General features: G+C 38.5%; 59 protein-coding genes and 4 tRNA genes (1 of these 63 cut by a window edge). 25 read left to right on the forward strand and 38 right to left on the reverse strand.

Annotated elements, in window-relative coordinates; genetic code table 11:
- Positions 1-249 precede the first annotated feature (249 nt).
- Together J582_RS13655 and J582_RS13660 are read left to right on the forward strand one after the other, a co-directional pair.
- Positions 250-1,671: a sensor domain-containing diguanylate cyclase gene (locus J582_RS13655; RefSeq protein ID WP_032048055.1), complete on the forward strand. Its 1,422-nt coding sequence runs from the start codon at positions 250-252 to the stop codon at positions 1,669-1,671.
- Between the two features lie 92 nt (positions 1,672-1,763).
- Entirely contained in the window at positions 1,764-2,117 is a 354-nt protein-coding gene (locus tag J582_RS13660) for a hypothetical protein (RefSeq protein ID WP_002050462.1), read from the forward strand.
- A gap of 21 nt (positions 2,118-2,138) precedes the next feature.
- Here J582_RS13660 and bfmS read toward each other — a convergent pair whose 3' ends face one another.
- The 3 genes from bfmS to J582_RS0104710 are packed head-to-tail and all read right to left on the reverse strand — an operon-like array spanning position 2,139 to position 4,740.
- On the reverse strand, positions 2,139-3,788 hold the full coding sequence (gene bfmS, locus J582_RS13665) for a sensor histidine kinase BfmS (RefSeq protein WP_032048057.1): 1,650 nt from the start codon (positions 3,786-3,788) through the stop codon (positions 2,139-2,141).
- Between the two features lie 32 nt (positions 3,789-3,820).
- Positions 3,821-4,537 carry a response regulator transcription factor BfmR gene (gene bfmR / locus J582_RS13670; protein ID WP_032048059.1) on the reverse strand — a complete coding sequence of 239 codons (717 nt, stop codon included), beginning with the start codon at positions 4,535-4,537 and terminating at the stop codon, positions 3,821-3,823.
- Positions 4,534-4,740 carry a hypothetical protein gene (locus J582_RS0104710; protein WP_017393245.1) on the reverse strand — a complete coding sequence of 69 codons (207 nt, stop codon included), beginning with the start codon at positions 4,738-4,740 and terminating at the stop codon, positions 4,534-4,536. Before J582_RS0104710 ends, bfmR begins: the two co-directional genes overlap by 4 nt.
- Before the next feature lie 329 nt (positions 4,741-5,069).
- On the opposite strand from J582_RS0104710, the gene J582_RS13675 reads away from it, so the two are divergent.
- The 3 genes from J582_RS13675 (at position 5,070) to J582_RS13685 (ending at position 9,515) form a co-directional block, all read left to right on the forward strand.
- Positions 5,070-7,904 (forward strand): ribonucleoside-diphosphate reductase subunit alpha, encoded by a 2,835-nt coding sequence (locus tag J582_RS13675; protein WP_004888625.1) that lies wholly within the window; start codon positions 5,070-5,072, stop codon positions 7,902-7,904.
- A 55-nt stretch (positions 7,905-7,959) separates the two neighbouring features.
- Entirely contained in the window at positions 7,960-8,094 is a 135-nt protein-coding gene (locus tag J582_RS25965; RefSeq protein WP_002050433.1) for a hypothetical protein, read from the forward strand.
- A gap of 137 nt (positions 8,095-8,231) precedes the next feature.
- Positions 8,232-9,515, forward strand: a complete 1,284-nt coding sequence (locus J582_RS13685) for a ribonucleotide-diphosphate reductase subunit beta (protein ID WP_004710391.1) — start codon at positions 8,232-8,234, stop codon at positions 9,513-9,515.
- A gap of 81 nt (positions 9,516-9,596) precedes the next feature.
- Here J582_RS13685 and J582_RS13690 read toward each other — a convergent pair whose 3' ends face one another.
- The gene (locus tag J582_RS13690; protein ID WP_032048060.1) at positions 9,597-10,490 is read right to left on the reverse strand and encodes a PhzF family isomerase; all 894 of its coding nucleotides are present in this window, start codon (positions 10,488-10,490) and stop codon (positions 9,597-9,599) included.
- Between the two features lie 221 nt (positions 10,491-10,711).
- On the opposite strand from J582_RS13690, the gene J582_RS13695 reads away from it, so the two are divergent.
- Positions 10,712-11,572: a LysR family transcriptional regulator gene (locus J582_RS13695; protein ID WP_032048061.1), complete on the forward strand. Its 861-nt coding sequence runs from the start codon at positions 10,712-10,714 to the stop codon at positions 11,570-11,572.
- Between the two features lie 48 nt (positions 11,573-11,620).
- Here J582_RS13695 and J582_RS13700 read toward each other — a convergent pair whose 3' ends face one another.
- Complete coding sequence (locus J582_RS13700) at positions 11,621-12,112, reverse strand: hypothetical protein (RefSeq protein ID WP_032041329.1); 492 nt, start codon at positions 12,110-12,112, stop codon at positions 11,621-11,623.
- A gap of 4 nt (positions 12,113-12,116) precedes the next feature.
- Positions 12,117-12,308 (reverse strand): hypothetical protein, encoded by a 192-nt coding sequence (locus tag J582_RS13705; protein WP_032041330.1) that lies wholly within the window; start codon positions 12,306-12,308, stop codon positions 12,117-12,119.
- Positions 12,309-12,681: 373 nt separating this feature from the next.
- Here J582_RS13705 and J582_RS13710 point away from each other — a divergent pair, with 373 nt between their 5' ends.
- From J582_RS13710 to J582_RS13720, 3 genes are all read left to right on the forward strand, one after another.
- The gene (locus tag J582_RS13710; RefSeq protein WP_032048062.1) at positions 12,682-13,308 is read left to right on the forward strand and encodes a hypothetical protein; all 627 of its coding nucleotides are present in this window, start codon (positions 12,682-12,684) and stop codon (positions 13,306-13,308) included.
- Positions 13,296-13,850, forward strand: coding sequence for a hypothetical protein (locus J582_RS13715; protein WP_032048063.1), 555 nt, complete (start codon positions 13,296-13,298; stop codon positions 13,848-13,850). The genes J582_RS13710 and J582_RS13715 overlap by 13 nt, the downstream gene beginning before the upstream one ends.
- A 202-nt stretch (positions 13,851-14,052) precedes the next feature.
- Positions 14,053-14,586 carry a hypothetical protein gene (locus tag J582_RS13720; protein ID WP_032048064.1) on the forward strand — a complete coding sequence of 178 codons (534 nt, stop codon included), beginning with the start codon at positions 14,053-14,055 and terminating at the stop codon, positions 14,584-14,586.
- Positions 14,587-14,745: 159 nt separating this feature from the next.
- On the opposite strand, the gene J582_RS27265 is transcribed toward J582_RS13720, so the two are convergent.
- Together J582_RS27265 and J582_RS13725 are read right to left on the reverse strand one after the other, a co-directional pair.
- Positions 14,746-15,015, reverse strand: coding sequence for a hypothetical protein (locus J582_RS27265; protein WP_032009299.1), 270 nt, complete (start codon positions 15,013-15,015; stop codon positions 14,746-14,748).
- Positions 15,016-15,130: 115 nt separating this feature from the next.
- The gene (locus tag J582_RS13725) at positions 15,131-15,730 is read right to left on the reverse strand and encodes a TetR/AcrR family transcriptional regulator (RefSeq protein ID WP_032048065.1); all 600 of its coding nucleotides are present in this window, start codon (positions 15,728-15,730) and stop codon (positions 15,131-15,133) included.
- A gap of 120 nt (positions 15,731-15,850) precedes the next feature.
- On the opposite strand from J582_RS13725, the gene J582_RS13730 reads away from it, so the two are divergent.
- Positions 15,851-16,180 carry a darcynin family protein gene (locus tag J582_RS13730; protein ID WP_032048066.1) on the forward strand — a complete coding sequence of 110 codons (330 nt, stop codon included), beginning with the start codon at positions 15,851-15,853 and terminating at the stop codon, positions 16,178-16,180.
- Between the two features lie 106 nt (positions 16,181-16,286).
- Here J582_RS13730 and J582_RS13735 read toward each other — a convergent pair whose 3' ends face one another.
- A complete protein-coding gene (locus tag J582_RS13735; RefSeq protein WP_032048068.1) occupies positions 16,287-16,988 on the reverse strand; it encodes a hypothetical protein in 702 nt (233 codons plus the stop codon).
- A 94-nt stretch (positions 16,989-17,082) separates the two neighbouring features.
- Between J582_RS13735 and J582_RS13740 the strand changes: the two genes are divergently transcribed.
- From J582_RS13740 to J582_RS13750, 3 genes are read left to right on the forward strand one after another with little or no spacing between them, the layout of a single operon-like run.
- Complete coding sequence (locus tag J582_RS13740) at positions 17,083-17,769, forward strand: type IV secretion protein Rhs (protein WP_032048069.1); 687 nt, start codon at positions 17,083-17,085, stop codon at positions 17,767-17,769.
- A gap of 21 nt (positions 17,770-17,790) precedes the next feature.
- Positions 17,791-18,564 carry a hypothetical protein gene (locus J582_RS13745; RefSeq protein ID WP_032048070.1) on the forward strand — a complete coding sequence of 258 codons (774 nt, stop codon included), beginning with the start codon at positions 17,791-17,793 and terminating at the stop codon, positions 18,562-18,564.
- A gap of 19 nt (positions 18,565-18,583) precedes the next feature.
- Positions 18,584-19,384: a tetratricopeptide repeat protein gene (locus J582_RS13750; RefSeq protein ID WP_032048072.1), complete on the forward strand. Its 801-nt coding sequence runs from the start codon at positions 18,584-18,586 to the stop codon at positions 19,382-19,384.
- Here the strand turns inward: J582_RS13750 and J582_RS27270 are convergent.
- The 7 genes from J582_RS27270 to J582_RS13780 form a co-directional block, all read right to left on the reverse strand.
- The gene (locus J582_RS27270; protein WP_227556611.1) at positions 19,367-19,711 is read right to left on the reverse strand and encodes a hypothetical protein; all 345 of its coding nucleotides are present in this window, start codon (positions 19,709-19,711) and stop codon (positions 19,367-19,369) included. The two genes, J582_RS13750 and J582_RS27270, sit on opposite strands and share 18 nt — an antisense overlap.
- A 272-nt stretch (positions 19,712-19,983) precedes the next feature.
- A complete protein-coding gene (locus J582_RS13755) occupies positions 19,984-20,511 on the reverse strand; it encodes a hypothetical protein (RefSeq protein ID WP_032048075.1) in 528 nt (175 codons plus the stop codon).
- 110 nt (positions 20,512-20,621) lie between these two features.
- Positions 20,622-21,206 (reverse strand): TetR/AcrR family transcriptional regulator, encoded by a 585-nt coding sequence (locus tag J582_RS13760; RefSeq protein ID WP_032048076.1) that lies wholly within the window; start codon positions 21,204-21,206, stop codon positions 20,622-20,624.
- 688 nt (positions 21,207-21,894) lie between these two features.
- Positions 21,895-22,386 (reverse strand): flavin reductase, encoded by a 492-nt coding sequence (locus tag J582_RS13765; RefSeq protein WP_032048077.1) that lies wholly within the window; start codon positions 22,384-22,386, stop codon positions 21,895-21,897.
- Positions 22,387-22,571: 185 nt separating this feature from the next.
- A complete protein-coding gene (locus tag J582_RS13770) occupies positions 22,572-23,615 on the reverse strand; it encodes a methionine synthase (protein ID WP_032048079.1) in 1,044 nt (347 codons plus the stop codon).
- A gap of 21 nt (positions 23,616-23,636) precedes the next feature.
- Entirely contained in the window at positions 23,637-24,623 is a 987-nt protein-coding gene (locus J582_RS13775; protein WP_020992410.1) for a DUF1852 domain-containing protein, read from the reverse strand.
- 368 nt (positions 24,624-24,991) lie between these two features.
- Positions 24,992-25,864, reverse strand: coding sequence for a LysR family transcriptional regulator (locus tag J582_RS13780; RefSeq protein WP_032048080.1), 873 nt, complete (start codon positions 25,862-25,864; stop codon positions 24,992-24,994).
- A 255-nt stretch (positions 25,865-26,119) separates the two neighbouring features.
- Between J582_RS13780 and J582_RS13785 the strand changes: the two genes are divergently transcribed.
- The 7 genes from J582_RS13785 to tcuB all read left to right on the forward strand — a co-directional run bounded on the left by J582_RS13785 (position 26,120) and on the right by tcuB (position 33,942).
- The gene (locus tag J582_RS13785) at positions 26,120-26,728 is read left to right on the forward strand and encodes a LysE family translocator (protein ID WP_031982489.1); all 609 of its coding nucleotides are present in this window, start codon (positions 26,120-26,122) and stop codon (positions 26,726-26,728) included.
- Positions 26,729-26,845: 117 nt separating this feature from the next.
- Positions 26,846-27,775: a LysR family transcriptional regulator gene (locus J582_RS13790; protein WP_032048081.1), complete on the forward strand. Its 930-nt coding sequence runs from the start codon at positions 26,846-26,848 to the stop codon at positions 27,773-27,775.
- Between the two features lie 278 nt (positions 27,776-28,053).
- Positions 28,054-29,364 carry an MFS transporter gene (locus J582_RS13795; RefSeq protein ID WP_000383643.1) on the forward strand — a complete coding sequence of 437 codons (1,311 nt, stop codon included), beginning with the start codon at positions 28,054-28,056 and terminating at the stop codon, positions 29,362-29,364.
- A 93-nt stretch (positions 29,365-29,457) separates the two neighbouring features.
- Positions 29,458-30,252 (forward strand): substrate-binding domain-containing protein, encoded by a 795-nt coding sequence (locus J582_RS13800; RefSeq protein ID WP_032048082.1) that lies wholly within the window; start codon positions 29,458-29,460, stop codon positions 30,250-30,252.
- A 127-nt stretch (positions 30,253-30,379) separates the two neighbouring features.
- On the forward strand, positions 30,380-31,309 hold the full coding sequence (locus J582_RS13805) for a LysR family transcriptional regulator (RefSeq protein WP_032048083.1): 930 nt from the start codon (positions 30,380-30,382) through the stop codon (positions 31,307-31,309).
- A 103-nt stretch (positions 31,310-31,412) separates the two neighbouring features.
- Positions 31,413-32,819, forward strand: a complete 1,407-nt coding sequence (gene tcuA / locus J582_RS13810; RefSeq protein ID WP_032048084.1) for an FAD-dependent tricarballylate dehydrogenase TcuA — start codon at positions 31,413-31,415, stop codon at positions 32,817-32,819.
- Positions 32,809-33,942, forward strand: a complete 1,134-nt coding sequence (gene tcuB, locus J582_RS13815) for a tricarballylate utilization 4Fe-4S protein TcuB (protein WP_032048085.1) — start codon at positions 32,809-32,811, stop codon at positions 33,940-33,942. The genes tcuA and tcuB overlap by 11 nt, the downstream gene beginning before the upstream one ends.
- 77 nt (positions 33,943-34,019) lie before the next feature.
- On the opposite strand, the gene J582_RS13820 is transcribed toward tcuB, so the two are convergent.
- The gene (locus J582_RS13820) at positions 34,020-34,553 is read right to left on the reverse strand and encodes an HPP family protein (protein WP_032048086.1); all 534 of its coding nucleotides are present in this window, start codon (positions 34,551-34,553) and stop codon (positions 34,020-34,022) included.
- Between the two features lie 97 nt (positions 34,554-34,650).
- On the opposite strand from J582_RS13820, the gene J582_RS13825 reads away from it, so the two are divergent.
- The gene (locus J582_RS13825; protein WP_032048087.1) at positions 34,651-35,199 is read left to right on the forward strand and encodes a TetR/AcrR family transcriptional regulator; all 549 of its coding nucleotides are present in this window, start codon (positions 34,651-34,653) and stop codon (positions 35,197-35,199) included.
- A 14-nt stretch (positions 35,200-35,213) separates the two neighbouring features.
- Positions 35,214-35,873 carry a VOC family protein gene (locus J582_RS13830; protein ID WP_032048088.1) on the forward strand — a complete coding sequence of 220 codons (660 nt, stop codon included), beginning with the start codon at positions 35,214-35,216 and terminating at the stop codon, positions 35,871-35,873.
- A gap of 85 nt (positions 35,874-35,958) precedes the next feature.
- On the opposite strand, the gene J582_RS13835 is transcribed toward J582_RS13830, so the two are convergent.
- The 3 genes from J582_RS13835 to J582_RS13845 form a co-directional block, all read right to left on the reverse strand.
- Positions 35,959-37,188: a CaiB/BaiF CoA transferase family protein gene (locus tag J582_RS13835; RefSeq protein ID WP_032048089.1), complete on the reverse strand. Its 1,230-nt coding sequence runs from the start codon at positions 37,186-37,188 to the stop codon at positions 35,959-35,961.
- A gap of 52 nt (positions 37,189-37,240) precedes the next feature.
- The gene (locus J582_RS13840; protein WP_032048090.1) at positions 37,241-38,563 is read right to left on the reverse strand and encodes an MFS transporter; all 1,323 of its coding nucleotides are present in this window, start codon (positions 38,561-38,563) and stop codon (positions 37,241-37,243) included.
- Between the two features lie 225 nt (positions 38,564-38,788).
- On the reverse strand, positions 38,789-40,009 hold the full coding sequence (locus J582_RS13845) for an acyl-CoA dehydrogenase (RefSeq protein WP_032048091.1): 1,221 nt from the start codon (positions 40,007-40,009) through the stop codon (positions 38,789-38,791).
- Positions 40,010-40,254: 245 nt separating this feature from the next.
- Here J582_RS13845 and J582_RS13850 point away from each other — a divergent pair, with 245 nt between their 5' ends.
- The gene (locus tag J582_RS13850; protein ID WP_032048092.1) at positions 40,255-41,202 is read left to right on the forward strand and encodes a LysR substrate-binding domain-containing protein; all 948 of its coding nucleotides are present in this window, start codon (positions 40,255-40,257) and stop codon (positions 41,200-41,202) included.
- Positions 41,203-41,305: 103 nt separating this feature from the next.
- On the opposite strand, the gene J582_RS13855 is transcribed toward J582_RS13850, so the two are convergent.
- A complete protein-coding gene (locus J582_RS13855; RefSeq protein WP_032048093.1) occupies positions 41,306-42,481 on the reverse strand; it encodes a zinc-binding dehydrogenase in 1,176 nt (391 codons plus the stop codon).
- Between the two features lie 402 nt (positions 42,482-42,883).
- Between J582_RS13855 and add the strand changes: the two genes are divergently transcribed.
- Positions 42,884-43,879, forward strand: coding sequence for an adenosine deaminase (gene add / locus J582_RS13860; RefSeq protein ID WP_032048094.1), 996 nt, complete (start codon positions 42,884-42,886; stop codon positions 43,877-43,879).
- A gap of 155 nt (positions 43,880-44,034) precedes the next feature.
- On the opposite strand, the gene J582_RS13865 is transcribed toward add, so the two are convergent.
- From J582_RS13865 to rpe, 14 genes are all read right to left on the reverse strand, one after another.
- A tRNA-Pro gene (locus tag J582_RS13865) sits at positions 44,035-44,111 on the reverse strand.
- Between the two features lie 4 nt (positions 44,112-44,115).
- Positions 44,116-44,191: transfer RNA gene (locus tag J582_RS13870), tRNA-His, on the reverse strand.
- A gap of 33 nt (positions 44,192-44,224) precedes the next feature.
- Positions 44,225-44,301 (reverse strand) — tRNA-Arg (locus J582_RS13875).
- 56 nt (positions 44,302-44,357) lie between these two features.
- Positions 44,358-44,434, reverse strand: a tRNA-Pro gene (locus J582_RS13880).
- A gap of 142 nt (positions 44,435-44,576) precedes the next feature.
- Entirely contained in the window at positions 44,577-45,641 is a 1,065-nt protein-coding gene (gene nadA / locus J582_RS13885) for a quinolinate synthase NadA (RefSeq protein WP_032048095.1), read from the reverse strand.
- A gap of 146 nt (positions 45,642-45,787) precedes the next feature.
- The gene (gene argJ, locus J582_RS13890; RefSeq protein WP_032048096.1) at positions 45,788-47,008 is read right to left on the reverse strand and encodes a bifunctional glutamate N-acetyltransferase/amino-acid acetyltransferase ArgJ; all 1,221 of its coding nucleotides are present in this window, start codon (positions 47,006-47,008) and stop codon (positions 45,788-45,790) included.
- 136 nt (positions 47,009-47,144) lie between these two features.
- The gene (locus J582_RS13895) at positions 47,145-47,624 is read right to left on the reverse strand and encodes a methylated-DNA--[protein]-cysteine S-methyltransferase (protein ID WP_022575930.1); all 480 of its coding nucleotides are present in this window, start codon (positions 47,622-47,624) and stop codon (positions 47,145-47,147) included.
- Positions 47,625-47,635: 11 nt separating this feature from the next.
- Positions 47,636-47,956, reverse strand: coding sequence for a DMT family transporter (locus J582_RS13900; protein WP_002050323.1), 321 nt, complete (start codon positions 47,954-47,956; stop codon positions 47,636-47,638).
- A 148-nt stretch (positions 47,957-48,104) separates the two neighbouring features.
- On the reverse strand, positions 48,105-49,100 hold the full coding sequence (locus J582_RS13905) for a cation transporter (protein ID WP_032048097.1): 996 nt from the start codon (positions 49,098-49,100) through the stop codon (positions 48,105-48,107).
- A gap of 28 nt (positions 49,101-49,128) precedes the next feature.
- Positions 49,129-49,884, reverse strand: coding sequence for a copper resistance protein B (locus J582_RS13910; RefSeq protein ID WP_022575932.1), 756 nt, complete (start codon positions 49,882-49,884; stop codon positions 49,129-49,131).
- A complete protein-coding gene (locus tag J582_RS13915) occupies positions 49,871-51,805 on the reverse strand; it encodes a copper resistance system multicopper oxidase (protein ID WP_032048098.1) in 1,935 nt (644 codons plus the stop codon). Before J582_RS13915 ends, J582_RS13910 begins: the two co-directional genes overlap by 14 nt.
- 40 nt (positions 51,806-51,845) lie before the next feature.
- On the reverse strand, positions 51,846-52,241 hold the full coding sequence (locus J582_RS13920) for a hypothetical protein (RefSeq protein ID WP_032048099.1): 396 nt from the start codon (positions 52,239-52,241) through the stop codon (positions 51,846-51,848).
- Between the two features lie 101 nt (positions 52,242-52,342).
- Positions 52,343-53,164, reverse strand: a complete 822-nt coding sequence (locus J582_RS13925; RefSeq protein WP_032048100.1) for a Cof-type HAD-IIB family hydrolase — start codon at positions 53,162-53,164, stop codon at positions 52,343-52,345.
- 356 nt (positions 53,165-53,520) lie between these two features.
- Positions 53,521-54,207, reverse strand: coding sequence for a ribulose-phosphate 3-epimerase (rpe, locus tag J582_RS13930; protein ID WP_032048101.1), 687 nt, complete (start codon positions 54,205-54,207; stop codon positions 53,521-53,523).
- Positions 54,208-54,391: 184 nt separating this feature from the next.
- Here rpe and J582_RS13935 point away from each other — a divergent pair, with 184 nt between their 5' ends.
- Positions 54,392-54,664, forward strand: a complete 273-nt coding sequence (locus tag J582_RS13935; RefSeq protein WP_004888677.1) for a DUF2218 domain-containing protein — start codon at positions 54,392-54,394, stop codon at positions 54,662-54,664.
- Here the strand turns inward: J582_RS13935 and fghA are convergent.
- The 3 genes from fghA to J582_RS13950 form a co-directional block, all read right to left on the reverse strand.
- The gene (gene fghA, locus J582_RS13940) at positions 54,661-55,512 is read right to left on the reverse strand and encodes an S-formylglutathione hydrolase (protein WP_032048102.1); all 852 of its coding nucleotides are present in this window, start codon (positions 55,510-55,512) and stop codon (positions 54,661-54,663) included. The genes J582_RS13935 and fghA overlap by 4 nt on opposite strands.
- A complete protein-coding gene (locus tag J582_RS13945; RefSeq protein ID WP_004888682.1) occupies positions 55,481-56,932 on the reverse strand; it encodes a C13 family peptidase in 1,452 nt (483 codons plus the stop codon). Before J582_RS13945 ends, fghA begins: the two co-directional genes overlap by 32 nt.
- Before the next feature lie 136 nt (positions 56,933-57,068).
- Positions 57,069-57,226: the 3' end of a class I SAM-dependent methyltransferase gene (locus J582_RS13950; protein ID WP_032048103.1), read on the reverse strand. It continues 634 nt past the right edge of the window; only the last 158 of its 792 coding nucleotides appear in the window; the start codon falls outside the window, past its right edge; it ends in the stop codon at positions 57,069-57,071.

Raw genomic sequence — 57,226 nt, forward strand, 5'->3', positions numbered from 1 at the left:
AGAGGGGGTTTCACCGCTTATAATCGGTTTATTTGATAGTTTTCTTAGTTGTAATGATTTTTTTCATTTTTTGATTTTTAATATTATTTGCACAATTGCTCAATCGGTCAAAATAAACACCTTACTTTTTTATAATATTAGACTGTTTTTTATTGTATTCATCTTCCCCTCTGAATTATGATGAATGTTTAATCATGCATTAATATTTTATTACTCTTGGATAAGAGTGTTTATCATTAAGGGCAGCTGATGCCATACTCACTTCGTGAATTTTCATTTTCTTCTTCCCTGAAGTTTTTTTTCCTATTTACTCTCATTATTTCAATATGCTGCTTTATTGGAATTGCATCTCGCCCCCTTAGTTTTCTTGCATTTTTCTGGCCTGCTAACTCCGTATTTTTAGGTCTACTCATTCGATTTCCACAAACACGACAAGTCGGTAGTTTTGCAGGAGCTTTTATCGGTTACATGATTGCCGATTTAGTTAAGGGCACTCCTCTTTTTCTCACCCTTATTTTAACTGCCTCAAATTACCTATATGTCGTCATGACATTAGCACTTGCAATGTTATTTGGCCGTTATATAAAAGCTGCCTATCGAGGCTATTCTTACTTGGTTTTATTTGCTCTGTGCGGTATTGGTAGCATAACCGGTGCTTTTTTTGCAGCAACTTTTGTACCGATGTTTAATACCAAATTTATGATTGGCAGTTTTTGGGCTGAATTTGGTTATTGGGTCACATCAGAACTTCAAAATGCCTTACTGTTATTGCCAATCATTTTAAATTCCCCTCCTTACCTTAAAATAAAAAACTACATTAAAGGTAATCAAGTATATGTAAAGGCTGTTGATTTTCTGCCTTTATTGGCTGTCCTCATTTCAATAGCTGTCAGTTATTATGACTCAGGTCCAGGTTCCCTACTCTATCCAATTGCCGCATTAATCTGGTGCGCTATACGCTATAAACCCATCATTGTGGCTCTCATTACCTCTTTTACGAGTGCGTATATTATTTATCATGTCTCTGGTCATTATTTATTACTGTATCCACAAGATTATTTAAGCAATACTATTTCTATCCGTATAGGGCTAATCATGATGACCATTGCACCACTTACTGTTTCCAGTATTAGTGCACTTCATTCTGAATTAATTCAAAAATTACAACATGCTATTGCCCATGATGAACTCACATCGAGTTTAACTCGACGTCAGTTTTTACAATCGGTTCGTTTACTCCAAGAAAAAGTACAAAAAGAACATAAAACCTCTGCATTTTTTATGTTGGATGTCGACCATTTTAAAAAGGTGAATGACAGTTATGGTCACTTGATTGGTGATAGAGCCTTACAAACCTGTGTAACCACTATACAAAATATTCTGCACCCTCATGACTTACTGGGTCGTTTTGGAGGTGAGGAATTCGCAATTTTCATTCCTGACACGACTAAAGAAGCTGCTTTTGAACTTGCAGAAAGAATACGCATTAAAATTAGTCAGCAACCAATATATGTTTATGGCAAATTACCTATTTTTGTACAGGTCAGTATTGGCATTAGCTTATATTCTCCAAACTACCACCGATCTATTGAAAGCTTGTTTAAAGAAGCAGATGACGCACTCTATCAAGCAAAGCGCCAAGGACGTAACCGAGTTTTTATTTCTTTGTAATATTTTAAAGTCATCATCTAGTGTAATGAATTTTATACAATAACTTCTGTTTTGCCATGTATGCTAATAACAGATAATAAGGAGAAAAATGTATGAATCTAGAATATACGCATAAACCAGACTATTACTTGTTTGCACAATTACTCGTGCGACATATAGAAAGCTATATTCAAAAACACCCAGATGCAGATAATGCCATTTTTGACTTGCGAGATGTCTATGAAATTTTTAGACAAGATTTCGCGTCAACCACAACAAATCTAGAAGGCATTTTACATATTGCGGATTCATATAGAGTTGAAACTTTGAATGGAGACCAGCCTCTTATTCAAAAATATCAAATCGATGCTAAAAACAATTCGCTGTTAATTGACTTTAATACAGATGCGCTAAACAGTTTAAGAAGCGGGAAACCAATTTTAGAACCTGATGCCACTCAATTATAAATAAACCAATAAAAAAGCACCTTATGCAGGTGCTTTTTTATTTGCCTTTAATGGCGGCTGTTTAAAGCGATGTGCTGGCCACGTCATGATAAAACGTGCGCCTCCCAAGCTTGGGCTTTCATCTACTTTAATTTCACCACCAAACCAATAAGCAATACGGCTTACAATCGAAAGTCCTAAACCATACCCACCAGATGCACGTGTACGGCTATCATCTAAACGTGCAAAGGCTTCAAATACACGTTTACGATCTTGTTCAGGAATACCGGGACCATCATCTTCAACACAGACAAAAGCCATGCCATCGCTGTGAATACCACCAGTAATACGCACTTTGTTATCACAATAACGAACAGCATTACCTACTAGGTTTTGTACAACACGGTGAAGGTAACGACGCTCTGCATCTACTTTCACATATAAAGGTGGTGGAATGAGTTCAATTTCTTTCTGTGTTTTTAACGCTTCGGTTTCAACTGCAACCTGATCCAACACTTCAAAGAGTACAATTTCTGCAAAATCTAGTGAAGGTGTACCCTGCTCTAGTTTTGCGTAAGTCATGATTTCATCAATTAAGGTATTGAGTGCTTCAATATCTTTATCAATCATGTCGACCTGATGCATACGGTGATTGTAGTCATCTTCTTCGGCTAACATTTCTGTACCAAAGCGAATACGTGCCACAGGCGTTCTGAGTTCATGAGATACCGCTCTCATTAACTCACGTTGAGCTTCAATCAAACGCTGGATATGATCAGACATATTGTTATAACTTGAAGCCAAGTTAGCCATTTCGTCACTTCCTTCAATCGGAACACGCAATGACAAATCACCCGATTTCATACGGTTTAATGCATAACGCACTTGTCGAATTTTGCGCTCTAGCGGCAAAATCAAACCGTAAACACCCAAACTTAATAAGAATAAGCTAAATAAGGTAATACCCGCAGAAAGCTGTAAAGGCATCCAGTTAAACATTGGAACTGGGCCCAACACCAACACTTGTGCAGGATGATTCGGGATTGGAGAGACAATCGAAATGGTCGTACCACGTACTGTTGCACTATCTTTATACAACATGACACTTTGGTCTTGGCGTAAACGTCCAATCTGTTCAGAGTCCAGATTTACATCTTGAATGTTTTGAATATTGATTGGATATGAAAAGTGTTTTTGAATCTTGGCAAGGTACTCTTGTTCCTGCCCCGGATAAAACATTAAGTAGTCGAGTACAAAAATAGGGAGCGCCTTCATTTGGCGTTCACTAATTTTGTCGACTTTTATAGATAGATAATGTTGTGGGTCGTCACGCAAACCAATAATGACATACGCAATGCTATTACTGGCATCGTAATGAACAACAGATTTCTGTGCTTCGATCCGCTTTTTCTCGGTTCGAGACAATTCAACCTTACTTGCATCAGTATAGTAAATTGGAAGTTCGAGCAAATCAGATGCATCAGAAATCCAATCTATCTTTTGCTGCTTCCCAGGTTGTCGAGCGACCCCTTCACTAATGACATAAGAAATACCATCAGTTAAAGATTCTCGGTATTCTTGTGCGCGTTGGTAGTTGATAATTTGTACCAGTAAATACCCAAAAACAGCCACCAAAACAACAAGAATTACCAGCCCCGCATATATTCGCAGGAATATACTGTGTTTAAACACTCGACCAACCTTATAGGAAGTTTAATCAGATTTTACAATCCATTGGTTTCTTTAACAAACAAGTAACCTTTACTACGTACAGTTTTAATACGTTTTGGATTTTCAGGATCATCGCCAATTTTTGGACGAATACGCGAAATACGTACGTCGATTGAACGGTCTTGACCATCGTATTCGATACCACGTAAACGTTCGAAGATATCTTCACGCGATAAAATACGACCAGCGTTTGATGCAAGCAACCATAACAAGTCATATTCAGCACTTGTAAAGTCAACAAGTTCACCGTTTAACGTTACAGAGCGGCCGCCATTGTCGATGACTAGGTCGTCAAACTCGATACGTTGAGCAACTTCATCTTCAACAGTTTTATCTGTGCGACGTAATAGTGCACGAATACGCGCTAATAATACACGTGGTTGAACCGGTTTAGCGACATAATCGTCTGCACCCATTTCTAGACCAAGTACTTGGTCCATGTCTTCAGTACGTGCAGTCAACATCAAAATTGGTTGATGGTAGTGTGGACGAACTTCACGACAAACGGTTAAACCATCTGCACCCGGCAACATGACATCCAAGATCACAAGATCTGGTTGTTCACTAATAATACGACGAATTGCACGGTTACCGTCAGTTTCTACACCAACTTCCAAACCGTTGCGGATTAAATATTCTTGAGTTAATCGCGCTAAACGCTCGTCGTCTTCAACGATCAGAATCTTTGGTAACTTTTCTTCTTGGCTCATATCATTGCCCCTATAAATCTCATTACATGCATCTTAAAAATCTTGCAGATACATTCGTTTATCATTTGCAATATACACACGTTTACATTGTAAACAAGTAGGCGTTCACCAAACTGATACATGACAACCATGTTTTGTTGCATTTTATTAACCTTTGAATTTTCAAGTATTTTTGATATCTGTTTATTATTCTTATATGTCATAATCTATTCATATTTCCTATGTATGAATATTAAACAAATTATTTCTTTGATGAATTTAAATTCGCTCAAGTGCTTGTTTTTTGAGTTATCCACAAAGTTATCTATAAGTGTTTTTTCATAGCTTTGGTATGCTATCTCCCGACAAATCATACAGATAAAAAATTACTAAAAAGTCAAGATTGATCTAGCTTAAAAAATCCCGTATCTTGTGTTGAAAATAAACTTTAACTACTAAGTCTTGTGTTTATCCCTCAAATATCGTGGCATGTTTTTTGCTCGGTTCAAACGGTCTATGAACATAACAAAAGTGACAATGGAGCTATGCTGGCATGAGCGTAATTACTTCGACTCCTGGTCAAATTCAGGTGATTAAGCGTACTGGAGATGTTGCTGCATTTGATGCAGAGAAAATTTCTGTTGCGATTGGTAAAGCTTTTCTTGCTGTGGAAGGTCAACAGAGTTCGGATTCAAGCCGTATTCATGACCGTATTACCCAGTTGACGGAAATGGTATTAAATACTTTTAAACGCCGTTTACCATCGGGCGGTACGATCCATATTGAAGAAATTCAAGATCAAGTAGAACTTGCTTTAATGCGTACTGGGGAACAAAAAGTTGCCCGCGCTTATGTAATTTACCGCGAACAACGTGCTAGCGCTCGTCAGCAAACAAATTCAAACCACCACCCTACCTTGCAAGTTACTGATGCAAACGGTCAGCTTCAACCACTTGATTTAAGTGCACTGAAAGCAACTGTAAATAGAGCTGCTGAAGGCTTAGAAGGTATTGAGGTTGAAGCAATTATCGATGAAACCGTTAAAAACTTATATAACGGCGTAAAAGAAAGCGATATTGCAACAACCATGATGATGGCAACACGTACACGTATCGAACAAGAACCTAACTATACATACGTAACTGCGCGTTTGCTCCGTGATGAGTTGGTCAGCACTGGTTTAGCATTCTTAGGTTTACCGGCAGATACAGCTGAAAATAATGCACTTGAAGCATTCTTGAAAAAAGGTGTAGAGCTTGATTTGCTTTCACCAGACTTGCTTAAGTTCGATTTAGAAAAACTAGCAGCAGCGATTCAGCCTGAACGTTCTAACCAGTTTACCTACTTAGGTTTACAGACTCTATTTGACCGTTACTTCATTCACTCAAACGGCGTTCGCTTCGAATTACCACAATTATTCTTCATGCGTGTGTCAATGGGTCTTGCACTGAATGAGCAAGATAAAGAAGAGCGTGCAATCGAGTTTTATAACTTGTTGTCTAGCTTTGACTATATGGCTTCTACGCCTACCCTGTTTAACTCAGGTACATTACGTCCACAGCTTTCAAGTTGTTACTTAACAACGATTGGTGACGACCTTTATGACATTTATGGTGCAATGCGTGACAACGCGATGCTCTCTAAATGGGCGGGTGGTTTAGGTAACGACTGGACACCTGTACGTGCCTTGAACTCTTATATTAAAGGTACAAACGGTAAATCTCAGGGTGTTGTTCCATTCCTTAAAGTTGCGAACGATACTGCTGTTGCGGTAAACCAAGGTGGTAAGCGTAAAGGTGCTGTGTGTGCCTACCTAGAAACTTGGCACTTAGATATCGAAGAATTTTTAGAACTTCGTAAAAACACTGGTGATGACCGTCGTCGTACTCATGACATGAACACTGCAAACTGGGTTCCTGACCTATTTATGCAACGTGTGTTTGAAGATGGCGAATGGACACTATTTACTCCATCTGAAACTCCAGACCTCCACGATTTAACCGGTGCTGAGTTTGCTGAACGCTATGCATACTATGAGTCTGTTGCGAAAGAACAGAACATGTTGCACAAGAAAGTACGTGCGAAAGACTTATGGCGTAAAATGCTTTCTATGTTGTTCGAAACTGGTCACCCATGGATCACGTTTAAAGATGTATGTAACTTACGTTCACCACAACAACACGTTGGCGTAGTTCACTCATCTAACCTATGTACTGAAATTACGTTAAACACTAACCAAGACGAAATTGCAGTATGTAACTTAGGTTCGATCAACCTTGTTCAACACGTTAAAGGCGGCGTATTAGACCGTGAAAAGTTAGCGCGTACGGTTAAAACAGCAGTTCGTATGCTCGATAACGTTATCGACATTAACTACTACGCTGTACCACAAGCGAAAAACTCTAACTTGAAACACCGTCCTGTTGGTATGGGTATCATGGGCTTCCAAGATGCGCTTTACGAAATGGGTATGGCTTACGGTTCTGATGAAGCTGTGAACTTTGCTGACGAGTCAATGGAAGTGATTAGCTACTATGCAATCCAAACTTCAAGTGACTTGGCTGTTGAACGTGGTGCTTACTCAACATTCAAAGGTTCATTGTGGGATCAAGGTATCCTTCCAATCGACTCTTTAGAAATTGTTGCTAAATCTCGTCCAGAACGTATGTTCGAAGTTGACCGTACTCAACGTTTAGACTGGGACACTTTACGTGCCAAAGTTCAAAAAGACGGTATGCGTAACTCAAACGTAATGGCGATTGCTCCAACTGCAACCATTTCAAACATTTGTGGTGTTTCTCAGTCTATTGAGCCAACATTCCAAAACTTATATGTGAAATCTAACTTGTCTGGTGAGTTCACTGTTATTAACCCTTACCTTGTTCGTGCATTAAAAGACCGTGGTCTTTGGGACACAGTAATGGTTAACGACCTTAAACACTTTGAAGGTTCAGTACAAAAAATTGCTCGTATTCCTGAAGAATTAAAAGCAATCTTTGCTACTGCGTTTGAAGTTGAGCCACGTTGGATTGTTGATGCTGCATCACGCCGTCAAAAATGGATTGATCAAGCACAGTCTCTTAACCTTTACATCTCTGGTGCAAACGGTAAGAAACTTGACATTACTTATAAGATGGCTTGGTTACGTGGTCTTAAGACGACTTATTACCTCCGAGCTTTAGGTGCAACTTCTGCTGAAAAATCTACAATTAACACAGGTGCGTTAAACGCGGTTAAACCTGCAACTGTAGAAGCGGCAGCACCTGCAGCAGCGCCAGTAGTAGAAGCGAAAAAGCCTGAAGCAGTTGAAGAAGACGGCTTTACTCAAGCAGCTCCGGTTCCTATGGCTTGTTCAATCGACAACCCAGATTGCGAAGCTTGCCAATAATATTCAATAAAGTTGCTCTTTAAACAAAAGAGCAACTTTAAACGAGGTAAAGATTATGTTTTCTCATCTCAGCCATAACTATATGCTTGGTGTTGGAATCTTAATCTTTGCCTTTATTTTCTTTTATACGCCTATGGTTTACGCCTTTTTTAAAATCCGTAAACAACAGCGTAAGCAAAATAAGTTGTAGGGATGATGGACCAAAGGCCCAAAATTTGGTCATACATCGATAAAACTTAATTTTGTTTACACATTATAAGCGTATAGTAGTGACATCTTCGTTTAGAGATGTCGAACATAGATATATACAACGAAGAGAGAACAACAATGTCTATCCTTAGTTGGGACGATTTTGAAGATGATTCGCAAAAACCGGCTGCACCTGAACACAAGTCTGCGCCCATCCAACCGGAAAAAACGTCTGATTCGCAGAATGTATCTGCTGCGCAGCCATCATCGCAGAGCGTGGCAGCTCCACAATCCGCTGGAACCCATTCCGTGCGATCAACAAATCCAACCGATTCAATGGCTCGAGCATCTGAAGCCTTAGAACATTTGGATGTTGCTCCTGGCCTGGAAGAGTTAGAAATGGGCGCGCAACGCGTTCAAGTTGACGACAAAGCCATGATTAACTGTCGCGCTGACTTGAACCAGCTTGTGCCGTTTAAATATGAATGGGCTTGGCAGAAGTATCTTGACGGGTGTGCAAACCACTGGATGCCTCAAGAAGTGAACATGAACCATGACATCGCACTTTGGAAGTCTGAAAATGGCTTAACTGAAGATGAGCGTACTATTGTTATGCGTTCTTTAGGTTTCTTCTCGACTGCGGACTCTTTGGTTGCAAACAACTTAGTATTGGCGATTTACCGTCACATTACTAACCCTGAATGCCGTCAGTACATCTTGCGTCAAGCGTTTGAAGAAGCTATTCACACTCACGCTTACCAATACTGTATCGAATCTTTAGGTATGGATGAAGGCGAAGTCTTCAACATGTACCGCGAGATTCCATCAGTTGCACGTAAAGCAGCTTGGGGCTTGAAATATACTCAATCATTAAGTGACCCTACTTTCCACACAGGTACGCCTGAAAATGACCAACGTTTACTTCGTAACTTGATCGCGTTCTACTGTGTACTTGAAGGGATCTTCTTCTACTGTGGCTTTACTCAAATTTTGAGTATGGGCCGTCGTAACAAGATGAACGGTGTTGCTGAGCAGTTCCAATACATCTTGCGTGATGAGTCGATGCACTTGAACTTTGGTATCGACATGATTAACCAAATCAAGATTGAGAACCCTCACCTTTGGACTGCCGAATTCCAACAAGAAGTCATTCAAATGATTCTTGAAGGTACTATGCTTGAAATCGAATATGCACGTGACACGATGCCACGCGGTGTATTGGGTATGAATGCAAGCATGATGGAAGAATATTTGAAATTCATCTGTAACCGTCGTTTATCTCAGTTAGGTTTACCAGAGCAATTTGCTGGTGTAACTAACCCATTTGCGTGGATGTCTGAGATGATGGACTTACGTAAAGAGAAGAACTTCTTTGAAACTCGCGTAACTGACTACCAAACTGGTGGTGCGTTAAGCTGGTAAGATTAAGTATCTACTAAATAAAAAACCGCTATCTATAGCGGTTTTTTTATTACTCAAAATGTCATAATTTCTTAAATATAATCAATCTTTTCCTGAGTAAAGTACTGAGCCAACTAAAATGGCTTGACCTGCAATACTGACGTGTAATATTGAATCTATTTTCTCAACTGTCACTAGAACTCGCCCCGGTTTTTTTATTGCGAGACCTTGATACCCCCAATAACTTACTTTCTGGTCACATTCGATTAAATCATGGTGAACAAGGTACGCTCCCGCTGGACCATTTGCATTACCAGTTACCGGATCTTCATTTATACCGATCGCAGGCGCAAACATTCGACCATAAGTAATAGGTTCTTGCCTACTCCCTTCCAAGACAAAGGGAAAAAAACCATTGCAGCCTATTTCAGCACTAATAGCTTTCAATTTTTCATTGTTTGGAATTAATTCATCGAGCTTATTTCTGCTCAGCATTGGCACCATCACCTTGGAATGCCCCGTCGTGACAACTTGTATTGGTAAGTCAGTAAAATCATTCACACTCACACCCAATGCGCTTGCGAGTTCAGCCCTTTGATTCGCATTAAAAGGTGATAAAAACTCTACACGACCTTGAGTCATTTTCACCAATAACTCTTCTGGACTTCCGAATATTGAAACGGGTAAATGACCAGCTCCTGTTTTTGCGATTAATGGATAGTCTGATTGGTGGCCTGTAGTTGCACGTAAAAAATGAGTAGCGATCGTCGCATGTCCACAGATTGGGACTTCATGTGTAGGGGTAAAATATCGAACATGTATATCATGGCTTTGATCTTTAGGTGACAAAACAAAAGCAGTTTCTGAATACCCTGCAAATGCAGCAATATCTTGCATCTCTTGAGTCGTAAAATGGTCAGCATCTAGCACAACCCCAGCTCGATTTCCTGTATTTGGTTGGGTAGTAAATGCATCAACTACATAAATGGTCGTCATGGCACAACTCCTCTGTTGTTAATATTGTGATCTCAGAAATAGCTCCTGCCATAACCAGAAAATCTTATTTAATTGCAACGACACATGCCTTAGCTCTAAAAGGTTAGTCGTCTCAAATAATGAGTTTTGAGTCTTTCTAATGGTTGTTTGAATTGTATAAATCTAAACATCGGCGATACTATAGTTTTTATTGCAAACGCATTTTCTAAATATGGAAAGGTATGAACTGGGACGATACTAAAATTTTGTTAGCTATTGGGCGAACTGGCGGGTTGAGCCGTAGTGCAAAATTGCTTGGTATTAGTGTTTCTACCGTACATCGCAGAGCCGTTGAACTGGAGAAAAGCCTCAATGCGGTTCTTTTTTCCCGAGACAGTGATGGCTATACACTCACCCACGTTGGAAAACATTTTTTTACTTTGGCTGAAAAAGCAGAAGAGCATTTGATAGCGATGGAACGTTACAATGATCAAGGTCAACAATCATTGTTCCGTATTGCTTTACCTGAATTAATTGGGCAGCAGTTGCTTCAGTCAAAGCTAACAGCATTGCAACTAAAGCACCCAGATTTACAATTAGAAATCTCAACAAGTGTCGTTCCTGTTGATTTTTCCCGACGGGAAGCTGACATTATTCTTCGACTTGTCCGACCAGAAAGTGGCCGTTACATTATTCGACGCCTTGGCCAACTAGAGTATGGGCTTTATTGTAGTAAGGATTATCTCGCCAGTTTCACAGAACATGCTGAAACGGATGATTTATTAAATCATCGTATAATCGGTTGGGATAGAAGCCTTCAATATACGTTTTTGGCACAATGGATGCGTGAACTCACCCAAGATGCAACCCCTGCTTTGTCTTTTGATAACATGCACTCGCAACTACGAGCAGTCACTGAAGGACAAGGAATTACAGCCCTGCCTTGTTTTGTTGCAAAGGCTTCGGCTTTAGTGCCCATACTACCTAAGCAAACTTTAAAACAAGATGTGTGGTTAATGCGTCATTTAGATACTAAGGATAGTGACTATTCAATGGTGATTAGCGAAACAATTGAAAAAGAGCTACAAGAATATCTGTTGTGATAATCAGTAGTTTTTATTCTAATTTTGAATTCGAAAAGAAATTTTAAGTTAAACCGAGTTATGTCTCGAACTAATTATTTCATCGGCTATCTCTAAGGCATTAGTTAAAAGATCATAGATATTCTTATAGTTCTGGTAATTTCCCTGTTCTCGTATGCTTAGTAATCCCCCTACTTTCACATCTTGTAGAATAGAGGAAAGTAATGCATAAAAAGTGACAACTTGAGGAGCTATTTTAGGAGATAACTGACCAATTTTGTCTAAATTACTGGAATACACAGGGAATACATTTTCTTGAATATCTAATGAAAGCGTTATTCTATAACCTCTATTTTTTTCAAGATGTAAAACTACATTTTGAATATCTTGTACGTACTTTCTTTGTTCAATTAGTTTTTTTAAAGCTTTAATCTCAGCAATAATAGCTAATTGAATTGATAATTGTTGAGACCTATTATCCTTATATTTAAAAAACAATTGAATAAAAAAATTAATAATAACAGTTACTAAGGCAACAATTAAAGCATCAGATACTTTCATAATCTTAGGTATTATCTATCGCATTTCTTAAAATTATTAATGATTCTTCTCTATAGTCTTCTGGAATTATTGGGATTTCATTATTCATTAATCGATGAGCATATTTCTTTTGCAGTTCATTTAAATCAACCCCCTCCTCCTTTAGAAGTTTTAGTACCGCACATAATGTAGCATCTTCAATAATCAGCCCACCCATACGTTATCTCCTTTTAAGATACTGTTCCATAAAACCTTTAAATCTGTATAGATAATAATGTATCACATAAATGTATCGCTCAAGTTATACAGAGTATTTTTTAGTCAAAATGATTGGCGGGAACTATCAAAATTTCTCATAAAAAAGCTGATTTGTGTCAAAATCGGAATTTTGCTTTTTTTTGTAGTAGATAAAAATTATTAACATTCTGATTTTAAAAATCTTTTTAAATGTGGTTTCAGATAACGACCATTATGTTAAATAGGAGATATTACTTTTAATAGAATTGTTATTGTATTAAAAGTAGTATAATCTAAAAAATTATATTAAACATATGATATTAAAAGATTTTATGAGTTACAGTAAGAAGTTAATGAAAGTAAAATGTCCACATTCTAGTTGTACACAGACAATAGAATTTCATGAGGTTAAGTTTGATGGATTAAATGATAAGGGGGAAAAAATTATTGAATGTATTAGTTGTGGTAGAACTTCAAAAATTATTTGTTTAAACCCTAGTAAAAACGAATCATATATAAAAAGTGGGGCAAAAGAGATTAGGACTATTGATTATGATGGAGAATTACCTTCTGATTATCTCCGTGTTACAGATATTGTAATTTTTACAGAAAATTTTTTTGATTTAAACCATTCATACGATTTAAATTTTTTGCCTTTATATAAATGTAAATGTGGTCAATGTGAGTTAGAAAAATTAGCATATAAAGCATTTGAACAAAATTGGAATGAGCATTTATGTATAGAAATAGCTAAATATTACACAATAGACATGAAGGGTTATGGCTGTAATCCAGAGAATGCAGTAATAAAAGTTAATTTTTTAAGTACTTGTGGTAATGAGTATAGTGGTATTTTTTATACAAATTACACAGAATCTTTAGAGTATGATCAGTTTAGGTTAGGTAGTATTCCTGATGCCGAACCATTAGTGGATCGTATTTCTAGAACTTTTTCAAAAAAGATGCTATGGAAATTTTAAAAAAATTAATTGCTCGCTGGGGCCTCTTTTATGAAAAGATCTTAATTATTTCACCTTACATCGAATCTAGTTATGCAGGTAACGAAAAAATTAAAGATACCTTATTTAGTATAATTGAACAATTTCCAAAAAATAAAGATGCAACTATCTATACAAAGACAAAAACAATAAATGTTTTTAAAAAAGCAGTTTCTGAAGCATTCGATATTGGTTATGATTTTTTAGAAAATTATGAGTTAAGCCTACCTGCTATTGACGGTAGCAAAAAGATAAACAATTCACATGCTAAACTATATATTGGTGTTTCTCGAGATAAAGCTGAATTATTAGCTGGTTCTGCAAACCTTGCAGAAGGTCCTAGTCTGGAGGTTTTAGATTTTAAAAATCTGACCACAGAGCAATTAAATGATAGATATCTAAATGACCACTTAAAAGAGCCTTTAAGTTTTACTAAAACTACTAGAAATGATGTGATTTTTGATGAAAATAATAGTTTTAAAGCTCGTTGTTTAGATAAAAAAGAATTATATTCCTTTATATAAAAAGTTTGTATTTTATACAATAGGCCCCATTCATGGGCCTTTTAATCATCGGCTTAACATAAAATGTCTTATTCGAAGTCAAAAAAAATGAGGATCCTATAGTCCTCATTTCGTATAAGCGCCATTAATTTAATAGTCTTTTTATGATTGCAAAAGTTAATAGAAATCAACAAAATATAGTTTTTAATTAGATCAAAAAATTATGGACGCTTTATCAATAGTTTCAGCTATTGCTTCAATTGTATCTTTAGGGTTGGCATTGGGATTAAACTCTGAAAAATTGAAAAAATGGTTATTGCCTGTCACCTATATTTTCATAGGTATCTCGGTGGGTCGTGTTACCTCGAATTTAAATGAAATCGTGGATAACGTTAAAGCAGACCCTGTATTGCCGGGTGCACTTTTTATAATTATTGCCTGCTTATTCGCATCGTGTTATGTCATTAAGACTATTCATAATACATTTGCAGAGATCCCTATGGGGTTTCTACTCATTCTATTTGTTGCAGGATTATTTGGAATTAAGGGTATAACAAAAATTTATATTGACTCTGAACGACCTCAACTTAGTCCATACGAACTAATTGAGTATGCTGAATATAAAGAAAAAACAGGACAGTTATCATTGGCTAAAGAATATTTAAACAAGGCTTTAGAAAATACCGATGCGGAATCAGAAAAAAGATTTATTAGTGAAAAATTGGAAAAGATAACTAATAAGCAGTTAGGTAATTAAAGTATGTAATTATATAAGTATTCTAAAATTAACATAATACAGCTTATGCGAAATGTAATTTTTTATCTGATATAAATCATAGTCTTATTTTTTAACAAAAGCTCAACTCATAGTACTTGGGCTTTTTTATTTTTCTACAAATAATATTTTAAAGAGAAATTATTTAAATCTAGAAATTTCAAAATTCAATCGATATGTCATAAAATTTATTAAGCATGCTTCTCTAATCCTTTTTCTAAACAGTTCTTGAAAATAGGGATTTGTTAAAAAAATACCCAAAGCAACAATTAAATATACAATAGACTTATTTTCGATCTGAAGTACCTTTAAAAGCTCAGAAAAGAACTCATCCACTAAGTTAAAATAAGTTGAAGTTAATAGAGAAACAAATAAATAGAAAAAAATACGATAAAAATTTCTTTTAAACATAACTATTTTTCCACTAAATTATTCTAAGCGCATCAAAAATATAGCATAGTTAAAAAACATTACCCATAGAGATGAAGGATCTTTAAAATTCTTCTGCAACATTGGCTTATGTACGCTAGCTCAAATCCAAATAACCAAATACAGCTTTTTCAACTCGCTGCTGTAAATGATTTAAATCACTTTCCCCTGTTATACCTGCTGCGTTTATCATTCCTTTGCTTAAAGCAATCACATCTTGTGCGGCTGTCTGCGCATGTGAAATACTAGAACGAGTAAACAGGTCAGTAATTATGGTTTCTAGCTCATGTTGAAGTTCACTTTCTTCAATGTCTTTTCCGATGAGTTCAGAAGCAAACTCTAGTGTTCGTGCCAACTGCGGACGGCTCAATTGATGTTGCACAGCAGCCTGTATGATGCGTTTTAGGTTTTCTTTTAAATCTGAGGCATCGCTTTGCTGTATAGCTTCAACAATATGATTTGATAGCTTGGCCCGCTCACGTCGAATTAACTCGACGATTAAAGCATCTTTAGATGGAAAGTATTGATATAGGCTACCAATGCTTACGCCAGCAAGTTCAGCCACGGCATTTGTGTTAAATCCAGCAAAGCCTAACGACTCTAAAATGCGAGCAGCCGCCTCTAAAATAGCTTCAAAGGTGGCCACTGAGCGTGCTTGACGCGGGCGTTTGCGTGGGTCTGGGAGTGTTTCTGACATGAGTCGAAATGCGAGTATTTAATGTGAGTAATCACTCATATACTGACTAAGTCATATTGATATGACAAGCAAATACTGTTTTTCAATTGAATTACAACTCGGCCCAGTCATGGAGTGGTTATGCCTAGAACCTATACTTTTTTTATTCATTTAAGAGCTTTGCCTGCTTGGTTGGCTTTAGCTCGTGAAAAGCGTGCTGAGTTTAGTAAACAGAAGCTTGAACCTATTTTTGAGAAGTACCCGAATGTAAAAGTTCGATGGTATGACGTTGAAGCGTTTAGCACTAAAGCCAGTGATATTGCTGTGTTTGAGACGACATCTCTGCAAGATTATTATTTTGTGATTGATGCGATTCGAGACTCTGAGTTTTGTACAGTACCCTACTTTGAGTTTATAGAGATTATTCCTGCAATTGAAGATGGGTATGTGGAGTATGAAAGTTCTTTGTAAAATACACATAACTTTTTATCAAACAAATAAAGCATTAAGCCAGTAATTTTATGGCTATGCTTAGTAATAGCCATTGTAAAATCTAGTTTTATTTCATTTTTTATATTTATTTAATATAGCTATTCTTTTTAAAAACTTGTTGAAAACTTAAAGGAATATTTTGCGTATTAGGAATATGCCCAAAGAAATGCTCATCTTTCGTTTGAAAAAAGATATCAAAGCTTTGACTCATATATGGATCGACACCACTTTGTTTTTGATAAATTAGTGAAATTCTATTGATATAATAATTGATCCAATCAATTTGTGTTGAAAATAGAGAATAATCTCTGAGATCAGAATAGAGCCTCTTCAAATTATCTGCAATCAAGTCTACATTTGGATGAAACAACCAAATAATAATCTCCATGGGAGAAACTTTTTTCAGTGTATGTTGAGATGTTTTATCAAATCTTTCAATTTTATATAATTGCGCACCTTTTTGATCATAACTAGAGCAAAGTAGTTTTCCATTTTGAACTTGATCAAGGTTTTGACCTAATTCTAAGGTACGTATTCTCTTAGAAATATCTAGACATTCAGGTAAAGCCATTAGTTTAGATTTTGCTATATTTTTAAAAATATCAACTGTTTGCTGAACAACATATGACTCTCCAGTACCCGTAATAATACCTTGTTCCCAAGCATATAATTTAGAATCATTCGTAGTAGAAAATTCTATATTTGAATGTTTATTTAAAGTTACTCTTTTATTGTCAGCTGCAACAATAACGCTATCGTTTAATTGAATAGCTATGATGAAAGTCATACTTTACGTAAAATAACGAGACATTTGATATACGTTTATTTTAGGCTATATCAATGCAAAATTCTGAATATTTTTATAAAAATTGAGGTTATTAATGGCTGGTGGTTCTCAAATCATTATTAATAAAGATGGTATTACCCTGATCACGCCAGGAAAATTTGAGCCGAAAGCTGGACAACACCTTTTTAAAGGCGGTGAAAAAGCTAATTATTCTTTACCCGAGATGCCTAACATTCAATCTCCTTTTAGTAATAAATTAGATGTTTATAATTTATTTCCTGATATAGCTAATATCGAATATTCTGTTTTACATTCAAATGGACAAATAAAAACTGGCTTCCTTGACCAGTATGGTAGGACTGGACGCATCAAATCTAATGAAAAAGAAAAGGTTAAAGTTCTGATCGGAGGCGATGACTGGCATTATTATATCGACAAACTAGGTGGAACTAAGAATGATGAAACATATATAAAATTCTTAGATTTCTTAGGGAATCCAATAAGTAATTTAGAGTTCCAAATCACTAATGACAACAATAAATTAATAACATCTTGTCGAACTGACCAAAATGGAGAAGCGAAATTTAGTAGCCCTAATGATGACTTTCCTATTTTATCTATTAAAAATTTTATAGATCAAACATATAAACCCATGATGCGTATTGAAAATAATTTTGTTCGAGAAATTATTTTAATTAGTCCTAAAATATTAAAAGAAATAGAATTATTGCCTGAAACAGAAGAAAAAGGCGATTATTTAAGAAGTAATTATTCAGAATAATTTATATAGGAAAATTGAATCATGAGTGATGGAAACCAAAAAGTAAATCAAAATGGTAGACCTGTTTATTTATTCTCGCCAAGTCAAAAAGAAGCAGCTAGTACGGCCCAAGATACTTCAACATATATTGGTGTGTTAACTAACTCAACTAAACTGATCGAGAAAAATAACTTTGCTTGGGGACTTCTACATTCAAAAAATACTCCTCCGTTCAGCTTAGAACGTATTAAAAAATCTACCAATGCGCGTATGTATTTTTATAAACCCGATAATGTAGGAAATAAAGTATTTCGAGGAAACCCTAACACAAGTGTATCTAATGTAGGCGAAGTAGCAAAAAAGTTTGACAAAATAGGAGGTAAATTAGGAAAAGCAGGAGATATTGTAGAAATTGGAATATTGACCAGAGAACGTGATTCCAAAGGTTTAGTTGTAAAAGCGGCAACAATGACAGGTTCAACTTATGGAGAAGCAGGCGGATTAGCATTAGCAGGGAAAATATGTCCTAAACTAGCAAAAGGTACACCACAAAAAGCTGCACTTGTTGGTGCATCATGTTTTGGAGCACTGTTTTATTTAGGAAATAAAGCTGGAGATGCAATTGGAAAAGGAGCTGGAGAATCAAAAGTAGGACAAAGGCTTGGAGATTCGCAAGCTGTAGTGAGTGTTGTTAATGGTTTAGCAGACGCAGCAGATATATTGGAAGCACAAGAAAAGGCAAATGCCGAAGCGGAAAGACAAAAACAGCTTGAAAAAGATCCTATGTTAGAATGGCACATAATAGGAGCTGATTAACAATTAATTTGGACTAAAGATGAAATTGAAATTATTGATTATTGCCGGGTGTTTAATTTTATCTAATAGTTTTTTACTATTTGGATGTGCCAAGCAACCTTCGTCACAAAATCTTGTACAAGAAAAACCTTCAGAAGCTCTGAGATTATATGAAGAAGGACAGAAATATTTTTTAGGTAAAGATGTTAAGCAAAATTATCAAAAAGCTTTAGAGCTATTTCAAAAAGCCTCTGATCAAGGATTAGCTGAAGCGCAAAATGATCTAGGAGGAATGTATTTCGAAGGTCTAGGCACACCTCAAGATTATCAAAAAGCTTTTAAATATTTTGATAAGGCAGCTAACCAAAAATTAGCAGCAGCCCAATATAACCTTGGGCTCATGTATGATAAAGGATTTTATATTCAAAAAGATAGAAAAAAAGCTCTAGAACTTTATGAGTTATCAACTGAACAAGGTTACGCTAAGGCTCAATATAATTTAGGTAATGCTTATGCAAATGGAGATGGTGTCCCACAAAATAATACGAAAGCTTTAGAACTTTTCTCAAAAGCAGCACAGCAAAATCTTCCTCAAGCATCCTATAATTTAGGTAATATGTATGCAGACGGTGAAGGGGTTACCCAAGATAATAAGAAAGCTTTAGAGTATTTTACTAAAGCAGCTCAGCAAGGCTTTCCTCAAGCACAATATAATTTAGCTTATATGTATGAAAATATTTTCCCTGATTTGGAAAAGGCTAAATTTTGGTATATGGAAGCTTCAAAAAACCATATCCCTGAGGCTGATCAAGCATTAGAAAGGTTATCTACGGTTAAATAACATATAAATACTATAAAGAGAAACAATCGCAAGTAAAGTCAATAGAATTCCTTGTATTTCTGAAAAGAAAATACTTAACCAAGATAATCTATAGTTAAATTCTTTATTTGAAAGAAATAACTTAGCTTTATTAGGGGAATTCTTATTTATAAATAATTTTATTGTCTGATCTTTTACAGCCTTATTAAAAAGCTGTTTATTTTTTTCTTTAAAAGAATCACAACGTTCAAAAATATATGTTTTATATATTCTATAAAAAACTTGGTCTTGTTGAAAATAGCTTTTATTTCCATAATTATATTGATATGAAACTGCTAGATTTGCCATTTTATCCCCGCCTCGTCCCCAAGGACTTGAGCACTTAATCTCATAATTTAAGATCTGAAATTTTTCTAACTGTATCCAATTTGGATGAGTTAAATTAAAGATTTTTAACTTAGCAGTAGGAATGCTTGTGCATAAAAAAATTAAAACAAGTAAAAACAATACAAGATAGAGACTACTATAGAAAAATTTATTCATAACTCAAAACTATAATAGATTAATTCTTAGCAAATGACAGATAATTATATACTATTAACATACAAATTAGTCCTCTATTATTTTTTAGAAGTCACAATCAAATATATAATTAATCCAATTAAGACCAAAAATATTAACTGAATTTCTAAAACAAGGTTTATCATCCAAGAGTTTTTAAATGATAAGCCTTTTTTTGTTATTAATATTTTTGATTTTTTTGTATCTGGTGAAATAAAAACTTTTATTTCATTATTTTTCTTTATCTCATTAAATATAGATAAATTTTGGCCTTTCATCTCTTCACAATTCTCGGAAATCAGCAATCTATATACGACCAAAAAATCTTTTTCTTCATTTTTATAAACTTTATTTTGATATACATATTGATACCTTATATCTCCGCGTGCACTTCTATCCATTCCTCTATGCCAATATTTTCTTTTACAATAGACGTTATAATCTAAAATTTTATAATCTTTTACTTCCACCCAATCAGGATGAAATAATTTAAAAACTTTTAATTTCAAATTAAAAGATGAGGTTACAACTAATAGAATAAGAAAAACAGCCAATAAGGATAAAATAATTTTTATAAATAATTTCATTATTAATATATCCCAACCAAAATAAAGATTCTCAAATTAATATATAAATATATTTCATGTACCCTTAGCGGCTAAATATTAGCATGAAAATAAAATTTTATTGAATAACCTTAAGTATAGTCACCGTATACTATTTTATTATTTATACCCCTCCCCCAAAACCACTCCAACACCTCATCCCGTTCATCCAAACTATTTGAGCTTAAAACCTGTAGCAGTAAACCATCGATCAGGTTTAAAACCATGTCTGCATCAAATTTGAAAGCACGAGTCTCACAGCTATAAATCAGGTCAAAAAGTTCCCGATGTAACCATTTTCGGTATTCAACTGCCATACGGTAGGCTTGCGGGTACAACCGTTTTATTTCAAAAACTGCCTTAAGCAGCAAATGGTACAGACTGTTTAAATTGGTATGTAAGACAATAATTTTTTTGAGTTTATCTTTTTGGGTGTAGTAACGACTTGAGTAAATAATGGAGAGCACTTCTTCTCTCAGCAGGCTTTTTTGAAAGGCGATGCACATTTCGATCAGGCGTTCTTTTGAGCCAAAATATTTATAAAAGGTGGTTTTGGTTATTTGGGCCTTTTCAACAATGAGGTCTACCCCTGCATTATGGAACCCATACGTGGTAAAGAGTTGGATTGCGGTTTGAATAACCTGTAATTTTCTGGAAGATATTTCTAAAGTTGGCATAGTTTTACCGTTATAAATTCTTGTTGTTTCTAAATGAGATAAAAAGCCTGTGCCCTTTCTGGGAGAAAAAAAGCACAGCAAAGCCGTAAGACAGTGCTTGGCACATCTCAAGTTTTATTGTTGATATGATTTTTTAGTCGTAACGAGCTAATGCTTTAAAACTTATATTTAATGAAAAAGTTCTAAAGATGAGCTAAACGATATAGGAATAAAAGGTTTGGCAGTGGTTGCCAACAAAATAGACATGTTGCGCATGAGCGAACTCCTTAGGTAAAAGAAGTCCTACCGCATTACTGTCAAATAATGGTGGTAGAACGAAAAGGGGTTGACAGACTGAACCTAAGAATCAGCACACCCGAAGGTGTCCCCCTTCCGTCCTACCGCAACAAAAAAGGGGGACGAACGAGTCTACATTAAAAAAACAAGTTTTTTCAATGTACTTAGGTTCTGGCCTGTCAAAGCCAGCTGGCAATGTGGCCAGCACGCAAAGCATAATCTGAGAGTCTGGATGTGTCAATGTAGCTTTAATGACAAGTGATTAAATTTCTTATTGTTTTTCATTAGATTAACTTAATTATTACTTAAGATATTATATTTAATTGTATTTTTAAAATTAAACAGAAGCGATCCATGCTTATTAATTTCTTAATGAGTCTTTTTATATGAAATAGCAATACGATAAGTCGGATTAGACAATCTCAGTCTGCCCCACTTGGTGATAAGCGCGATTAAAATAAACCAAGCTTTGGTCATGTTGGCTTTGTTTAATCGCCACAATCGGACATATAAAAATCGTATGTGTGCCGACTTGTTGAATTTGTTCAATCTCGCAATCGAAACTGACCAAAGCATCATCTAACACAGGTGAACCCGTTTCTAACTCAATCCATTCGCCATGTTTAAAGCGTTCTTCTGGTGTGAGCTTAGATGAAAATGCTTTTGAAATATGTTCGTGGTGCGCGCCTAATACGTTCACAGTTAAGATTTTGTTATCTAGGAAATGTGCATGTGAGCTCGCAGCTTGGTTCATACAGACCAATAATGTCGGCGGTGTGTCAGTCACACTACAAACAGCAGAGGCAGTAAATCCAAAACGGCCAGACATGCCTGCCGTGGTCACAACGCTAACCGCACTTGTGAGTAAAGACATTGCATTTCTAAAGTCTGTTGCTTGAACCATGACATTATTCCTAAATTGAACCGTACCTTGTCCTGTGTGTTTGCTATACCGCCCAACTCCATCAGGAAGGTACTATCGACATGCGATCTGATTAGAGCGACATGTAGTAAGTAAAATGAGGGTTACTTGTTTGATTATCAACTACCATCAAAAAAGTAACCCTTTATACCACTTATTGGTAAATATTAAGCAGTAAGTTCAAAACCCGTAAGTTCTCTGCGAACGATTTCTGCCCCTGCCGTTAAAGCATTTAACTTGCCACGTGCCACTTCACGTGAAAGAGGCGCCATACCGCAGTTTGTGCAAGGGTAAAGCTTGTCAGCATCTACAAACTGAAGAGCTTTACGAAGTGTGTTCGCCACTTCTTCTGGTGTTTCAATCTGGTTAGATGCAACATCAATTGCACCGACCATGACTTTTTTACCACGAATAAGTTCGAGTAAGTCGATTGGCACACGAGAGTTGTGACATTCTAACGAGATGATATCGATGTTAGATTTTTGCAGTTTCGGGAAAGCTTCTTCGTACTGGCGCCATTCTGAACCGAGTGTCTTTTTCCAGTCAGTATTGGCTTTAATACCGTAACCATAGCAAATGTGCACCGCAGTTTCACATTTTAGACCTTCAATTGCACGCTCTAAAGTCGCAATGCCCCAGTCATTTACTTCGTCAAAGAAGACGTTAAATGCAGGTTCGTCAAACTGGATAATGTCTACACCAGCAGCTTCTAGCTCACGCGCTTCTTGGTTTAAGATTTTGGCAAATTCCCAAGCAAGCTTTTCACGGCTCTTGTAGTGACCATCATAAAGTGTATCAATCATAGTCATTGGGCCAGGTAACGCCCATTTAATCGGTTGATCAGTTTGCTGACGTAAAAACTTCGCATCTTCAACAAACACAGGCTTTTGACGAGACACTGCACCTACAACAGACGGTACGCTTGCATCGTAACGATCACGAATACGGACTGTTTCTCGCTTCTCAAAATCTACGCCATTTAAGTGTTCAATAAATGTCGTCACAAAGTGTTGGCGGGTTTGTTCACCATCGCTGACAATATCAATGCCCGCACGTTGTTGTTCGTGTAACGCTAAACGTAACGCATCTTTTTTACCTTCGATTAAGCCTTCGTTTTCGAGTTTCCACGGCGACCAAAGTTTTTCAGGTTCTGCAAGCCAAGACGGTTTTGGTAAGCTGCCAGCAGTTGAAGTTGGTAATAATTTTTTCATGATAAATGACCCGTATGTTGATTAATTAGGAGCGTAATTCGCAGACCACTGCTCAAGAATCGCTTGGTATGGTTTGATAAATTGCTCTTCAACAAACTTCCCCTGCTCTATAGCCAAACGGCTACGTTCTTCACGGTCATACACAATTCGAGTAAGTGAATAATCTTGGTGCTTCAAGCTTGGTTGATAAGACTTTCCAGCCACTGAATTTGCATTGTAAATTTCAGGACGGTAAATCTTTTGGAAGGTTTCCATCGTACTAATGGTACTAATCAACTCAAGGTTGGTGTAATCACTCAACAAATCACCAGTAAAATAGAACGCTAACGGTGCAACGCTATTTGGCGGCATGAAGTAGCGAACTTTTAAGCCCATTTTTTGGAAATATTCATCGGTTAATGAATAGTCTTCTTGCTTGTATTCAACACCTAAAACAGGATGTTCATTTTCAGTACGGTGGTACTCTTTAGTCGTCGAAACGCTGAGGCAAATCACAGGCGCTTTTTTAAAGTTGGCTCTGTAAGTTTCAGAGTTAATAAAGCTCTTAAACAAGTTGCCGTGCAGTTCACCAAACTTTTCTGGCGTGCTAAATGTCGACTTGTTTTTGTTGTGATCTAACAACAGCACACTAAAGTCATAGTCACGTACATAAGACGAGAAGTTATTGCCTACAATGCCTTCGATGCGTTCATTAGTCTTTTTATCAACAATATTGGTTTTCAATATTTCGATAAGAGGCAGTCCGCTAGTACGGTTTTCGGCATCAATGTTCATTTCAACCGAAATGATTTCAAGTTCAACCCCATAGCGGTCGCCCTTAGGGTTGTCCCAATGAGCTAAGGCATTGAAACGATTGTCGATCATCCGTAATGTATTGCGCAAATTTTCTTCGCGGCTCATCCCTCTCGCCAAGTTAGCAAAGTTGGTGGTAATCCGCGTATTGTCTGCTGGACGATAGTTCTCATCGAAACAAATACTCTTAATCGTAAATGTAAATTCTTTACTCATTTTGATCAGTACCCTAATTTCTGAGATAAAACCTAAAAAAATTTCGAGCTCTTTTTTGAACTTTCCAGCCTTGTCAGTTTTGTGCCTTATAGTCTTATCAAAAAGTGAATTACTGGAGCGCTTCAGAGCATGAATAGATTTATACCGCAATCACAACATGAATAAAAATGATTTAGTCTCATTCAAAACTGAGTGAAATTCATCTTTAGAGTTTAATAAATAAGTATGAAGTTAAATATTTTTCATCTTAGGGAATTTTAGATAGCATAAATTCAATATACGGTGCTCACGTTTTAGTACCTGTAATTTTTAATTTATGATTATTTTCAATCAATTAAACAATTTTTCTTTAAATAAAACTGCTCAACCTAAAGCAATTTATGTTGACTCTCATTCATCTCTGCTTTTAGCCATTCTAAAAATATGGTTTTGCGTGGATCTTCCTCAAAAGCACCATGAGAAAGTAAAAAATAGGCTGAATTATCTTGTACAACAGGTGAATTTTTTTTCAGTAAGTTCCACTCTAGCTCTTTCTCAATCATATAAATTGAGATGACTGTTGCACCGAGTCCAGCCAAACAACCCTCTAAACATAGATAAAAATGTTCAAGCTCAACTTTGGCATAGCCTTTTAAGCTCTGCTTTAACTCAACAATACGACTCATGTTTTTGAAAAAACTTGGTCTAGAAGTCGAGATCAGTACGTCGTTGGTTTCCGATGGCTTGGTTGGTTGAACTAGAGCGATATATTCATCGGCAATCTTTTCGCTATAAATATGCTCTCCCCAATCAAAGTCATTTCGGCGAATTGCGATATCAATATTATCTTTTTCAAAATCGACCACGCCGCCTGCTGTGAGTAGCACAACCTCAAAATCATGACCAAGCTTTTTAAACTTAGATAAACGCGGAATGAGCCATTTCATGGAAAGAGTCGGTTCACAAGACAAAACCAGTTGTTTGTTTTCAGCTTTAGGCTGGCTGAGTTGTATTAAACATTCATCGAGTTGACCAAAAACTTGATGGCAACAACTCAATAAAGTTTCACCCTGCTCAGTCATCACAAGTGTTTTATTTTTTCGGTCGAACAAAGTCGTATTTAAAGCTTCTTCTAAATTATAAATTTGTTTACTGACCGCACTTTGCGTCACAAATAATTTCTTTGCAGCTAAAGTGACGCTGCCATACTTCGCCACAAAGTAGAAAAATTTTAATGAATTCAGCGATATTCTTTCGATCATTCCAAAAACTCATAGATATGTAGTCGTTTTTATCGATTTTTATTTTTAGGTTTCTGTTCAAAATAAAAATCATCTTGATTAAACCCTATTTTAGATGATGAAAAATATTTTAAATATCTATATCTATCTTCATAAATGTAAAACCCCAACCTTTCTCACCAAAAGAATAGCAGCTTTCAGTAAAACAGTTCTCCTCTCGAATACATTCCAAAAAGTACAGATAAAACTGTTCTTTTGCAGTGTGGGGGCAAAATAATGGCAGAGTTTATTGCGGTTATTCTCATTACGATTTTGGCAGTGGTAAGCCCCGGCGCTGACTTCGCGATTGTGACCAAAAATAGTTACTTGTACGGTCGAAAAATAGGTGTGTTCACTTCACTGGGAATATCACTTGGTGTGTTGGTGCATGTGACCTATACATTAGTTGCAGTTGCCTTTGTGATGACTTATACACCGCAAATTTTGAATATTGTTAAGTATATTGGCGCGCTTTACCTAATCTATATTGGCTATAAAACTTTTACACAAAAACCAGTTTTAGACACTGATGCTTTAAGCGCTATAGACACTTTGCAAGCCATAAAATACGGCTTTTTTACCAACGCCCTCAACCCCAAAACCACACTATTTGTGATTAGCACCTATACGCAAATTGTGAGTTTAACTACCCCTGAAAGCGTTCTTTTGGCGTATGGCTTTTTTATGTCATTTGCCCATTTTGTATGGTTTTCACTAGTAGCTGTGCTGTTTTCATCCATGCTGCTGAGACAAAAAATGTTAGCCAAGCAAGTGCAAATTAATAAGGTGATTGGTTCAGTTTTATGTGTACTAGGAGTGGTTCTGCTTTTTACCAAGTTTCAGTAGAGCCGTTTAATTTTTAAGAAACTTTTTTATATATTACTGTTAATATTAAAACGCATGATAGATTTCCCAATCCTTCATATCTCTATAAATCAAGGATGATGAGCGAATACATTTATTATGGAAATCAAGCAAATAAAGTATTTTTTGACAGTCGTTGAATCGGGCAGTATTGGTAAAGCTGCCCAAAAACTCGATGTCGGTGCTTCGGCGATTAGTCAGCAAATTAGTAAGCTCGAGCAAGAGTTAAGCATTCGCTTATTACAGCGTAATGCTTTTGGTGTGACCCCAACCCCAGCAGGTCTTGCCTTTTTAAAACACTCGCAACTGATTTTGCGTCAAGTGAACTTTGCCATAGACGCTGCCCATTCAGCACGGCTATCTGGTCATGTGAGCCTTGGTTTTCCACCGACCATTACCGCTTTGATTGGTATCCCTTTAATGAAACTAATGTCTGAACGTTATCCAGATATTCGTTTAGAGATTGTGGAAACCCTGTCGGGGAACCTGATTCAGTCGATTAATTCACGTCAACTTGATATCGCCATTATTTTTACCAATGAAATTGATAAACAGTGGTCTATACAGCCTTTAGTACGCGAGCAAATGTATTTAATGGCACGCAAAGAAGTGCTCGAAAAATACGGACTTAGCGAATGTATTAAAAGCGGCATTATTCAGTCGCAGCAAATTGGTGATATTCCTTTAGTGTTGCCACGTCAACGCCATAGCTTACGAAAACTGCTTGAGCACAAGATTGGACAGCTTAATGTCGTCTATGAAATTGATGGCTTGCATTTGCTTATGGACAGCCTGATTCATCTTGACCTTGCAAGTGTGAGGCCCGGAAGTGCCTGCCTGCAAGAGTATAAACACAAGCTGCAATTGCTTAAGGTGATTGACCCAGAAGTGGAACGAATTAACTACTTGGTAAGCCTTGCCGAAGAAGAATTATCACCCGCTGCACTTGCTGCCAAGTCAGCCATTAAGGCATGTGTAAAAGAGTTAATTCAAAACCAAATTTGGCCATGTTCTGAAATTATTGTTTAAAGGGTCATTAATTTTTCTAAATACCTAATTAATTTTCGCCTCTCACTCCTCCCTGCTTTTTAAGATTACATTTTTATACGAATGATAAGTGGTTTTCTGTTTATCGAAATATAGATGTGTAGTTTTAACTGGAAACAAGGCATCACATTTTCTACCAAGGACACCTTTAAATCTCATCTCTAACCCATTTCCTATTTAGGTTTATTGATTGAATCAATTTACGTCCAAACTTTGAAGATCGTGAATGTTTCCATTTTGTCAGGCCAAGGAGGTCTCCAATGGATGTCGTTAATAACCGTAGGGCTACTTTTAAAAAAATATTAAACGTAACGAGTGGCAACTTTTTAGAACAGTACGATTTTTTTCTTTTTGGTTTCTATGCCACCTATATCGCAGCAAAATTTTTCCACTCAGATAATGAATATGTCTCTTTAATGATGACATTTACCGTGTTTGCTGCGGGCTTTCTTATGCGTCCTCTTGGCGCTATTTTCTTGGGTGCCTATGTCGACAGAATTGGTCGTCGTAAAGGGTTGATTGTGACTTTAAGCTTGATGGCTATCGGTACGATTTTAATTACCTTTGTACCGGGTTATGACACCATCGGTATTATGGCCCCTATTTTGGTGGTCATTGGCCGTCTGTTACAGGGCTTCTCGGCAGGTGTTGAATCTGGCGGCGTGTCGATTTACCTTGCAGAAATTGCAACCGATAAAAACCGTGGTTTTATTACTAGCTGGCAGTCTGGTAGCCAACAAATTGCGGTCGTGTTTGCAGCGTTATTTGGTTATTGGCTCAACACCGTTTTAACTCATGCACAAGTGAGTGAATGGGGCTGGCGTATTCCGTTCTTAATTGGTTGTTTGATCATTCCTTTAATCTTCTTATTCCGCCGTACTTTAGAGGAAACTGAAGCATTTAAAGCACAAAAAACTCATCCTTCAACCAAAGAAATTTTCAGCACATTGGCAAGCAACTGGCGCATTGTACTTGCAGGTATGATGATGAGTGCGATGACCACAACCACGTTCTATTTCATTACGGTTTACACCACAGTGTATGCAAAACGTACTTTAGAAATGTCGGTCACAGATAGCCTTTTAGCAACCGTGTTTGTAGGTTTATCGAATTTCTTCTGGTTACCAATGGGTGGCTTACTTTCAGACAAAATTGGTCGCCGTCCAGTATTAGTAGGTATTACGACTCTTGCGATCTTTACCAGCTATCCGGTTTTAAGCTGGTTGGTGAGCGACATTAGCTTCTCAAACCTACTTATTACTCTTGCTTACTTCTCGTTCTTCTTTGGTATGTACAACGGGACTATGGTCGCAACGCTTGCCGAAGTAATGCCAAAACGTGTTCGTACCGTTGGCTTCTCTTTAGCGTTTAGTCTTGCAGCCGCGATTTTTGGTGGTATGACTCCAATGGCGTGTACTTTCCTAGTAGAAAACACTGGCAATGCAAGCACACCAGCGTTCTGGCTCATGCTTGCTGCGGTATGTAGTCTCATCTCAAGTTTATATCTATGTCGCGGTTCTAAGCAGAACAAATCTGACGCGATTGCTGAACCTGCAAAGGTTAGCGCTTAAAACAACTAACTACTTAACCTGAAATTTTAATGAACAGTACGGCAGATCTTAAGTCTCCGTACTGTGCTCTCCTGTCATTAAAAGTGAGATACTATGAAAAAGTCCCCTATCTTCATGACCATTTGCCTAGCTGGTGCTGGCTTAGGTTCAACGCTTGCTAACGCAGATACGTTAGAAGTGATTAGCTCAGGCGGTTTCTATTCATCTATGGAAAAACTCATTCCAATATTTGAAAAGCAAACTGGTCATACGGTTCACCTTTCGTCTGGTTCATCTATGGGTGCATCGCCAACTGCAATTCCAAACCGTCTCGATCGTGGTGAACGCTTTGATGTGGTGGTATTGGCTGCTCCTGAACTAAGCAAACTTGCAGAAAAAGGTTATGTCGACCCAAATTCACAAAGCGCTTTAGTCAATTCAAGCATTGGTATGGCTGTGCCTAAAGGTGCACCAAAGCCAGACATTAGCTCTGCGGCAAAATTTGAAAAAGTTTTATTAAATGCCAAGCACATCGGCTATTCAGCAAGTGCGAGCGGTACACATCTTGAAAAAGATGTTTTCCCAAGCTTCCCACCTGTCGAGTACAAAGTGATTGCTGGTAAAGCAGAAAAAGTGGTAGGCGACCGCGTTGCAAAACGTATTGCCGAAGGCCAGTTTGATATTGGTTTCCAGCAAATTAGTGAAATCAAACCTTTTACCGGCAAATATGGTCAAGTTGAGTTAGTTGGTCCAATCCCTGCGCCTTACCAAAAAGTTACCGTATTTGCTGCTGGTATTGATAAAAACTCGGAACATGCAAAAGTCGCAAAAGAACTTATTCAATTTGTGAAATCGCCTCAAGCGACACAAATTATTGAAGAACAGGGTCTTGAGCAGGTTAAACAATAAAAGCTCTAAAAGGCAACGTCTTGAGCAGATGTTGCCTTTATTGAACGGTTTACTCAAAGCAATAGAACAAAATATAGCGTAATAAACCAGTGTAGAATAATTAACAAAGGTCAAAGTAGAATTTGCCGTGGAACTTAAACAATTAAAGTACTTTATTGCAGTGATCGAGTCTGGAAGCTTGGGTAAAGCTGCAAAAAATCTCGATATTGGAACGTCTGCATTAAGTCAGCAAATTTCAAAATTAGAAAGCGAGCTTTCTATTCGCCTTTTACAACGTACTGCTTTGGGTACGGTTCCTACCCCTGCGGGTTTAGCTTTTTTTCAACAGGTTCAACTGGCACTTAGACACTTAGACCATGCGGTAGACTCTGCGCATTCTTCCCGTTTAAGTGGTCATGTCACCGTGGGTTTTTCACCGAGTGTGGCGTCTGTTATAGGCACGCATTTTTTAAAACTCATGAGAAACCGTTATCCCGATATTAAAGTCCGTTTAATCGAAGGCTTATCGGGTGACTTAAAAGCTTTAGTTAATGCAAGGCAGCTCGATGTTGCAATCATCTTTAGTGACGATGTCGATCCACAGTGGGCCATACAGCCTTTAGTTAAAGAACAGATGTTTTTAATCTCGCCTAAAGAAGTGCTGAATCAATACCATCTTGAAAGCTGTATCGACACTCAAACTATTAACCACTCACAGCTTAAAGAACTTCCCCTGATTTTGCCGAGCCAACGACATGGACTGCGCTTGTTACTCGAACAGAAAATTCATCAGCTTAAAGTGGCCTATGAAATTGATGGGCTGCATTTGTTAATGGAAAGCATTAGCCAACTCGAAATGGCAACCATCCAGCCTGCAGGTGCATCGTTAAACTCGCGGCAAGACCTCTGTTTACTGCGTGTTGTAGAACCTGCCATTGAGCGTATTAACTATTTAATTAGTCTCTCTGAAGAAGAACTCTCTCCTGCTACCTTAGCCACCAAAGTGGTGATTCGTGCTTGTGTCACCAACCTCATTAATGAAAAGTGCTGGCCTGGTGCTGAACTTATAAACACTTAAGCCATTAGTGTTTATTTTTACTAAACACCCATTCAAGCTTAGCCTCTCACTTCACCTTCCCTTTTAAAGCTAAATTAGCCTTAGCTGAGAAAGGGAGAAATCCATGCATGATGTAATTGTGATTGGTGGTGGGAATGCCGCACTGTGTGCCGCGCTCACGGCAAAAGAAAGCGGCGCTTCTGTGCTTGTCATAGAAGCAGCGCCTAAAGAATGGCGTGGTGGTAACTCACAACACACTCGTAATCTTCGCTGCATGCATGATGCTCCTCAAGACGTATTGGTCGATGCCTATCCGGAAGAAGAATATTGGCAAGACTTACTTAAAGTGACTGCGGGCAAAACCAATGAGCACTTAGCTCGTCTGGTTATTCGTAGCACCGCGACTTGCCGTGACTGGATGCGTAAACATGGCGTGAATTTTCAGCCACCGCTCTCAGGTGCTTTACACGTTGCACGTACCAATGCCTTTTTTATGGGTGGCGGTAAAGCCCTCATTAATGCGTATTACCGAAGTGCCCAAGAGCTTGGCATCGAGATTTTATACAACACAAAAATTAAAGATCTAAAGTTAAACCAAGGACATTTTGAAGCTGCAATTGCCGAAGATGGCCGCGTATTTAAAGCAAAAAGCTGTGTATTGGCCGCAGGTGGTTTTGAGTCAAATTTAGAATGGTTAAGAGAAGCATGGGGACAAAATGAAAACGGCGAATGGCCTGCCGATAATTTCATTATTCGTGGTACTCGTTTTAATCAAGGCAACTTACTCAAATTTATGATAGATCAAGGCGCCGATATTATTGGTGACCCATCGCAATCGCACTGTGTGGCCGTAGATGCACGCGCACCGTTATATGATGGCGGCATCTGTACCCGTATTGACTGCGTTTCACTGGGTATTGTGGTCAATAACAAAGCCGAACGTTTTTACGATGAAGGCGAAGACTTCTGGCCAAAACGTTATGCGATTTGGGGCCGCCTTGTTGCCAAACAGCCACAGCAAATTGCCTATTCTATTATCGACTCAAAAGCCATTGGTCGCTTTATGCCACCTGTGTTTGCGGGCGTAAAAGCAAATACCATTCAAGAATTGGCCGAAAAAATCGGGCTAGATGCAAAAACCTTATGCCACACCGTAGAAGAATTTAATCAAGCCTGTGTGCAAGGCACCTTTAACCATACCGTTTTAGATGACTGCACCACCGAAAATATTGTTCCCAACAAAACCCATTGGGCGGTTCCTCTCAATCAGCCACCTTTCTATGCCTATGCCCTTAAACCCGGCATTACCTTTACCTATTTAGGTTTAAAAGTCGAAGATGATGCTGCGGTGCGTTTTAACAATAAGCCAAGCCGCAATTTGTTTGTCGCAGGTGAAATGATGGCAGGTAACGTACTCGGTCAGGGTTATACCGCTGGGGTCGGTATGTCGATCGGCACAACCTTTGGACGCATTGCCGGAAAAAATGCAGCCCACTATGCACTTACACAAGGAGTTGAACATGAATGCTAGTACTAAAGCCCTAATTCCAGTTGTTCAACTCTCTGACCATGAGCAGGAAGTTCAAAGAGCACTACAAATTTGTAATGCTTGTCGTTACTGCGAGTCATTTTGTGCTGTATTTGCGGCCATGACCAAACGCCTTGAGTTTAACCAAGCCGATATTCATTACCTTGCAAACCTGTGCCATAACTGTGGTGCTTGTTTACACGCTTGCCAATATGCCCCGCCGCATGAGTTTGGTGTAAACATTCCAAAAGCGATGGCGCAAGTACGCTTGGAAACTTACCAAGAGTTTGCGACCCCTCAACAGCTAGGCCGACTTTATAAGTCTGTGGGTATTCCTTTTGTTTCGGCATTATCAGTTATTTTCTTTTTATGCATGTTAGCTGTGGTGTGGTACAAAGGCACCGATCTGTTTGCAGGCTACCAAGGTAATTTCTATGCGATTTTCCCGCATAACTTTTTAGCGCTACTGTTTGGAGCGACCTTTACAGTTGCAGTTGTTCTGCTCGGCATTGGCATTAGCAAATTCTGGCGTCAAACCTCTAAAGTTATTCACGGCAAAGTTGAGAAACCCGACCTTATTCAAGCCTCTCAAAATGTGTTAACGCTTAAATATTTAGATGGTGGACATGGTAAAGGCTGTAATGAGCAAGATGACCGTTATACACAAATCCGCCGCGTGTTCCATCACCTCACCTTTTATGGCTTTATGCTCTGCTTTGCTGCCACAGGTGTAGCGACTTTATATCACTATTTCCTTAACCTACATGCGCCGTACCCTATCTTTAGCTTGCCTGTTATTTTGGGTACGTTGGGTGGGTTTGGCTTAGTGATTGGACCATCTGGCTTGCTCTATTTAAATCTTAGACGTCATCCGTTGCATGGTGACCGTGAGCAAAAACCTGTAGATCGAGGCTTTATTTTCCTTTTAATTTTAGTCAGTGCTTCAGGCTTAGCTCTCATGGCATTTCGCAATACACCTTACATGGCACTTTTACTGATTTTCCATTTAGCCACAGTCATGACCTTCTTTATTACTATGCCATTTGGAAAGTTCGCACACGGTTTTTACCGCAGCGCCTCTTTACTCAAATTTGCCATCGAAGAACGTATTTCCAAGAAATCATAATTTCATTCAAAAGTATTCACTATCTTAGCGTAGTGAATACTTTCATTATTTTAAGCTCAAAATACTTCATACCTTGCCTACTTTTTACTATTTAAAATTCCCAAGCCATACATCGGCCACTTGGTACTCGCTTTAATGTTATTAATCAGCATCGCTACCAAAACTAAAGACACTGCACCGACCAAAACAGGGAAAATTAGAAAACTCCACTGGTAATGTATGCTGCTTGCGGTGAGTAAAATAACTAAAGGATTTGCCCCAGCAGGTGGATGAACGCATTTAAACACTTGCATGAGCGCAATTGCGCAGCCCACTGATAAAGCAATTGTAAAAATAGAAACACCAACAAATTTTAGAAAAAACAAACCCACAAAAGCCGAAATAAGATGCCCAAATATAATATTTCTCGGCTGTGCCAAAGGTGACTGCGACACGGTATAGAGCAATACACAGGTCGCACCAAACGGCGCCATGATAAAGATATTGTGTGTGAGCTTACTCAACCACAAAAGTATAAAAATACTGACCGTACCCCCAACAAGGCTTCTTAAAACATCAATTTTACTGGGCGATGGAGCCAGTTTTTCTTTGCCATAAAAGATCGAGAACATGGTTTTATTCCTTAAACAGACATTGCTTTTTAAAAAGCATATAGATAAAATTTCAAATAGTACAGATCTGTACTATTTTATTTTTTGGAAAAGTTTTATGTCAAAATCTGCCTTAAAAATATTAGATACAGCCGAGAAGTTATTTAACGAAAATAGTTTTGTCGGGGTTGGTGTCGATCTGATTCGCGATGAATCTGGCTGCTCAAAAACCACGATGTACACGTACTATAAAAATAAAAATCAACTGGTTAAGTCTGTGCTCGTTGCACGTGATGAACGGTTTAAGCAAAGCCTTTTGGGTTATGTTGGAGATGCAACAGGATTAGAAGCCATCAATAAAATTCTGGATTGGCACACCAATTGGTTTAGACAAGATTTTTTTAAAGGCTGTTTATTTGTAAGAGCAGTCGCTGAATCTAACCAAGATGATCAAGACATTATTTCTATTTCTAAAGCTCATAAACAATGGATTAAAGTATTGATTGCACAAAACTGCAATATACCGAATGGTGAAGCTTTATCTGAGCTGATCTATACAGTGATTGAAGGCTTAATTAGCCGCTTTTTAGTCGATGGTTTCGATGAAACACTTGCGATCAACATGAAAAATTCTATTAATCAATTATTTAATATTCATCAACATTAGTATGAGAACTTAAAATGGAAGTGGACCATATTTTTATTTGTGTACAATCAGGCGCTCCCGAAGCTGAAACTTTAAAAAAATTCGGTCTAACAGAAGGTTCATCCAATAAGCACCCGGGTCAAGGTACAGAAAACAGACGCTTTTTCTTTAAAAATAGCTTTATCGAGTTAATCTTTTTAAATAACCCAGAAGAAGCCTCAAGTGATCTCACAAAACCGACTCTGCTTTTTGAACGACTAAGTGCTCAAGATAATATCGCGTCCCCTTTTGGTATTTGTTTTCGCCCTAAAAATAAAGATGATAACGGCGCAAAATTTCCTAATTGGGTGTACAAGCCAAGCTATTTACCAGCCAGCTTAGAAGTAAATGTTGCCAAAGATTCTGTGGTATCTGAACCGATGTGGTTCTTCCTTTCATTTGCTTCACGACCAGACCTTGTCGTAAAAGAAAAACAACAACCACTTGTTCATAGCAAAGATTTATCAGAAATCACCGCGATTAAAGTTTCTATTCCAAACCTAGAGCAGCACCCGACTTCGTTACTGTTCAATACAGTTGATAATTTTGAAGTGACTAATGGATCGGAGCATTTAATGGAAATTAGTTTTGATCATGAACCTCAAGGAATGATTCATGATTTCAGACCAGAGCTACCGCTTATTTTTAAATATTAAAACGCTTAGTTTCTAATAAAAAACTGTGATTTATTGCAAATCACAGTTTTTATTTAAATTGAATCACATTAAAAACGACAATAGCTTAAGCAATTTTTCCATCAATAATGCCTTTCTCCTTTAATGCAGCAAGCTCTTCTGCTGTTTTAAATCTCGATAAGATTTGAGCAGTATGTTCACCTAACTCAGGCGGTGCATGATGATATTCAACTGGAGTATCAGACAGCTTGATTGGTGAGCCAATCGTTTGGAAGTTTTCATTTAAACTATGAGGAATATTCACCACCAAATTACGATGTACGATTTGTGGTTCAGCCAAAGCATCTTCAATAGAGTTGATAACACCTACGGGAACTTTAAGCGCATGAATCATGTCGACCCATTCTTTGGCAGTTTTATGCAAAAAGTGTTCCGACAATAAAGGAATCAGTTCATTTCTATATTTGACACGGTCTTGGTTGCGCACAAACTTTTCATTTTCGAGTAACTCTGCATAACCAATCGCAATACACAAATCTTTAAACTGTTTGTCGTTACCGCAAGCAATAATAAACTCTTTATCTTTAGCCTTAAAAGTTTGATACGGCACAATACTTGGGTGTTGATTACCCATGCGCTGTGGGGCCTTACCTGAAGCTAAATAGTTCATTCCCTGATTTGCCAGTGCCGCGACCTGTACATCAAGGAGTGACATATCAATATATTGACCACGCCCTGTGTGCGAGCGCGCAATCAATGCGGCCTGAATCGCGATGGTTGAATATAAACCAGTTTGAATATCTACCACAGCTACACCAACCTTTTGCGCACCACCGCCTGCCACATCATCAGGCTCGCCGGTAATGCTCATTAAGCCAGACATACCCTGAATAATAAAATCATAGCCGGGTTCTTCTGCACGTGGGCCATCTTGCCCAAAACCGGTAATGGAGCAATACACAATGTTCGGGTTCAGCTCACTTAATGACGCATAGTCCAAACCATATTTAGCCAAAGACCCTGTCTTATAATTTTCAATTACCACATCGGCTGTCTTGGCAATTTCATAAATTAAGGCCTGACCTTCGGGTGTGGTTATGTCTACCGCAACCGAATATTTATTGCGGTTGGTACACTGAAAATAACCAGATTCACGGGTCATGTTTCCATTTTGATCGGGCATCCATGGTGGCCCCCACATACGGGTGTCATCACCTACTCGAGGACGTTCAATTTTAATCACTTCCGCGCCAAGGTCTGCCAAGATCTGCCCGCACCAAGGCCCTGCAAGCACACGACTTAAATCTAAAACCCGAATTCCTTGTAATGCACCCATAACGATACCCTTATCTTTTTAGAAGGTACTCAACGCACCTCCCTGTCATTGTTTATGATTGTTTTTGCGGATCGTACTGACGATCTTTAATAAATAATCCCGGCAATACACCCGCAACAAAATACGCAGCGCCCATCACAATAAAGGCCATAGTAAACGTACCGCCCGATGCCAAGAATCCAATGGTGGCTGGTGCAATCGCAGCCCCGACACGACCAATGTTATAAGCACCGCCAATGGCTGTTCCGCGCACATCGGTTGAAAAACTTTCAGCCATATAGGTCGCGTTTACACCATATGGAATGCCATATAAGAAGCCAAAAGTGATCAATAAATACAAAATGTTGTCAGGGGTATTGAAGAAAATAATGATTGGCAAGAACACGGCACTGGCAATTGTTCCAAACACAAAAACAGCACGGCGGTTAAATTTGTCAGCAAGATACCCTGCTAAAATTTTGCCTAGAATCATTGCGGTATATGAACCCACCATATAACTGGTTAAGTTTTTAAAGTTCATATGCACTTCTGTTTCTAAATAACTTGGCATCCAGTTGTTAATGCCGTAATAACCAAACTGTAAGAAGAATGCTGTGGTCATCCACAACAAAAACATCTTGCGGTGCTTAAAGTTATGAAAGATTTGCTTATAGATACTGCCACTTTTCGGCTTTTCAGCCACGACCATTTCTTTAGGTTGTCTGTTGCCTTGCAAGCTTTCAATTTTGGTGAGCTGCCAAGATTTTGGCTCTGGTACAAATCGTTGCAGGAAAATATTAATAAACGCAGGTACTACGGTCAGGAAGAATAAAACGCGCCAGCCATGATCTGGAATAATCGCACCAGCTAAGAGTGTCGCAGCAATATAACCTACCGTCTGCCCCGTCTGTAATGTGCCCAAGACTGTTGTACGGTAAGTAGTGGGTACATATTCAGCCATTAAGGTATTACAGGCCATATAGAGTGCTCCGATTCCTAAAGCCCCAATAAAGCGTAAAGCCATAAATTGCTCGAAGCTTTGCATAAAGCCTAATAAACAGGTCGCTACAGAAAAGAAAGTCACCGAGTTGGCAATGGTTCTTACACGACCAAACTTATCACATGCCCAACCACCCAAAATACCGCCAATACCCATACCAGCCAAAGAAGCACTGCCTAATGCCCCCGCTTGAAAGGTACTTAAACCAAACTCTGCCTTTAAACTGGTCAAGCTATAAGACAGCAGCATAATATCAACGCCATCGACCACCATCGCAAAATAGGCAAATAACAACGCCCATTTCCATGTATGAGGGCCAATCTTTTCATATGTTCCAAGGTTACTTGGAAATGTAGTTCTTAATTCTTTCGATATTACTTGAACGTCATTGTTCATCTTTAGTTCCTCATTTTCCCAAATGAGTCATCGATAGCTTACTTATGTTTTCTGTATGACTTAATCTTCTATATTTTCATCATCTTATATTTAGTTTTAAGTACACAGAGGCACATCTTCACATGAGTATCCTTACGATGAATCTTGTCATTATCCATAAATTTTTGCGTAAAAAATCCCTAAAGGTGCTCTCGAAAGAACACCTCTATCTTTTAAATGAATGAGTTAGTTACTAAATGCTGCGATGCCTGTTTGTGCACGACCTAAAATCAAGGCATGAACGTCATGTGTACCTTCATAGGTATTTACGACTTCAAGATTGACCAAATGGCGCGCTACACCAAACTCATCACTAATACCGTTTCCACCCATCATGTCACGTGCCATACGAGCAATATCAAGCGCTTTCCCACAGTTATTGCGCTTGATTAGAGATGTGCCTTCAACTGAAGCAATGCCTTCATCTTTCATACGACCAAAACGTAAAGCCACTTGCAAACCCAATGCAATTTCAGTTTGCATATCTGCCAGTTTCTTTTGAATCAACTGATTTGCAGCCAACGGACGACCAAATTGTTTACGGTCCATAGTGTATTGATGTGCAGTATGCCAGCAGAACTCAGCAGCACCCATTGCGCCCCATGCAATGCCATAGCGGGCGCTATTTAGACAGGTAAATGGGCCTTTTAAGCCTCGAATTTCAGGGAATGCATTTTCTTCAGGTACAAATACGTTATCCATTACAATTTCACCCGTAATCGAGGCACGTAAACCAACCTTGCCATGAATTGCTGGTGCAGATAGACCTTCCCAACCCTTTTCTAAAATGAAACCGCGAATATCACCAACATTGCCTTCAGCAGAAACTTCTTTTGCCCAAACCACAAATACATCGGCAATTGGACTGTTGGTAATCCACATTTTTGCGCCACTTAAACGGTAACCACCGTCAACTTTTTTAGCACGAGTAATCATGCTGCCTGGGTCTGAGCCATGGTCAGGTTCAGTCAAACCAAAACAGCCAATGTATTCACCCGTAGCTAGTTTAGGTAAGTACTTCTGCTTTTGCTCTTCGGTACCAAATTCATGAATCGGAACCATCACTAATGAACTTTGCACACTCGCCATAGAGCGGTAACCCGAGTCAACATATTCAATTTCACGCGCAACCAAACCATAACTCACATAGTTCAAACCCGCACCGCCATATTGCTCAGGAATAGTTGGCCCCAGTAAGCCGAGCTCTCCCATTTCACGGAAAATAGATGGATCTGTTGTTTCATGACGAAATTGTTCAAGTACACGTGGTTGCAAACGTTCTTGACAATAGGCATGAGCCGCATCACGAATCATGCGCTCATCTGGGCTAAGCTGTTGCTCAATTAAAAATGGGTCTTGCCAGTTAAATTGAACTTTTGCTTTTTTTGTTGTCACCATGTGATTCATCGCATCCTCTGCTTGATTTGATCTTCTTTATTTAACTCGATGTTATGCGTGAAAAATTCAGTAATCAAACGATAAATGTTCATGCAGATATGCGACTTACGCATATTTAAAATAAGAGGCATTAAATTTAGATATTTAATTCGTTATATTTCATTAAAAATGGCTTATTTTTATACTAAACTCGGATATTTGCATGTAGGTCATATGCTGTTTTGAAATATGATGACAAATAAAAGGATTTATTTATGCGAAGAAGCATCCCGTCCATTCAGGGCCTGATTTGCTTTGAAAGTGCAGCAAAACATCTAAGTTATACCTATGCTGCGCAAGAGCTATGCATTACTCAAAGTGCAGTTTCGCGCCAAATTCAGCAGTTAGAAGACTTCTTGGGTGTTGAACTCTTTATACGTACTCGGCATGGTGTTGAACTCACCATTGCTGGTCAACAGTATTTTAAAAGTATTAAGCCCTATTTATTAGGTTTAGAGAAATGTACAGCCGATGTGATTTCTCATAAAGGTTTAGGTGGAACATTAAAGTTAGGTGTGGTTCCTACCTTTGCAACGCGATGGTTATTACCCAAGCTCCATCTTTTAAATCAAAAACACCCTGAAATTACGGTTCATTTAGAAACCAGTACGAAACCTTTTTTATTTAACGACAATATTTTTGATGCTGCTATTTTTGCAGGTACGCAGCAGCAAATTGATCATTGGCCCGGCATACAAGCGCATTATTTAATGGATGAAGAAATTGTACCTGTGTGCTCGCCAAGACTCATCGAAAAGTATTTTCCAGATGCAGTGATGATTAATGAAAATACCTATGATCTAAGTTGCGAGGATTTACTAAAAATTCCCCTACTACAACAAACCACCCGGCCTAGCATTTGGCAAGAATGGTTTCTGACTCATCACATGCAGCACCCTAAGCCTTTTGATGGACAGCGCCATGAGTTATTTTCAATGCTTGCGGTTGCCGCCAGTCATGACATGGGAATGGCTCTAATTCCACAAATGTTGATTGAATCTGAACTACAAAAAAAAGAATTGGTGATTGTTTCCAATAAGAAACTAAAAGGCAGCCGAAAGTACTATCTCATTCACTCAAGCCAAGACATTTCACCGACTATTCAAAAATTTGTTGAGTGGATTTACCAAGAGTTAGAGCAACTAAAAAGTAGTACCAATTAGCTGAGCAGCTCTGATTTATGCTCAATATTGCGATCTATAAACATAAAAAAAGATTGTGATTGATGAGATCACAACCTTTTAGTTATGCATAAATGACTTTGAATTAATGATTCATCAATTGAATGTCTGTACCACTACGTTTCGGATCAATCAAGATTTTGGCATGCTGTTCAGGATCACGTAATGCTTCAAATGCGCTCGTAACACCCTCTAAACCGACAACACCGGTAATGAGCGGTGAACAATTCACTTTACCTTCTGCAATCATATGTAGCGCATCTCGAAACTCAAGCGGTGTATAACCTAACACGAACTGAATTTCTAACTCTTTATTAATCGCAAGTGCGGGTTCTATTTTGTCACTTTGCATGCACACCCCAACCCCAACAATTCGGGAAAACAAAGGTGCACCTTCAATAATCTGCTGTAAAACCCCCGGTACGCCCACGCACTCAAAAATAACAGGACGTTTTGGCAAAGCACCTAACTTATCAATCATGCGCCATCCATGCCACCAAGGTAAGCGTGTCGCTTGCAACTTATCAAATAGTCCCATGCCCATGTTAATGGCATCAGAAACATTGCCAAGTAAACCAAACTCTTTCCAGTTGGCAAATGGCGAGGACTCTTTAGGGTCAACTACAATATCTGCACCACATTGCTCGGCAAGCTTACGGCGGTTTGGTGAAAAGTCACTGGCAACCACAGTTTTAACACCAGCGGCTTTAAGCATTAAAATGACACCCAACCCGACAGGACCACAACCAATCACAATAGCTGGTTCACTAGTTTTAACTCGGCTACGGCGTACGGCATGCAATGCAACCGCCATAGGTTCAGTCATTGCAGCACTATCCGCATCTAGGCCATTCGGTACTTCAAACATCAAGCTTGATTGAGCCAGTACCTGCTCGGCATAACCCCCCGAAGCATTTGGAGAAAGTCCTGTAGACAAGTAACCATGCTGATCTATATTTAAAAGCGGCATTGCACAAACAAGTGTATCTGCTTTAAATTTATGACGTGTTTTTGGACCATAATCCAAAACCTTGCCACAGAACTCATGTCCTAGTACAAACGGATCTGTAGACTTCGCTAAACCATTAAACCCTACACGTGCAGCCAAATCATGCATGTGGTCGCAGTGGTGCTGCATATGTAAATCTGAACCGCAGATCCCGCATCGCACCACTTCTAACAAAACCTGCCCTTTTGCAGGTGTTAATTTCGGCTGATCTACCACTTGTAATTTTGCTTGATGACAAAGTACCGACTTCATTTGAGTGCTTCCTATTTCTTCTTTTTCATTTACTTGCCAGAAATAGATTTCTACAGATAAATTAATCGCTTTATCGGTTTGGTCTTTAGCAAGCCTTTATTCATCTTTACAAGTAAAAAGCAAAATACCAATGACCATTCTTCAGCCATTCCACTCTTGAAGAGTCAACAAAAAACAGGCTCAGCGAAATTAAAAACAATAAAAATCTTGGTGCTTGTATCTTACACAGACTGCGTTGTCTTCTTAGGCCAGAACAATGTCATCAAAATTAAAACTTATACAAATATAGTAAGTTCAAAAAACTCAACTCAACGCTTTTCACAAAAACATAGCAAATCCAAACTTTTATCAGCGCAACTAAACAGGCATGATGAATTAATAGCAACAGATAAGAAGAAATTTATGATTACTAAAACGCTTCCACTTACAGATATACACCGCCACCTTGATGGCAACATCCGCATTCAAACTATTTTAGAATTAGGCCAACAATACAATTTAGACTTGCCTGCTTACGACATTGAATCTTTACGACCACACGTACAAGTGATGGATAACCAACCCGACTTATTAAGTTTTTTATCTAAGCTCGATTGGGGAGTAAAAGTATTAGCGAGCCTAGATGCCTGCAAGCGTATTGCTTTTGAAAACATGCAAGATGCAGCGCAACAAGGCCTAGACTATGTAGAATTACGTTTTTCACCGGGTTATATGGGAATGACACATCAACTTCCACTTGAAGGTGTTGTAGAAGCTGTGATTGCGGGCGTAAAAGAAGGCAGTCAAGCTTACGGCGTAAAAGCGAATTTAATTGGCATTATGAGCCGTACTTTTGGCCAAGAAGCCTGTGAAAAAGAATTAAATGCCCTGCTTGCCCATAAAAATGATATTAAAGCGTTGGATCTTGCTGGAGATGAGCTTGGTTTTCCGGGTAATTTATTTATTGAACACTTTAAAAAAGCACGTGATGCAGGTTGGCACATTACAGTACATGCAGGCGAAGCTGCCGGCCCAGAAAGTATTTGGCAAGCGATTGAAGAATTAGGCGCTGAACGAATTGGACATGGTGTTAAAGCAGTTCAGGATTTAAAACTTTTAGATTATTTAGCGAAACATAAGATTGGTATTGAGTCTTGTCTCACCTCAAACATTCAAACCAACACAGTACCGTCTTTAGCAGAGCACCCATTAAAGACTTTTTTAGAACATGGTGTACTTGCCACCATTAATACAGATGACCCAGCGGTAGAAGGCATTGAGATACAACATGAATATTTATCTGCTGCCCCATTAGCAGGATTAACGCCTGAACAAATTTATACAGCTCAAGAAAATGGACTTAAAATTGCATTTTTATCAGAACAAGAAAAAGATGAGTTAAGGCAGAAATATCAATAACAGAGAACAGAACTTATTTAAACAAGTTCAGATATTGGAGCAATTTGGAATTAAAATTTTATTATAGAAAACAAAAAAATTTCTTCTATCCATAAGATAAGAAGAAATGATTTTAATATATGGGATATTTTAGAAAGCTTAAACGCTTTTAAATATGGTCGGAGCAGTAGGATTCGAACCTACGACCCCCTGGTCCCAAACCAGGTGCACTACCAGGCTGTGCTATGCTCCGAAATTGGGGTGAATGACGGGATTCGAACCCGCGACAACTGGAATCACAATCCAGGGCTCTACCAACTGAGCTACATCCACCATCAAATAAGTTCTATGTACCAAGCTACCAAATGGCGCGCCTGACAGGATTCGAACCTGTGACCATCCGCTTAGAAGGCGGATGCTCTATCCAACTGAGCTACAGGCGCTTAACCGATGATGCTTATCATGCGATACTTCGCCGATCTTAAAATATTCTTTTAAGTGGTCGGAGCAGTAGGATTCGAACCTACGACCCCCTGGTCCCAAACCAGGTGCACTACCAGGCTGTGCTATGCTCCGATCTATCTCAGCTTTTGCTGTATCGCACATCGTGCGGTACGGTGTGCATTCTAGGCGCGACGCCCTCAGACGTCAACACCTATTCTCAAAAAAAGTTAAAAATCCTTATCAAATGTATATTTAACAAGCATTTTGAGGCTTTTTAACGTTTTAACGATGCACTAAAGGCTAACATTCGATCTAAAGGCATTTTGGCACGTTCAGCAAGCGCTGGATCAACGTGTATTTCTTGATCGCCTTTTTGTAAAACTTCTAAAATTCCATCAAGTTCATTCATTGCCATCCACGGACAATGCGCACATGAACGACAAGTTGCTCCCTCACCCGCCGTTGGAGCTTCAACTAAAATCTTATCTGGTACTGCTTGCTGCATTTTGTAGAAAATACCACGGTCAGTTGCCACAATGAGTCTTTCATTTGGCAAAGTCTGTGCAGCTTTAATGAGTTGAGAAGTACTACCTACCGCATCGGCAATTTCTACTACCGACTCTGGCGACTCTGGATGTACCAATACAGCAGCGTCTGGATACAGTGCTTTCATGTTGGCAATGCCACGTGCACGGAATTCTTCATGCACAATACATGCACCATCCCAAAGCAACATATCTGCACCAGTTTTCTTTTGAATATAGCGACCTAAGTGCTGATCTGGTGCCCAAATAATTTTTTCGCCCAAACTGTCTAGATGCTCAACAATTTCAACTGCACAGCTGGAAGTCACTACCCAATCCGCACGTGCTTTAACAGCAGCCGATGTATTGGCATAAACCACTACGGTGTAGTCAGGGTGTTGATCACAAAATGCTGTGAACTCATCGACTGGACAACCTAAGTCAAGTGAACAGGTTGCTTCAAGTGTCGGCATCAGGATTGTTTTTTCAGGAGACAGAATTTTAGCTGTTTCCCCCATAAACTTAACACCAGCCACAACCAGTGTAGAGGCTGCATGATCTCGTCCAAAACGGGCCATTTCTAAAGAGTCAGAAACGCATCCACCTGTTTTTTCAGCAAGTTCTTGTACATCGGGATCGCAATAGTAGTGAGCAACAAGGACAGCATCACGTTTTTTGAGCTCTGCTTCGATCTGTGCAAACTTTTGTTGTTTTGCTTCTTCACTTAGGCGGTTGTCTTTTGGTTCACCTAAACGGTCTAAATGCGCTTGTACAATGTTTTTTGCATCGTTGGCAATTAAAGTCGCATCACTCATAAAACGTCTTCTCTATCCTTCATGCTGGCATACCTGCTCGCATATAACGTTACTGCTTAAATGATTTACTAAATTGAATCATTTAATATCAAAAGATGGGGCTAATAAAAAAGCCTCTTTGTCGAGGCTTGATTATAACTGAATATTTACGAACGGTAATCTGCATTAATCTTGACGTAGTCGTAAGATAAATCGCATGTGTAGACCGTGTCTTTGGCTTGACCGCGACCTAAATCAACGCGAATGGTAATTTCGGTTTGTGCCATAACACGAGCACCTGCTTCCTCGGTATAGTCCTCGGCTGCGCCACCATCTTTACAGATTTGAACGTCATCTAACCACACCTGAATTTTAGACACGTCTAAGTCTTTAACTCCTGCATAGCCAATTGCCGCTAAAATACGTCCCCAGTTCGGGTCAGATGCAAACAGTGCAGTTTTAACGAGTGGAGAATGTGCAATGCTATACGCAATGTCACAACACTCTTGAGTGTTACCACCACCCTCTACCGCAACAGTAATGAACTTGGTCGCACCTTCGCCATCACGTATAATTAACTGTGCTAAGCGGTTCATGACACGAGCAAGCACTTCTAATACTTTTGCGTAGCGCGCATCGCTATCTGATGTAATTTCAGTGCCACCAGCCTGACCAGTCGCCACAAAAATACAAGAGTCATTTGTTGAAGTATCGCCATCAATGGTAATACGGTTAAATGAATGCTCAACCGTTGTCTTTAATAGCTTTTGGACTAAATCACGGCTAATAGGCGCATCTGTTGCCACAAAGCTCAACATGGTTGCCATGTTTGGACGGATCATGCCTGCACCTTTACTAATACCGGTCATGGTATAAGTAATGCCATCAAGTTCAAATTGTTCAGATGCACCTTTAGGAACTGTATCTGTCGTCATAATGCCAGTTGCTGCATCATTCCAAGCAGCATCTTGTACGCTATTTAATGCAGGTTGAAGACCAGCAAGTAAACGTTCCATTGGAAGCTGCTCACCAATCACCCCTGTAGAAAACGGAAGTACTTCAAAACTGTTCACACCAGCAAGCTCAGCTAACTTCGCGCAAGTAGCTTGAGCATTTTTTAAGCCTGTAGGTCCAGTACCCGCATTGGCATTACCTGTATTAATTACTAAATAACGAGGATTGCCTTGGGCAAGATGCGCTTTAGAGACATGAACAGGTGCTGCACAGAAGGCGTTTTGAGTAAATACACCCGCAACATTTGAACCTTCTGCAAACTCAAAAATGACTAAATCTCGTCGGTTTTGGTAACGTACATATGCTTCTGTTGAGCCAATTTTTACACCTTTTACCACATGCATTTGTGGCATTGTTACGTCGCCGACAGCCATTTTTAGAACATCCAGAGTTTGTTATGAAAAGATCAATATTTCAGAAAATAGCGAGGTCATAAAACCCGCTTTATATGAAATATCAGTATTGACAGCTTATTAGAAAAGCCTGAAAAAATCGAGCGCTAAAAATAGCTTATTTTTGCTCTAATTTTAATAAAATATCTTTCTTATCAAGACCACCAGCAAACCCTACTAAAGCGCCACCCGCGCCAATGACTCGGTGACAAGGTGCAATAATCGAAATTGGGTTTTTACCATTGGCAGCCCCTACTGCTCGCATTGCTTTTTCATTTCCAATTTGAACAGCAATTTCTTTATAACTTCTTGTTTCGCCATAAGGAATGCTGAGTAATGCGGTCCACACCTGTTTTTGGAATGCTGTACCTTCAAAATCTAATGGCAATGTAAATTCACGGCGTTTGCCTTCAAAGTATTCTTTTAACTGTTGCTCAGTTTTTAATAAAACCGGATGCTCAGCTTGTTCGACCAGCTCTGCCAGTCGAACACGTTTTGGATTTTCATTGTCCCAAAGTACTGCCACCAAAGCATTTTCATTCGCAACTAGTTTTAATTGCCCAACAGGCGAATTGATATACTTATAAGACAGCAACATACTTTATCCTTTTAAGATGGAGACGAAATTTTCATTAGAACCAGTCCCGATACAATCAGTACAGCGGCAATCATTCTCATTGCACCAATAGGTTCATTGAGAAAAAATATACCCACTAAAAATGATCCAATTGCACCTATGCCTGTCCAAACCGTATAAGCAGTACCAAGGGGTAAAGTTTTCATTGATATTGAAAGCAGAACCACACTCAAAATCATAAAAACTACGGTAATAACACTAGGGGTTAAACGTGTAAAACCTTCAGACATTTTCATAGAATATGCCCAAATGATTTCAAATACACCTGCTAAAATTAAAATAGCCCAAGCCATAACATTCACTAATTTTTATAGTGTCAGGTCGTCCTGACATGATTACCCATTATGGGGGAGGTCGTTCCTCCTTATGTAAAGACTCAGTTTACTTTATAATAAAAAATGAAGGCAAACCCGAACTCAAGCTTGCCTTTATCAGAAAATATTATTCATTTTTGAGTTGTAGAATTTTCCGAGCACCATTTAAAACAAACAAAACAATAATCAATCCAATAATTAAATCAGGATAACGAGAGCCAGTGATTGCAACTAATATTCCCGCAATAATGACACCTAAGTTTACGATGACATCATTGGCAGAGAATATATAACTCGCCTTCATATGTGCCCCACTCTCCTTATGATCTCTCATTAAATAAAGACAACTAACATTGGCTGCAAGCGCTAAACTACCAATTAAAATCATGAGAATTGAAACAGGTTCACTGCCGTATATAAAACGACGTAATACATCAACTAACACAATCATGGCTAAGCCAAACTGAAACCATCCGGAAATATGTGCAGCCTTTAATTGAGCATTGAGGTTTTTACCTACCACAAATAAAGCAATTCCATAAATTGCCGCATCGGCAAACATATCGAGTGAGTCAGCAATTAATCCTGTTGATGACGCAATGATGCCTGCCATAAATTCGATAAAAAACATCACTGCATTAATAAGTAACAACCATTGTAAAACCTGTTTTTGTGCTGCATTAGCTGAAGAGCTCACACGTACTTTTTTAGGCTTTTCAACGGGTTCATAGTGAGGTTGAGTTTGCTGTAACTCTGCCCCTAAACCTAGGCGTTGCAGGGTTTGGGTAATTTTTTCAGCTTCTGTACTGTGATACACCGCTAAATGCCGAGCAGGCAAATCAAAATCAAGTTCTTGAATATGTCCAGCATAAGGTGCTAACGCCATTCGCACCATCTGCTCTTCTGCTGCACAATCCATGTGAGGAATATGGTAATAACTCACCCATTGGATTTTATTTGCCATAGGTTCACTCGGCATAGAATATTCCTGAGTTGCTACGCTTGAACACCCACAGCTTGAGCAGCTTTTATTTACATTTATTTGATTCTCTTGTTTTTCTAAAGCCATCTTTGCACCATAACTGACACAAAAAACAATGCCATCAGTATAAACTAATGGCATGTCATTAAGCTTACTTTTTGTTCAGCAATTAAAATTTTAGTGTTAATCCTGCACCATAATACCAACCATTTTCAGAGTCGGTTCCAGTTTGCCAAGCAGTTTGTTTTAAACCTTTTTCATAACCATAACCGACATCAACAAATGGCATGACCTTTTTATTGATTTCATAACGGGTTTGAAAACCTGCCTGTAAACTCGATAATCCCGTTTTACTGGCATAGAGAGATTCATCTTGCAAAACAACGTTTGCTTTTAAATAGGGCTTACCAATCAACTTTTGGGTAAAGAGTAAGTCCCTTTCAGTCTCTAGGCTCAACTTCCATAACTGATCTTCACCTGCATAAAGATAAGCATCGGTTTCAAAAAAGTAAGGCGCCATGCCATGTAAACCCACTACACCAGCCCAACGTTCTTGCTTTTCGTCTTCCCGTTGTAAACGTTCATAGTTTACCCCAACCTGTACATCCCAATAGTTGGCTACATTGCGGCTATAAAGTACTGAACCGCCATAATTGGCATCTTCCGACTCGGCCTTTTCAACATGGGCTTTAATGAACAATTTATTTTCATCCGTTCCCACCCAGCTTTCCAATTCAGAAGAAAAACTGCCTTCACCCTCTTCATTTTGAGTCCAGCCAGTATCAATCTTAGTTGCTTGATAAACCTGTCCACCATGTTCGCGTAAATGATCGTGTGTTAAAGGTTCTTGAGCAAAAGCAAATAAAGATATACCCGAGAAAGCACCGCAACATATCATTTGAGAAAATAACTTAGTGATGCGCATGACTAGCTCCTTTCTCATTTTCAGATTGAACAGGTGGCTGTGATTGAGCTGGTTGTTGGCTGTCATTTACTTGAGCAACAATCAACTTATTCATCATCCCCGCACTCATGTGATAGAGCAAATGACAATGAATCGCCCATTCTCCCAAAGCATCGGCTGTCAATAACGCAGTAACGGTTTTTCCGGGTGGAACAATAACGGTATGTTTATTTGGTAAGTTTTCAGCTTGTTGACCATTTTCCAATTGCATAAACATGCCATGTAAATGCATTGGATGAGCCATCATGCTGTCATTTACAAACTTCAAGCGAATACGTTCGCCATATTTAACTTGTAATGGTTCAGCTTCGTTAAATTTCTTACCATTAATAGTCCAGATATAACGTTCCATGTTGCCCCCTAAACGAATGACTAATTCACGCTCGGGCGCACGAGTATCTGGCTGCGGTGTTAAAGACTGCAAATCACTATATTGCAGTGCTTTCATACCTGCTGGTGTTGAAGCATTTGCCCAGCCATAAACGGGTTCATCATTTTTAGGCTTATTCTCAGATTGAGATGGCATCTCATGATTCATATTCATCATAGCGTGATCATGTTCGCTAGATGACATAGTCTGCATATCATGATTCATTTCAGACATGGCCGACATGTCATGCTTCATGTGCATCATGGAATGATCATGCCCGTCAGATGACATATCTTTCATGTCATGGTCCATTTTCATCATTGTGTGATCATGATTAGCCTGACTCATCTCTTTTTTCATCTCAGGCATAGCCGACATGTCATGTTGCATAGTCATTTGATGGCCAGCATGTTGATCGCTTTTACCCCCATGACTCATGCCCATATCGTCCATGGTTAATAAAGCACGTGGGCGTGATGCTGGAATTTGAACCAGTCCTACAGCTTGGGTATTTTCATCATGCAGAGTACCGATGGCAAAACCACTGCGGTCAATAGACTCAGCTTCAATCTGATAATTTGCTTGTTTAGGTTCTACAATGACATCGTAGGTTTCGGCTGTACCAATACGAAACTCATCAATTGCAACAGGTTTAACTGGCTGTCCATCTGCACTCACGACAGTCATTTTTAAATTTGGAATTCTGACATCAAAAAAAGACATAGCTGATGCATTAATAAATCGCAATCGAACCTTATCGCCCGCTTTAAAATTACCTGTCCAGTTTTGCTCTGGTGTCTTGCCGTTAACTAAGAAAGTATAACCCGTCACATCAGACATATCGGTTTTTAACATCCGCATCTGATTCCACATCGAACGATCTTGCCAAGTTGCTTTTAAGCCTTGTGCTTTAACTTGCTTCCAAACATCAGATACGGTTTCACGGCGGTTTTGATAATACTCAGCAGATTTCTTTAAATTCTTTAAAATACTATCGCTAGAAGACTGATGAAAATCTGAAAGCATCACCACATAATCACGATCAGTTTTTTCATGCGCCGCAACGGGTATTTTTCCTTTTGGATAAATCACGAGTGGTCCATATAGACCATCTTGTTCTTGGCCTTTACTGTGGGCGTGATACCAATATGTGCCATTTTGTTTCACCTTAAAACGGTAAACAAAATCTCCGTTTGGCGCGATTCCTTTAAAACCATTGAAACCGGGTACACCATCCATTAACCCGGGTAGTAATAAGCCATGCCAATGTAAAGAGGTATCTTGATTCTTTAATTGGTTATGAACATGAATAACAGCCTCATCCCCTTCCTCAAACTCAAGAAGTGGGGCTGTAAACTTGCCATTTACGGTAATTCGTTTAAGGGGTTTGCCCGTAACATTGACCTGTTGTTCATTAATATTAAGGTGATACTCCTTAATTGCCGCGAGGGTCCATGGTGAAACCAATAGACCAAATACAGCGACGAGGCTGCTAATTGTTTTATGAGACATTGCTGTAATCCTTTTAACTAAAAAAATAAGTAAGAAAGGATTAAGCTTTTGGTGGGCGTAAGATTTCTTGCCAGTATCCAGCTAAATGCTGTGCCTGATAAATACTACTAAATTGAGATGTACTAGGAATAAATGATGTTTCAATATCTGGTACAGCTTGCTGTAAAGCCAGATTCACCATTTGACAATGGACTGGGTTACAGTCTCGGCAGTGTTCACCATGTTGATGAGAAACTTTAACCATAGATTGATGACACATTGCCTGATTATCAGCTTGAACATGCATAGTGTGATGTGTCATTTGCTTACTATGGCATGGCATTGTATGAAGATCATGCTGCATAGGCATCTGAGCAACAGACACGCCACTCCACCCAATGACCAAAGTCATTAGGAACACAAACCAAGCATACTTGCGTAAGTGTTGCAGCGTCATCATTTATTGCCTTGAGCAATCCATTTATCTATGGGGTATAAGCATAACCAAGTTTTAAAACAGATACAATTTTACATCTTAATTGATTGTTTTTATGGTCATTAAGCAAACGGAGGTTGATGCTGAAGAACTAAATCAATCACTTCTAGTGCACCTTCTCGTTCATTACTTCGTGTTGTATAAGGCGCTACTGCTTTTAAAGCTTCAATAGCATTTTCAACCGCAAACCCATAACCTGCTGCTTTGATCATCTGGATATCATTATTGTTATCGCCAATCGCAACCACTTGATTGGCTTCAATCTGCCATTTATGTAGTAATAGCTTCAAACCATGCGCTTTATGTTGATCTGGAAGGATCAAATCAATAAAACCAAAGCCACTAGAAACAGGCACTAAAACCTTATCTGCTACGAAGCTTTGCTTCTGAAAATGTTCAAAAATTGCAAAACTTTCGTTTTCCTGAGCAGTAAAAGTAATTTTATATACCAGATCATCTAACGCATAAAAGTCATCGATAACTGTCAGCTTCTCAAAATATCGAGCGACTTTAGCGTAGTCCTCTGCATTCATACTCGTATGTACATAAGCACTCTGTTTTCCGCAGATCACCATTTTAGAGGTATATACTGGGTCAATCGCATTTAAAATCTCAATGAATTGCTCTTTGCTTAAATGAGCAAAAGCGAGTTCTTGCCCTGCATCTACAACATGTGCCCCATTTTCTGCAATGAAAGCAATTTCATGATTAATTTCTGGAAAATAAGTAACAAGCTTTGCAAGTTGGTTACCACTGGCCACCACAAAATGAATATTATTTTGTTTTAGTTGTTCATACTGTTTTAAAAAACGTGCTTTGTTGTACTGCTTCTTAGAATTAAGAAAAGTCCCATCCATATCTACCGCTAAAATTTTTACTGTCATTAATGATCTAGGTCTCTTACTAAAATCTTATTAAATCAAATTTAGCTTTACTTTTCATGACACTTTTACAGTTTTCTATCTATTATGTTTTAAAAGTTTTACACAGCTCCATCTCATTTTTTGCACAGGTCATTTTTTAGCAAAGCTTAATAAAAAAACAGACAATAAAATACCCAATACGTATAAAAAAAGAACGCCAAAGCGTTCTTTTTTCATATATTTTGTGTAGAGAGTAAACGGTTGATCTCTTTTTGTTTATTTTACCAACATTTTATCCATACGGTTATCAACACAGTTATCCATAAAGTTATAAACAAAGTTATCCACAAGTTTACTCTCAGCTTAATAAGCTTTCTTTAAACGCTCACAGTACCAACTCTAGCAAGCTCTGCACGCATTTGATCAATTACAACTTTATAATCTGGTTGACCAAAAATTGCTGAACCAGCAACAAACATATCTGCACCAGCTTCTGCAATTTCACGGATATTTGCAGGACCAACACCACCATCTACTTCTAAGCGAATATGTCGACCACTTGCATCAATAATTTTACGAGCTTCACGTAATTTTTCTAAAGTCATTGGAATGAACTTTTGTCCGCCAAAACCTGGGTTTACACTCATTAATAAAATTTGGTCAACTTTATCAAGTACGTAGTCCAAATAATGTAATGGGGTTGCTGGATTGAAAACTAGACCTGCTTTAGCACCACCTGACTTGATAAGTTGCAATGAACGGTCAATATGGTGAGATGCTTCTGGGTGAAACGTAATAATATCTGCGCCAGCTTCTAGGAAATCGCCAATAATACGGTCAACTGGAGATACCATTAAATGCACATCAATAGGAGCTTTAACACCATATTTTTTTAGAGCCTTACACACCCCTGCACCAAAAGTTAAGTTTGGAACATAGTGATTATCCATAACGTCAAAATGCACTACATCTGCACCTGCAGCTAACACTTTGTCTACATCTTCGCCTAAACGAGCAAAATCGGCAGATAAAATAGAAGGAGCAATCAAATAAGGCTTGGACATAGGTGGATGACCTGGCTAGAAGTTTAAGGAGAGGCTAAAAATTATAACAAAAAAGAACCTAGTTGGCCCGCTCTTCCTTGCTTAAATGGCAACATTTCAAACTTGCAACGTAACGTTGCTACTATAGAATGCTAAGTGCCAAACGAATTTGTTAAGGTACATTAAACCAATGTGAGGATTGATAATGAAAAGCACAACTCATCTATTAACAAATGATGGTAAACGCATTGCAAAACGTCTAGTCAATCATTGGAAGCACAAATTTGAAGTACAAGAAACTGATCAAGATTTTAAAATCTTCATGCCTAGTGCAACCATTACACTTGCACCTCAAACAGAGCAATTAAATGTTGCTATTGATAGTCAGTTAGATGATCACGACCACTTGGAAAAAGTTGTCCTTGATCACCTAAACCGTATGGCTCAACAAGAATTTCAGGTGGAATGGCAGCACTAACTCGCTGATGTTACCTTTTCTAACTGGATTGCATGAAACTGCAAGTGCTCATCCATAAAGGTCTGGATAAAATAATAGCCATGATCATAGCCAGCATGTTGTCTTAAAGTTAAGGGCTGTCCTGCTTTTAAACATGCTTGCTTAAATTTTTCAGGATGAAGTTGTTCATAAAATTGATCATCCAATCCCTGATCAACCAAAATTTCGCTAAAAACTGCACCATTTTTTAAGACTAAAGCTGTAGCATCATGAGCCAACCAGCTATCGCGGTCTGTACCTAAATAATGGCTAAATGCTTTTTCACCCCATGCACATTCACTTGGCGCGCAAATCGGTGCAAATGCAGATACAGACTTAAACTTGTCAGGATATTTAAAAGCTAAAGTTAAGGCACCATGGCCCCCCATCGAATGTCCGAAGACACCAACTTGTTTAGCATTTACCGAAAAACTTTTTAAAATGAGTGGATATAACTCATCAATTAAATAGCTTTCCATCTGATAATGCTCAGACCAAGGCGCTTGCGTTGCATTAATATAAAAGCCAGCACCTTGCCCTATATCCCAATGGTCACCTACAGCGACTTGTTCACCACGAGGAGAAGTATCTGGTGTAATCAGTATGAGGCTAAGCTGCGCGGCCATGTGCTGTGCATGGGCTTTGATTGCAAAAGTTTCCTCAGTACACGTTAAACCCGCTAAGTAAAACAAAGTTGAGCAAGGTTTACCTTCCAAAGCTGCAGGTGGCAAATAAACACCAAACTTAGTAGAGCCCTTTAATAATTGAGAATCGAACTGGTAAGTGCGCTGCTCACCTTCAAAGCAGCGGTTTTTTTGCAGGAGTTGCATCGTTTTTAGCCTCTGTTTGTGTTTGAGCAATATTTACACTACCTGTGCTTTGCTGTGGGAAAAGATATTTTTCCAACTGAGGTAGCATAAGCTCCATATTCTTACCAATCATCCATTGCGGCTCTGAAGGTTCTACACCTTGAGCGACTTCCCATTTGGTTACGGTTTGCTTAGCGGCATTAAACGAATCTTTCATTGAAGACTGCTCTCGCATGGCCAAGTCAAAGAAAGCTCGTCCAAAATACGTATAATCAGCTTCGTTATTACAACCGAACGAAGTTTTATCTGCCGCAGATGCAGTAATAATTAAAGTATCAGGTGACTGTAACGCCGGAATAAAACTTCCCGAGTAACAGGCGGAAATGACAATTACACGCCAACGAATCCCCGCTTTATCGAGCGTTTCACGTAACCATTTCGGATCGACTTGCCCCAAATCTAGAGGCGCATTTTCAATTTCAAAATGGTTTTGTTCACCGTGCGATGTCATATATAAAAATAACACATCACTATCACGGTTCATTTGCTGGCCCATACGGCGTAGAGCCAACTCTATACTAGTTTTAGACGCAATCGGAATTTCGGTTCGAGTATCTGGATTATTGACTAGCATCATCGAACGTCCGACAGTACCGAAACGTGTATCGAATTGTTCTTTAATACGAACCACTTCCGATTTAAAAACGTCTTGGTAACTGTCGCCCGCAACACCTAAGAAATACCAATGGCTTTTCGCTAGCTCACCATATTGGACTTGCTCTAACGCATCATGAAGTAACTTACTTTGTGCATAGAAAGCATCTTCGGCAAAGGTAGGTGGAGAATCTTCCACTTTCCAAATAGGCTGATCTTTTACAGAAAGCTGCCAAACAACCATAGTTGCAATGGTCGCAACCATGACCAATGCCCGCTCCCACCAAGGCCATTTCAGCTCACGCGAGAAAACCCAAATAACTGCCAAACTTTGCCACACAAAAAGTGCCACAAACAGACTCGGTAAAATACCGTTATAAATAGCGTCGGGAACAAAGTTCAAATAACCATTAGAGCCCAGATATTGAATTAAACATTGAATTAATAAAATATTGGTATCTAAAACTAGCCACAGTAAGGCTGGAACTAACATTAAACGCGGCTGATTAATACGCTGTGATAAAAAAATACCAACAATAAGCGCAATAAAAGGCCATAGTGCATACCCAATTAGGCCTTGGGAGTTAAAATCACCCATTTGACCAGCTACCAGCCAACTATAAAGTGAGTTGGTACATCCGCCTAATATTCCCCAAACTATAAGTTGAAGAATAGAGGGATGTACGATCTGCAAGGAACGTCTTGACCCCAAAAATAACCACATTCCGGCAAGCTGGTTACTTTTAAAATCATGCCAAAAGTTAATGGAAGGTTTGAGATCAATCATAAAAAGGTTTCAAAAATTTCGTTTTTGTCAGGCATCATAAGTGTATGCCTGCTAAGAATTTTAGCAATCATGCTTTTGAACTATATCACATATATTTGTGCATTATTCAAGCAATAAAACTTAACCTTACATAAGCTTACTGAAAGTAAGCATCAAAACGACAAGCATCCCCCTGCCACTGATGAGCTGGCTCTTGATTTGCTAAGAAAACAGCATGACGTGGACGTTTTACAATCACTCGCTTGGCAACTTTTTTGGCCAAATCAAGCAAATTATCTCCCAAATCCATTTCTC

This window comes from Acinetobacter sp. 1566109, assembly GCF_000582255.1.
In the GTDB taxonomy this organism is placed as follows: Bacteria; Pseudomonadota; Gammaproteobacteria; order Pseudomonadales; family Moraxellaceae; genus Acinetobacter; species Acinetobacter nosocomialis.

What these genes read in the sequence shown, in the direction of transcription:
- J582_RS13790 (WP_032048081.1), top strand. Translation starts at nt 26,846, where the DNA reads ATGGAAATCAAGCAAATAAAGTATTTTTTGACAGTCGTTGAATCGGGC.
- J582_RS13760 (WP_032048076.1), bottom strand. Translation starts at nt 21,206, where the DNA reads ATGCCAACTTTAGAAATATCTTCCAGAAAATTACAGGTTATTCAAACC.
- J582_RS13720 (WP_032048064.1), top strand. Translation starts at nt 14,053, where the DNA reads ATGGACGCTTTATCAATAGTTTCAGCTATTGCTTCAATTGTATCTTTA.
- fghA (WP_032048102.1), bottom strand. Translation starts at nt 55,512, where the DNA reads ATGCAACTCCTGCAAAAAAACCGCTGCTTTGAAGGTGAGCAGCGCACT.
- J582_RS13840 (WP_032048090.1), bottom strand. Translation starts at nt 38,563, where the DNA reads ATGAACAATGACGTTCAAGTAATATCGAAAGAATTAAGAACTACATTT.
- J582_RS13730 (WP_032048066.1), top strand. Translation starts at nt 15,851, where the DNA reads ATGCCTAGAACCTATACTTTTTTTATTCATTTAAGAGCTTTGCCTGCT.
- J582_RS13675 (WP_004888625.1), top strand. Translation starts at nt 5,070, where the DNA reads ATGAGCGTAATTACTTCGACTCCTGGTCAAATTCAGGTGATTAAGCGT.
- rpe (WP_032048101.1), bottom strand. Translation starts at nt 54,207, where the DNA reads ATGTCCAAGCCTTATTTGATTGCTCCTTCTATTTTATCTGCCGATTTT.
- J582_RS13705 (WP_032041330.1), bottom strand. Translation starts at nt 12,308, where the DNA reads ATGGGTGGGCTGATTATTGAAGATGCTACATTATGTGCGGTACTAAAA.
- J582_RS13820 (WP_032048086.1), bottom strand. Translation starts at nt 34,553, where the DNA reads ATGTTCTCGATCTTTTATGGCAAAGAAAAACTGGCTCCATCGCCCAGT.
- J582_RS13915 (WP_032048098.1), bottom strand. Translation starts at nt 51,805, where the DNA reads ATGTCTCATAAAACAATTAGCAGCCTCGTCGCTGTATTTGGTCTATTG.
- J582_RS13765 (WP_032048077.1), bottom strand. Translation starts at nt 22,386, where the DNA reads ATGGTTCAAGCAACAGACTTTAGAAATGCAATGTCTTTACTCACAAGT.
- J582_RS13850 (WP_032048092.1), top strand. Translation starts at nt 40,255, where the DNA reads ATGCGAAGAAGCATCCCGTCCATTCAGGGCCTGATTTGCTTTGAAAGT.
- J582_RS13735 (WP_032048068.1), bottom strand. Translation starts at nt 16,988, where the DNA reads ATGACTTTCATCATAGCTATTCAATTAAACGATAGCGTTATTGTTGCA.
- J582_RS13835 (WP_032048089.1), bottom strand. Translation starts at nt 37,188, where the DNA reads ATGGGTGCATTACAAGGAATTCGGGTTTTAGATTTAAGTCGTGTGCTT.
- J582_RS13740 (WP_032048069.1), top strand. Translation starts at nt 17,083, where the DNA reads ATGGCTGGTGGTTCTCAAATCATTATTAATAAAGATGGTATTACCCTG.
- J582_RS13710 (WP_032048062.1), top strand. Translation starts at nt 12,682, where the DNA reads ATGAAAGTAAAATGTCCACATTCTAGTTGTACACAGACAATAGAATTT.
- J582_RS13900 (WP_002050323.1), bottom strand. Translation starts at nt 47,956, where the DNA reads ATGGCTTGGGCTATTTTAATTTTAGCAGGTGTATTTGAAATCATTTGG.
- J582_RS13895 (WP_022575930.1), bottom strand. Translation starts at nt 47,624, where the DNA reads ATGTTGCTGTCTTATAAGTATATCAATTCGCCTGTTGGGCAATTAAAA.
- J582_RS13690 (WP_032048060.1), bottom strand. Translation starts at nt 10,490, where the DNA reads ATGACGACCATTTATGTAGTTGATGCATTTACTACCCAACCAAATACA.
- J582_RS13800 (WP_032048082.1), top strand. Translation starts at nt 29,458, where the DNA reads ATGAAAAAGTCCCCTATCTTCATGACCATTTGCCTAGCTGGTGCTGGC.
- tcuA (WP_032048084.1), top strand. Translation starts at nt 31,413, where the DNA reads ATGCATGATGTAATTGTGATTGGTGGTGGGAATGCCGCACTGTGTGCC.
- J582_RS13925 (WP_032048100.1), bottom strand. Translation starts at nt 53,164, where the DNA reads ATGACAGTAAAAATTTTAGCGGTAGATATGGATGGGACTTTTCTTAAT.
- J582_RS13785 (WP_031982489.1), top strand. Translation starts at nt 26,120, where the DNA reads ATGGCAGAGTTTATTGCGGTTATTCTCATTACGATTTTGGCAGTGGTA.
- J582_RS13905 (WP_032048097.1), bottom strand. Translation starts at nt 49,100, where the DNA reads ATGCCATTAGTTTATACTGATGGCATTGTTTTTTGTGTCAGTTATGGT.
- J582_RS13830 (WP_032048088.1), top strand. Translation starts at nt 35,214, where the DNA reads ATGGAAGTGGACCATATTTTTATTTGTGTACAATCAGGCGCTCCCGAA.
- J582_RS13755 (WP_032048075.1), bottom strand. Translation starts at nt 20,511, where the DNA reads ATGAAATTATTTATAAAAATTATTTTATCCTTATTGGCTGTTTTTCTT.
- J582_RS13745 (WP_032048070.1), top strand. Translation starts at nt 17,791, where the DNA reads ATGAGTGATGGAAACCAAAAAGTAAATCAAAATGGTAGACCTGTTTAT.
- J582_RS13685 (WP_004710391.1), top strand. Translation starts at nt 8,232, where the DNA reads ATGTCTATCCTTAGTTGGGACGATTTTGAAGATGATTCGCAAAAACCG.
- J582_RS13695 (WP_032048061.1), top strand. Translation starts at nt 10,712, where the DNA reads ATGAACTGGGACGATACTAAAATTTTGTTAGCTATTGGGCGAACTGGC.
- J582_RS13725 (WP_032048065.1), bottom strand. Translation starts at nt 15,730, where the DNA reads ATGTCAGAAACACTCCCAGACCCACGCAAACGCCCGCGTCAAGCACGC.
- J582_RS13795 (WP_000383643.1), top strand. Translation starts at nt 28,054, where the DNA reads ATGGATGTCGTTAATAACCGTAGGGCTACTTTTAAAAAAATATTAAAC.
- J582_RS13780 (WP_032048080.1), bottom strand. Translation starts at nt 25,864, where the DNA reads ATGATCGAAAGAATATCGCTGAATTCATTAAAATTTTTCTACTTTGTG.
- J582_RS13750 (WP_032048072.1), top strand. Translation starts at nt 18,584, where the DNA reads ATGAAATTGAAATTATTGATTATTGCCGGGTGTTTAATTTTATCTAAT.
- J582_RS13770 (WP_032048079.1), bottom strand. Translation starts at nt 23,615, where the DNA reads ATGAAAAAATTATTACCAACTTCAACTGCTGGCAGCTTACCAAAACCG.
- bfmR (WP_032048059.1), bottom strand. Translation starts at nt 4,537, where the DNA reads ATGAGCCAAGAAGAAAAGTTACCAAAGATTCTGATCGTTGAAGACGAC.
- J582_RS13700 (WP_032041329.1), bottom strand. Translation starts at nt 12,112, where the DNA reads ATGAAAGTATCTGATGCTTTAATTGTTGCCTTAGTAACTGTTATTATT.
- tcuB (WP_032048085.1), top strand. Translation starts at nt 32,809, where the DNA reads ATGAATGCTAGTACTAAAGCCCTAATTCCAGTTGTTCAACTCTCTGAC.
- nadA (WP_032048095.1), bottom strand. Translation starts at nt 45,641, where the DNA reads ATGAGTGATGCGACTTTAATTGCCAACGATGCAAAAAACATTGTACAA.
- J582_RS13845 (WP_032048091.1), bottom strand. Translation starts at nt 40,009, where the DNA reads ATGAATCACATGGTGACAACAAAAAAAGCAAAAGTTCAATTTAACTGG.
- J582_RS13920 (WP_032048099.1), bottom strand. Translation starts at nt 52,241, where the DNA reads ATGACGCTGCAACACTTACGCAAGTATGCTTGGTTTGTGTTCCTAATG.
- J582_RS13715 (WP_032048063.1), top strand. Translation starts at nt 13,296, where the DNA reads ATGGAAATTTTAAAAAAATTAATTGCTCGCTGGGGCCTCTTTTATGAA.
- J582_RS27270 (WP_227556611.1), bottom strand. Translation starts at nt 19,711, where the DNA reads ATGGCAAATCTAGCAGTTTCATATCAATATAATTATGGAAATAAAAGC.
- add (WP_032048094.1), top strand. Translation starts at nt 42,884, where the DNA reads ATGATTACTAAAACGCTTCCACTTACAGATATACACCGCCACCTTGAT.
- J582_RS13825 (WP_032048087.1), top strand. Translation starts at nt 34,651, where the DNA reads ATGTCAAAATCTGCCTTAAAAATATTAGATACAGCCGAGAAGTTATTT.
- J582_RS13945 (WP_004888682.1), bottom strand. Translation starts at nt 56,932, where the DNA reads ATGATTGATCTCAAACCTTCCATTAACTTTTGGCATGATTTTAAAAGT.
- J582_RS13775 (WP_020992410.1), bottom strand. Translation starts at nt 24,623, where the DNA reads ATGAGTAAAGAATTTACATTTACGATTAAGAGTATTTGTTTCGATGAG.
- J582_RS25965 (WP_002050433.1), top strand. Translation starts at nt 7,960, where the DNA reads ATGTTTTCTCATCTCAGCCATAACTATATGCTTGGTGTTGGAATCTTA.
- J582_RS13910 (WP_022575932.1), bottom strand. Translation starts at nt 49,884, where the DNA reads ATGCGCATCACTAAGTTATTTTCTCAAATGATATGTTGCGGTGCTTTC.
- J582_RS0104710 (WP_017393245.1), bottom strand. Translation starts at nt 4,740, where the DNA reads ATGACATATAAGAATAATAAACAGATATCAAAAATACTTGAAAATTCA.
- J582_RS13935 (WP_004888677.1), top strand. Translation starts at nt 54,392, where the DNA reads ATGAAAAGCACAACTCATCTATTAACAAATGATGGTAAACGCATTGCA.
- argJ (WP_032048096.1), bottom strand. Translation starts at nt 47,008, where the DNA reads ATGGCTGTCGGCGACGTAACAATGCCACAAATGCATGTGGTAAAAGGT.
- J582_RS13655 (WP_032048055.1), top strand. Translation starts at nt 250, where the DNA reads ATGCCATACTCACTTCGTGAATTTTCATTTTCTTCTTCCCTGAAGTTT.
- J582_RS27265 (WP_032009299.1), bottom strand. Translation starts at nt 15,015, where the DNA reads ATGTTTAAAAGAAATTTTTATCGTATTTTTTTCTATTTATTTGTTTCT.
- J582_RS13855 (WP_032048093.1), bottom strand. Translation starts at nt 42,481, where the DNA reads ATGAAGTCGGTACTTTGTCATCAAGCAAAATTACAAGTGGTAGATCAG.
- J582_RS13660 (WP_002050462.1), top strand. Translation starts at nt 1,764, where the DNA reads ATGAATCTAGAATATACGCATAAACCAGACTATTACTTGTTTGCACAA.